Annotated in this window: 48 protein-coding genes, 1 tRNA gene and 1 pseudogene; 23 read left to right on the top strand and 27 right to left on the bottom strand. The window is 70.8% G+C overall.

Annotated features, from left to right (window positions below):
* Positions 1-86 precede the first annotated feature (86 nt).
* The gene (locus FREUN1FDRAFT_RS47390; RefSeq protein ID WP_006540258.1) at positions 87-584 is read right to left on the bottom strand and encodes an effector-associated domain EAD1-containing protein; all 498 of its coding nucleotides are present in this window, start codon (positions 582-584) and stop codon (positions 87-89) included.
* Between the two features lie 295 nt (positions 585-879).
* Between FREUN1FDRAFT_RS47390 and FREUN1FDRAFT_RS11750 the strand changes: the two genes are divergently transcribed.
* Positions 880-1836, top strand: a complete 957-nt coding sequence (locus FREUN1FDRAFT_RS11750; RefSeq protein WP_006540257.1) for a hypothetical protein — start codon at positions 880-882, stop codon at positions 1834-1836.
* Positions 1837-2107: 271 nt separating this feature from the next.
* On the opposite strand, the gene FREUN1FDRAFT_RS43715 is transcribed toward FREUN1FDRAFT_RS11750, so the two are convergent.
* The 6 genes from FREUN1FDRAFT_RS43715 to FREUN1FDRAFT_RS11725 form a co-directional block, all read right to left on the bottom strand.
* A complete protein-coding gene (locus tag FREUN1FDRAFT_RS43715) occupies positions 2108-2719 on the bottom strand; it encodes a hypothetical protein (protein WP_006540255.1) in 612 nt (203 codons plus the stop codon).
* Between the two features lie 597 nt (positions 2720-3316).
* Positions 3317-3901, bottom strand: a complete 585-nt coding sequence (locus tag FREUN1FDRAFT_RS11745) for a hypothetical protein (protein WP_006540254.1) — start codon at positions 3899-3901, stop codon at positions 3317-3319.
* A gap of 116 nt (positions 3902-4017) precedes the next feature.
* Complete coding sequence (locus FREUN1FDRAFT_RS47975; RefSeq protein ID WP_006540253.1) at positions 4018-5076, bottom strand: CpaF family protein; 1059 nt, start codon at positions 5074-5076, stop codon at positions 4018-4020.
* Complete coding sequence (locus FREUN1FDRAFT_RS46175; protein ID WP_006540252.1) at positions 5073-5699, bottom strand: hypothetical protein; 627 nt, start codon at positions 5697-5699, stop codon at positions 5073-5075. Before FREUN1FDRAFT_RS46175 ends, FREUN1FDRAFT_RS47975 begins: the two co-directional genes overlap by 4 nt.
* Positions 5666-6628, bottom strand: a complete 963-nt coding sequence (gene ssd, locus FREUN1FDRAFT_RS46170) for a septum site-determining protein Ssd (RefSeq protein WP_006540251.1) — start codon at positions 6626-6628, stop codon at positions 5666-5668. Before ssd ends, FREUN1FDRAFT_RS46175 begins: the two co-directional genes overlap by 34 nt.
* Before the next feature lie 547 nt (positions 6629-7175).
* Positions 7176-8273, bottom strand: coding sequence for a hypothetical protein (locus tag FREUN1FDRAFT_RS11725; protein ID WP_006540250.1), 1098 nt, complete (start codon positions 8271-8273; stop codon positions 7176-7178).
* Positions 8274-8476: 203 nt separating this feature from the next.
* Here FREUN1FDRAFT_RS11725 and FREUN1FDRAFT_RS11720 point away from each other — a divergent pair, with 203 nt between their 5' ends.
* Positions 8477-8998 carry a phage holin family protein gene (locus FREUN1FDRAFT_RS11720; protein ID WP_006540249.1) on the top strand — a complete coding sequence of 174 codons (522 nt, stop codon included), beginning with the start codon at positions 8477-8479 and terminating at the stop codon, positions 8996-8998.
* Positions 8999-9123: 125 nt separating this feature from the next.
* Positions 9124-10104, top strand: coding sequence for an alpha/beta fold hydrolase (locus tag FREUN1FDRAFT_RS11715; protein ID WP_006540248.1), 981 nt, complete (start codon positions 9124-9126; stop codon positions 10102-10104).
* On the opposite strand, the gene FREUN1FDRAFT_RS11710 is transcribed toward FREUN1FDRAFT_RS11715, so the two are convergent.
* Genes FREUN1FDRAFT_RS11710 through nth form a run of 4 tightly spaced genes read right to left on the bottom strand, consistent with a single transcriptional unit; the run spans position 10082 to position 13241 of the window.
* A complete protein-coding gene (locus tag FREUN1FDRAFT_RS11710; protein ID WP_006540247.1) occupies positions 10082-11263 on the bottom strand; it encodes a MarP family serine protease in 1182 nt (393 codons plus the stop codon). The two genes, FREUN1FDRAFT_RS11715 and FREUN1FDRAFT_RS11710, sit on opposite strands and share 23 nt — an antisense overlap.
* Before the next feature lie 39 nt (positions 11264-11302).
* Positions 11303-11725 carry a cupredoxin domain-containing protein gene (locus tag FREUN1FDRAFT_RS11705; protein ID WP_006540246.1) on the bottom strand — a complete coding sequence of 141 codons (423 nt, stop codon included), beginning with the start codon at positions 11723-11725 and terminating at the stop codon, positions 11303-11305.
* The gene (locus tag FREUN1FDRAFT_RS11700) at positions 11722-12519 is read right to left on the bottom strand and encodes a CoA pyrophosphatase (RefSeq protein ID WP_006540245.1); all 798 of its coding nucleotides are present in this window, start codon (positions 12517-12519) and stop codon (positions 11722-11724) included. The genes FREUN1FDRAFT_RS11705 and FREUN1FDRAFT_RS11700 overlap by 4 nt, the downstream gene beginning before the upstream one ends.
* Positions 12516-13241, bottom strand: coding sequence for an endonuclease III (gene nth, locus FREUN1FDRAFT_RS11695; protein WP_006540244.1), 726 nt, complete (start codon positions 13239-13241; stop codon positions 12516-12518). The genes FREUN1FDRAFT_RS11700 and nth overlap by 4 nt, the downstream gene beginning before the upstream one ends.
* A gap of 118 nt (positions 13242-13359) precedes the next feature.
* Here nth and FREUN1FDRAFT_RS11690 point away from each other — a divergent pair, with 118 nt between their 5' ends.
* Both FREUN1FDRAFT_RS11690 and FREUN1FDRAFT_RS11685 read left to right on the top strand, forming a co-directional pair.
* The gene (locus FREUN1FDRAFT_RS11690; RefSeq protein WP_035951342.1) at positions 13360-13596 is read left to right on the top strand and encodes a hypothetical protein; all 237 of its coding nucleotides are present in this window, start codon (positions 13360-13362) and stop codon (positions 13594-13596) included.
* A 432-nt stretch (positions 13597-14028) separates the two neighbouring features.
* Positions 14029-14718 (top strand): Crp/Fnr family transcriptional regulator, encoded by a 690-nt coding sequence (locus FREUN1FDRAFT_RS11685; RefSeq protein WP_018637435.1) that lies wholly within the window; start codon positions 14029-14031, stop codon positions 14716-14718.
* On the opposite strand, the gene FREUN1FDRAFT_RS11680 is transcribed toward FREUN1FDRAFT_RS11685, so the two are convergent.
* The 5 genes from FREUN1FDRAFT_RS11680 to FREUN1FDRAFT_RS45080 form a co-directional block, all read right to left on the bottom strand.
* Positions 14665-18468, bottom strand: coding sequence for a tetratricopeptide repeat protein (locus FREUN1FDRAFT_RS11680; protein ID WP_006540241.1), 3804 nt, complete (start codon positions 18466-18468; stop codon positions 14665-14667). The two genes, FREUN1FDRAFT_RS11685 and FREUN1FDRAFT_RS11680, sit on opposite strands and share 54 nt — an antisense overlap.
* A 491-nt stretch (positions 18469-18959) precedes the next feature.
* Positions 18960-19739 carry an MBL fold metallo-hydrolase gene (locus tag FREUN1FDRAFT_RS11675; RefSeq protein WP_006540240.1) on the bottom strand — a complete coding sequence of 260 codons (780 nt, stop codon included), beginning with the start codon at positions 19737-19739 and terminating at the stop codon, positions 18960-18962.
* Positions 19736-20653: a hypothetical protein gene (locus FREUN1FDRAFT_RS11670; RefSeq protein ID WP_006540239.1), complete on the bottom strand. Its 918-nt coding sequence runs from the start codon at positions 20651-20653 to the stop codon at positions 19736-19738. The genes FREUN1FDRAFT_RS11675 and FREUN1FDRAFT_RS11670 overlap by 4 nt, the downstream gene beginning before the upstream one ends.
* 39 nt (positions 20654-20692) lie before the next feature.
* Positions 20693-21202, bottom strand: coding sequence for a RidA family protein (locus tag FREUN1FDRAFT_RS11665; RefSeq protein ID WP_006540238.1), 510 nt, complete (start codon positions 21200-21202; stop codon positions 20693-20695).
* A gap of 12 nt (positions 21203-21214) precedes the next feature.
* A complete protein-coding gene (locus FREUN1FDRAFT_RS45080) occupies positions 21215-21376 on the bottom strand; it encodes a DUF4177 domain-containing protein (RefSeq protein ID WP_006540237.1) in 162 nt (53 codons plus the stop codon).
* Between the two features lie 62 nt (positions 21377-21438).
* On the opposite strand from FREUN1FDRAFT_RS45080, the gene FREUN1FDRAFT_RS11660 reads away from it, so the two are divergent.
* Both FREUN1FDRAFT_RS11660 and FREUN1FDRAFT_RS11655 read left to right on the top strand, forming a co-directional pair.
* Positions 21439-22527 (top strand): ArsA-related P-loop ATPase, encoded by a 1089-nt coding sequence (locus FREUN1FDRAFT_RS11660; protein ID WP_006540236.1) that lies wholly within the window; start codon positions 21439-21441, stop codon positions 22525-22527.
* A 245-nt stretch (positions 22528-22772) separates the two neighbouring features.
* The gene (locus FREUN1FDRAFT_RS11655) at positions 22773-23990 is read left to right on the top strand and encodes an ArsA-related P-loop ATPase (RefSeq protein WP_232295150.1); all 1218 of its coding nucleotides are present in this window, start codon (positions 22773-22775) and stop codon (positions 23988-23990) included.
* A gap of 310 nt (positions 23991-24300) precedes the next feature.
* On the opposite strand, the gene FREUN1FDRAFT_RS11650 is transcribed toward FREUN1FDRAFT_RS11655, so the two are convergent.
* Positions 24301-24657: a WhiB family transcriptional regulator gene (locus tag FREUN1FDRAFT_RS11650; RefSeq protein ID WP_006540234.1), complete on the bottom strand. Its 357-nt coding sequence runs from the start codon at positions 24655-24657 to the stop codon at positions 24301-24303.
* A 714-nt stretch (positions 24658-25371) separates the two neighbouring features.
* Between FREUN1FDRAFT_RS11650 and FREUN1FDRAFT_RS11645 the strand changes: the two genes are divergently transcribed.
* On the top strand, positions 25372-27684 hold the full coding sequence (locus FREUN1FDRAFT_RS11645) for a penicillin-binding protein (protein ID WP_006540233.1): 2313 nt from the start codon (positions 25372-25374) through the stop codon (positions 27682-27684).
* A gap of 103 nt (positions 27685-27787) precedes the next feature.
* On the opposite strand, the gene FREUN1FDRAFT_RS11640 is transcribed toward FREUN1FDRAFT_RS11645, so the two are convergent.
* Positions 27788-28246: a GatB/YqeY domain-containing protein gene (locus tag FREUN1FDRAFT_RS11640; RefSeq protein ID WP_035951336.1), complete on the bottom strand. Its 459-nt coding sequence runs from the start codon at positions 28244-28246 to the stop codon at positions 27788-27790.
* Positions 28247-29390: 1144 nt separating this feature from the next.
* On the opposite strand from FREUN1FDRAFT_RS11640, the gene FREUN1FDRAFT_RS43710 reads away from it, so the two are divergent.
* The 5 genes from FREUN1FDRAFT_RS43710 to FREUN1FDRAFT_RS11615 all read left to right on the top strand — a co-directional run bounded on the left by FREUN1FDRAFT_RS43710 (position 29391) and on the right by FREUN1FDRAFT_RS11615 (position 32757).
* Entirely contained in the window at positions 29391-29918 is a 528-nt protein-coding gene (locus tag FREUN1FDRAFT_RS43710) for a hypothetical protein (protein ID WP_006540231.1), read from the top strand.
* A 490-nt stretch (positions 29919-30408) separates the two neighbouring features.
* A complete protein-coding gene (locus FREUN1FDRAFT_RS11630) occupies positions 30409-31278 on the top strand; it encodes a metallophosphoesterase (protein WP_006540230.1) in 870 nt (289 codons plus the stop codon).
* Positions 31279-31364: 86 nt separating this feature from the next.
* Positions 31365-31441: transfer RNA gene (locus tag FREUN1FDRAFT_RS11625), tRNA-Pro, on the top strand.
* Between the two features lie 204 nt (positions 31442-31645).
* Positions 31646-32308 carry a DUF433 domain-containing protein gene (locus FREUN1FDRAFT_RS11620; protein ID WP_006540229.1) on the top strand — a complete coding sequence of 221 codons (663 nt, stop codon included), beginning with the start codon at positions 31646-31648 and terminating at the stop codon, positions 32306-32308.
* Entirely contained in the window at positions 32305-32757 is a 453-nt protein-coding gene (locus FREUN1FDRAFT_RS11615; RefSeq protein WP_006540228.1) for a DUF5615 family PIN-like protein, read from the top strand. The genes FREUN1FDRAFT_RS11620 and FREUN1FDRAFT_RS11615 overlap by 4 nt, the downstream gene beginning before the upstream one ends.
* Before the next feature lie 235 nt (positions 32758-32992).
* Here FREUN1FDRAFT_RS11615 and FREUN1FDRAFT_RS11610 read toward each other — a convergent pair whose 3' ends face one another.
* Complete coding sequence (locus FREUN1FDRAFT_RS11610) at positions 32993-33553, bottom strand: class IV adenylate cyclase (RefSeq protein WP_006540227.1); 561 nt, start codon at positions 33551-33553, stop codon at positions 32993-32995.
* Between the two features lie 249 nt (positions 33554-33802).
* Here FREUN1FDRAFT_RS11610 and FREUN1FDRAFT_RS11605 point away from each other — a divergent pair, with 249 nt between their 5' ends.
* From FREUN1FDRAFT_RS11605 to FREUN1FDRAFT_RS11595, 3 genes are read left to right on the top strand one after another with little or no spacing between them, the layout of a single operon-like run.
* Entirely contained in the window at positions 33803-34738 is a 936-nt protein-coding gene (locus FREUN1FDRAFT_RS11605) for a zinc-binding dehydrogenase (RefSeq protein ID WP_006540226.1), read from the top strand.
* A complete protein-coding gene (locus tag FREUN1FDRAFT_RS11600) occupies positions 34735-35580 on the top strand; it encodes an SDR family oxidoreductase (RefSeq protein ID WP_006540225.1) in 846 nt (281 codons plus the stop codon). Before FREUN1FDRAFT_RS11605 ends, FREUN1FDRAFT_RS11600 begins: the two co-directional genes overlap by 4 nt.
* Positions 35581-35600: 20 nt before the next feature.
* Positions 35601-36410, top strand: a complete 810-nt coding sequence (locus FREUN1FDRAFT_RS11595) for an enoyl-CoA hydratase (RefSeq protein WP_006540224.1) — start codon at positions 35601-35603, stop codon at positions 36408-36410.
* A 167-nt stretch (positions 36411-36577) separates the two neighbouring features.
* Here the strand turns inward: FREUN1FDRAFT_RS11595 and FREUN1FDRAFT_RS11590 are convergent, their stop codons facing one another.
* From FREUN1FDRAFT_RS11590 to FREUN1FDRAFT_RS11580, 3 genes are all read right to left on the bottom strand, one after another.
* On the bottom strand, positions 36578-38011 hold the full coding sequence (locus FREUN1FDRAFT_RS11590) for an aldehyde dehydrogenase family protein (protein ID WP_006540223.1): 1434 nt from the start codon (positions 38009-38011) through the stop codon (positions 36578-36580).
* A 974-nt stretch (positions 38012-38985) separates the two neighbouring features.
* A complete protein-coding gene (gene proS / locus FREUN1FDRAFT_RS11585; RefSeq protein WP_035951334.1) occupies positions 38986-40392 on the bottom strand; it encodes a proline--tRNA ligase in 1407 nt (468 codons plus the stop codon).
* A 142-nt stretch (positions 40393-40534) separates the two neighbouring features.
* Complete coding sequence (locus FREUN1FDRAFT_RS11580) at positions 40535-40813, bottom strand: hypothetical protein (RefSeq protein WP_006540221.1); 279 nt, start codon at positions 40811-40813, stop codon at positions 40535-40537.
* Positions 40814-41734: 921 nt separating this feature from the next.
* Here FREUN1FDRAFT_RS11580 and pstS point away from each other — a divergent pair.
* From pstS to FREUN1FDRAFT_RS46155, 6 genes and pseudogenes are all read left to right on the top strand, one after another.
* The gene (gene pstS, locus FREUN1FDRAFT_RS11575; protein WP_006540220.1) at positions 41735-42850 is read left to right on the top strand and encodes a phosphate ABC transporter substrate-binding protein PstS; all 1116 of its coding nucleotides are present in this window, start codon (positions 41735-41737) and stop codon (positions 42848-42850) included.
* 191 nt (positions 42851-43041) lie between these two features.
* A complete protein-coding gene (gene pstC / locus FREUN1FDRAFT_RS11570; protein WP_006540219.1) occupies positions 43042-44301 on the top strand; it encodes a phosphate ABC transporter permease subunit PstC in 1260 nt (419 codons plus the stop codon).
* Complete coding sequence (pstA, locus tag FREUN1FDRAFT_RS11565; RefSeq protein ID WP_006540218.1) at positions 44298-45359, top strand: phosphate ABC transporter permease PstA; 1062 nt, start codon at positions 44298-44300, stop codon at positions 45357-45359. Before pstC ends, pstA begins: the two co-directional genes overlap by 4 nt.
* Positions 45360-45490: 131 nt before the next feature.
* Positions 45491-46267, top strand: coding sequence for a phosphate ABC transporter ATP-binding protein PstB (pstB, locus tag FREUN1FDRAFT_RS11560; protein ID WP_006540217.1), 777 nt, complete (start codon positions 45491-45493; stop codon positions 46265-46267).
* Between the two features lie 203 nt (positions 46268-46470).
* A pseudogene (locus tag FREUN1FDRAFT_RS46160) lies at positions 46471-46641 on the top strand (DNA-binding response regulator); the annotation flags it as partial.
* A gap of 241 nt (positions 46642-46882) precedes the next feature.
* The gene (locus FREUN1FDRAFT_RS46155) at positions 46883-47224 is read left to right on the top strand and encodes a winged helix-turn-helix domain-containing protein (protein ID WP_006540215.1); all 342 of its coding nucleotides are present in this window, start codon (positions 46883-46885) and stop codon (positions 47222-47224) included.
* Between the two features lie 85 nt (positions 47225-47309).
* Here the strand turns inward: FREUN1FDRAFT_RS46155 and FREUN1FDRAFT_RS11545 are convergent, their stop codons facing one another.
* Together FREUN1FDRAFT_RS11545 and FREUN1FDRAFT_RS11540 are read right to left on the bottom strand one after the other, a co-directional pair.
* Entirely contained in the window at positions 47310-48269 is a 960-nt protein-coding gene (locus tag FREUN1FDRAFT_RS11545; protein WP_006540214.1) for an A/G-specific adenine glycosylase, read from the bottom strand.
* 90 nt (positions 48270-48359) lie between these two features.
* A complete protein-coding gene (locus FREUN1FDRAFT_RS11540) occupies positions 48360-49178 on the bottom strand; it encodes a 2-keto-4-pentenoate hydratase (protein ID WP_006540213.1) in 819 nt (272 codons plus the stop codon).
* A gap of 156 nt (positions 49179-49334) precedes the next feature.
* Between FREUN1FDRAFT_RS11540 and FREUN1FDRAFT_RS11535 the strand changes: the two genes are divergently transcribed.
* Positions 49335-52436 (top strand): FAD-binding and (Fe-S)-binding domain-containing protein, encoded by a 3102-nt coding sequence (locus tag FREUN1FDRAFT_RS11535; RefSeq protein WP_006540212.1) that lies wholly within the window; start codon positions 49335-49337, stop codon positions 52434-52436.
* A gap of 164 nt (positions 52437-52600) precedes the next feature.
* Here FREUN1FDRAFT_RS11535 and disA read toward each other — a convergent pair whose 3' ends face one another.
* The 3 genes from disA to FREUN1FDRAFT_RS11520 form a co-directional block, all read right to left on the bottom strand.
* Positions 52601-53680, bottom strand: a complete 1080-nt coding sequence (gene disA / locus FREUN1FDRAFT_RS11530; RefSeq protein WP_006540211.1) for a DNA integrity scanning diadenylate cyclase DisA — start codon at positions 53678-53680, stop codon at positions 52601-52603.
* Between the two features lie 146 nt (positions 53681-53826).
* On the bottom strand, positions 53827-55299 hold the full coding sequence (radA, locus tag FREUN1FDRAFT_RS11525; RefSeq protein WP_035951323.1) for a DNA repair protein RadA: 1473 nt from the start codon (positions 55297-55299) through the stop codon (positions 53827-53829).
* A gap of 382 nt (positions 55300-55681) precedes the next feature.
* The gene (locus FREUN1FDRAFT_RS11520) at positions 55682-56443 is read right to left on the bottom strand and encodes a hypothetical protein (protein ID WP_006540209.1); all 762 of its coding nucleotides are present in this window, start codon (positions 56441-56443) and stop codon (positions 55682-55684) included.
* Positions 56444-56635 lie beyond the last annotated feature (192 nt).

Here is a 56635-nt window from a genome sequence, read left to right as displayed (position 1 = left end):
GCGGCGCGGCGGTCACCTGGGCCCGTATTTGGAACGCGCCCCAAAGGACCCCTGGCCCGCATGTTCGGGACTTTGGTCCCTGGACGTTAGTCCTTGAAGGGTTTTTTTTGAAGGTCACCGTCGCCGTGCTGCCCCCACGCGCGCAGCAGCACCGGGTTGCCGGGGTAGTCGGCCAGCGAGAGGTGGAGGATGGTTCGGGGTCCGTCCGCGATGATGCCAAGGCGGACCAGCCGCGCGACCTCACGCCAGAACTCAAGCGGGCCAGCGACCTGCCAGCTCGGTAGCCGGCTCGACGGGAACCCTGCTCGGTCGAGGAACTGCCGCGCGCTCGACTCCCGGTCGTACATCTCCGCGAGAGTCTCGATCACGTCGTCGCTTAGCCTGGCGGGTCCGTGCTCGTGATCGCTTGCATGTGAAGCGGCACCGAAGCTGCGGGAGAGGGAGAAGTGCGTCTCGATCACGTAGTTAGGGACGGGCCTGGTCGTATCTGGGGGGGTTAGGCGGCACCCACCGCCTTCCTCACACGCGGCCCCGGTGCCACCGCCGGCCCAACAGGGCACGTCGCATAGGACCCCAGTGGCCATGCTCACCGACCTTCATCCGGCTACTCCGAGATGATCGTACCTAGGCGGCGCGAGGTCGATGCTGGGGCCGTTAGTGGGCTCCCCAGCAACCGCGTAGGCGCCGGGCCGCACGGCCCGGACAACACCCGTGTCTCCTTGGTCAATTTGCTCACGAGCGACCGCCGTTCGCCGCTACCGTGCGGCCCGAAACCGGGTGAACACGGGGAGTCGGCATGCGGAAACAGGCGACGGGATCACTGCCAGCGGCGCACGATGGGTACGGAGGGTGGCAACCTCTCCGGACAGCAGGTGCGCGATGGACATCAGCAGGCGACAGCTCTGGGTCCTGGCCGGTCTCGGCCTGGTCCCGGCAGGCGAACTCATGATCGGCGGACGCGGCTCGTTCATCGACCACGGCCATCAGGTGATCGATGACATGTTCGCCGAGTACGGCTCCCGGGACCTCGCGGTCACCGCATCGACTGCCGGCACCCACCTGCGCGGCCTGGTCGCGCTGTCCGACCAGCGGATGACCGGCCGGACCCGAACCGAGCTGCTCGCGCTCGAAGCCCGGGTGGGCGCGCTGCGCGCCCGTGCGCTGACCGACGCCGGACAGACCGGACCGGCGCGCGACGCGATCACAGGCGTACTCGCTCGGTCGGCACGAGCCGGTCACCGCGACGTCCTCGTGTACGCCTACGCGACCCGCTCGGCGGTCGAGCTACAGACCGGCCAGACTGCGGCTGCTCTGGAGTCCGCCCGTAAGGCGGTGGCGATCTGTCCGAACGACCCGCGTGGGCACCTGGCCGCAGCCCGCGCCCACGCCGCACGGTCGGAGGCAGACCAGGCAGAGCAGGTGGTCCGCGCAGCCGAGCAGCTGGTCGACGCTGCCGACGCGCCGATGACCGGACCACCTGCCCCGGGGGTGATCTCGCGGTTGGAGTGGGCACGTGCGGCGGTCGACGTCCACGCCCGGATCGGCGACGGCGACCAGGCACGTCGGGTGTTGAACGAGACGGTTGCCGCCGTACCGGTTCAGCTCCGAGGCGACACCGCGCAGGCGTTGGGCGCGTCGTACGCCCGGACGCTGGCGACCACCGACCCTGACGAGGGGGCGCACATCCTCCACGAGACGCTGTTGGCGTCGATGGCGATGGGCACGCCTGCGCGATCGGTGGTCGAGCGGGTCGATGCGTTCCTGCTGGCCGCCCCCCGCGATCACATCGCCGTGTATGGCCTGCGGTCGCTCCGGCGGGAGGTCACGGCGGTCTGACCGCCGCCGAGATCAACTAAACCCGGCAGCTATCGACTAAATTGAGATGGCGCGGTCCGCCGCCCGACTAATCGGATCGGGCGACGTCCGCGCCGACGCAGAGATGATCACACTAGGTGACACGATCATGCGCCTGGGGTACTCTGGACACCTGCGAGCCTCACAAACCACGCGGTCCCTGGCAGGAAGTTTGGTTTATGGCCCGGTGGCGACCGGCGAGTGCCGTTACACCCCGCTCGTCTGGTCGCCGTACCTGGTCAACCCAGCCATGTCACTCACCTCCCGAGCCGGCGTCATCGTCATCGCGGTTGCGTGACGGAGTCGTGGGCACGTCATCGAAGGCGAGCCCAGACACAAATGTGGCTATCCGGTTGGCATCAGCCCGTGTCAGTTTGACCGGCAAGGTCAACGGGATGATCACATCCGGACGCAGGGGGAGCTGATAAGTGATCATTCTCGGGCCTGGGGCCGACTGCGCGGCTTCCGGTCGGGCCTCACTCTCAGCAGATGATCGGTTGCCCTGGGAGACACGGCCTTCGTTCGCTGGTTTCCTGCTGGGCGTGGATCGATCGGCCCGCTTCCAGCCGGGGTCGTTGTCAAGCCAGGCGAGGTACATGGCGACCGAGCGGCGAAACCGGGATCGGTAAGTGGGAAGGCTGTCTGGAGCGTAGCCGCTTCCGTACTGCGTCTCGAACCGATTGAAGGTCGAGTTTACGTTCAAGGTACGGATGTCAACCGACTTCGGATCACCAGCAACGAGCAGCACGGATTTGACGGCGGACTTGAAGGCACTGGATGTGGCAGCAGACAGATCCCCTTGCTGCGCGGCCATGTCCAGGAAGGCCAGCAGGCCAGCCCCCGTGCCGTCCTCCGGACGTGCCATCCCCCTCAACCTCCGAGGCTCCCCGCTCTCGCGTCCCGTGTAAGATCGAATGTTCCGTACGGCTGCCACCCTTACGCCTCCCTCCGTATGCTCGGCGCCGATACGCAGATCATGCCGGACACTGAGTACCGATGTCAAACGTGGCGTGCACCAGACTTGACATGTGGGTACAGAATTTACGTTTGACGTACACACGAGACTGGAGTAACAGAGCTGCAGCGCGTGTCACCGGCGGTAGTGGTGGTTGCCCGCATGGGGTACGCAGGTGCCCCGCCGAGGTCACCAGGCAGGCGGGGTGGTCCGGACATGCCGCCCGGAACGCCGACCGAGATCGACTAAACCTTGCGATAGATCAACCAAACTAAGGTTTGATGGCGCGGTCCGTCGACCCGACTAATCGGATCAGTCGACGTCCGCGCCGACGCAGAGATGATCACACTAGGTGACACGATCATGCGCCTGGGGTACTCTGGACCCCTGCGAGCCTCGCAAGCCATGCGCCCCTGCCAGGAAGTTTGGCTTTACGGCCCGGTGGCGACCGGCGGGTGCCGTTACACCCCACTCGACCGGTCGCCGCACCTAGTCAATCCGGCCATGTCAGCCACCCCCCTCGGTCTGCGCTTGGTCCCATTCGTCGGCTCCGGTGAGCTTCCGCTCCCAATCGTCCGACGCCTTGGCCTCGCTCTGGTCGTCTTCAGCGACCTGAGCGGGCGGGTCTGTAGTGGGCTTACTTACGAGCGACCACCGGCCGTCGTTGTCTCGCTCCGCGAATCCGTGCTCGGCCGCTCGCTTCAACGCCGCATAGACGGTCTGAGCTGGGGCCTTCCATTCGCGCTCCACCCAGGACCTTCGACTTAGGTCCTGGAGTACTTCCGCTGGCTTCAACGGCGACGACGACTCCCGCAACACAATGAGGACCCGGTCGAGCGTGGCCTTTGGCGGTGCGATCGCGTACTGCGTCAACGTCTTTGCATCGACGTTGGCGCCGAGGCGTACCCCGAACTTGGCGAGGACCTCCCGCACCTGGTTCCGCTTCCTGGTGGCCCGCTCCTCGTCCTCGCGGATCTCATCGAGGGCGCGTTGTGCTTCCAATCGTCGCTCGCGGACGGCGATACGAGCCTCCTCGGCCACGTCGTACGCCCGGCGCAGGTTCGCGATGATCTCGTCGTCTGCCGTGGGCATGAAGCCAGCATACCTACTTCCAAAGTCATGTCAAACATGGTGTCGACTGACCGTTTAAACGGTCACCACCCTCACGTCACTGTCGCGCAAACTTGCCTCGTCTGGGTATCGCACCCTCACGTCACTGTCATGCAGACTTGCCCGCCTGGACATGGCGAGACCCCCCGCCCAGGTCGGACGAGGGGTCTCGGTGGGGCAGATGCGCAGGTCAGGCGGGTAGTTCCACCCGGAACGGGATCGGGCTGGTGACCCCGCCGTCGGGATACCTCCGCTCCGCGGACCTCGCCTACGACGAGGCGGTCCGGCCGCATGCGCAGTGCCTGGCGGACCAGTTCTCGCTGGGTGATCTCACCGGCGCCCTCGACGTTCGCCGCGCGAGCCTCCAGGCGGACCACGTTGATGCGGGAGAGGACGAGCTCCGCGGTGTCCTCGACCAGCACGATCCGTTCTGTCGCGGGAACGGCGTCCAGCAGGGCGGCGAGCAGGGTGCTCTTCCCCGTCCCGGTTCCGCCGCTGATGAGCGCGGTGAGCCGGGCGGCGAGGACGGCACGCAGGGCGGCCGCGGTGTCGGGCCCCAGGGTGCCGGCTGCCGCGAGGTCGTCCAGGGTGAACGGCACGGGGCGCGGCCTGCGCAGTGACAGGCAGGTTCCGCCCAGGGCGGGCGGGGAGAGCATGGCGTGCAGGCGGATTCCGTCTGGCAGCCGGATGTCGGCGAACGGCATGGCGGTGTCGAGCCGGCGGCCGCCGCTGACGGCGAGTGCCCGGACGGCTCCGTCGTCGGCGAAGCGCACGCCGGTGAGACGAAGCCGGCCGGCTCGTTCGATCCAGACCTTGTCCGGGCCGTTGACCAGGATGTCGGTGATCTCCGGGTCGCGCAGCAGGACCGCGAGCGGCCCCAGCCGCTGGGCATGCCCCTGGGATGGCGTCGAGCTCGCCCCGTTCGAAGCGAACCTGGCCGCCTCGGCCAGGTCGGCCTCGGACGGGCCTGCGTCGGACGGGCCTGGCTCGAAGGGGCTCGTCTCGAACGGAGCCGGCGGCGGCAGCACCGCCCCGGGCAGCACCGCCCCGGGTGGGGTCGCCCCGGAACGCGGCGGCCCGGGCAGCGGGGCGGCGAACGGCACCGCGGTGACGGCATCGGCTGAGGCCGACGAGGCGCGGGACCGGCCGGCTCTCACAGGTGCGCTCCGCCGGTGAGGCCGACTTCCGCGAGAAAGCGATCGCTGAACCGGATGAGCGACGCTCCGGCGGTCAAGCCTTCCGCCGCCGCTTCGGCTTCGACGGGCGGTCGCTTTGTGATCCTCACTGTGGATTCCGAGCGCGACGCGCCCGAGGTTCTGGCCGTAGCCGGACGGTTTCCCTCGGAGCCGGACGTCCCCTGATGATCATGGCCGGCCATGACCACGGGGTTCGCGGCCGGTTCGTGGTGGATCACGCCGGCCAGCGGAAGTCCCACGGTGGCGACGGTGCGGGCCACCGCCGGGTGCAGGGACTCGTCCGGCCCGTTCCGCTCGGCGGGTGAGCCGCTGCCGGGCGAACCGCCGCGAGCCGGGCCGGGTGGCTGCGCGCCCGGCGGTGGGAGCATGCCCGGCGGTGGGAGGCGGACGACCAGTCGCACGTCCGAGCAGGTACGCGTCACATACCTGGCGACCCGAGCCGCCGCCGCGGCTGCCGCGGGCTCGGCCGTCACGACGAGCAGCACCGTCTCGCAGAGGAAAAGCCCGACGTCCGCCCCGGCATCGGCGGAGCGAGGCAGGTCGGCGACGATCAGGTCAGCGCCACCGCGAGCGGTGGCGAACATGGCGCTGATGGCCGGCGGTGACAGTACAGGGATCTCGTCGCGGTCCCAGGAGAGCACCGGTAGATCGCCGCCCCACATGGGCGGCCCGGCGAGGAAGTGTTCGAGGAAGTCATCCTCGTTCTCGTCGTCGGCTGGCCGCGGGTGCGGTGGGTCCGCACGCGCGGCGTCCCCGATGACAGTGCCTGCCGGTGTGAGGGGACGGCGCCGGGCCCCTGGGCGTGCCCAGGGGTGGGGCCCCGGGCCTGGGGCGGGCGTGCCTGCGCCGCGGACAGATCGCCGCCGGCAGCGTGGCGCACCGCTGAGCCGGCGCCCGCCGGATGGAACCGAGGGACGCCTGCCGGGGGCCCGTCGCCCTCGCTGGCCTCCGATCCGGGACCGGAGCCCGAGGGTGTGTCCGCGCCCACCGTGAGGCCGCCGAACGGGTCGATCTCCAGCAGCGCCGAGCGGACCCGGCGCCGCAGTCCGGCGCGGGCCAGCGTCACGGCCAGGGTGGTGGAGCCGGCCCCGCCGTGCCCGCCGAGCACACCGAGGGTCAGCGACCGGCGGCTGGCGGCGTCCGCCGCACGGGAGAGGACGTTCACGAGCCAGGTCTCGGCCGCGGGAAGGAAGATCACGTGCTCGGCATTGATCAGAAGCGCCAGACTCCAGGTCCGACGGTCGTCGACGTCGGTTCCGACGAGCACGATGTCCGACCGCGGCGGCAGATTCGCGGCGACACAGGCCGCGGCGCGGTCGGCGCCGACCACGACCAGCGGTGCGTTCGCCCAGTACCGGCTGGCGGCCCTGGCCGTCGGCGCGACCGTCACGGTCGTGCCCGCCGCGGCCGCGAGCCGCAGCAGGTCGTCGAGAAGCTCGTGCGAATCGGTGACGACCAGCGGACGTCCACGGGGAGTGTCGTCGGCTGGCGTGATCGGCTTCGCGGGGGTCATGGCGGGCCGTCCCTTCGGCGCGGGTGGCTGTGTGCGGCCACCATGCGCCGGCCGGGCCGGCGGATGCGGATCTTCATCGGGGGCGGCGCCGTGTTATAAGGGCTGGCCCGCGACTGTTCCGAGGTGTGACCGGAGGCCGACGACGACCCTCGGTCTCGAGCCGCGGCTCCGGGCTGCTGCCGTATCCGGTGCTGCTGCCGTATCCGGTGCTGCTACCGGACAGGAACTGAGGATTGTGGTCGTCCCGGGAGCGTGTAGCAAGATCCCGAGAAGTGGCGGATCCTGCTCCCTGGAGCGACCTGGTGGTCTGCCAGCGCAATTCACCCCAAGAGGTGCAAGCGGGGCGCGAAGCCGCTTGATGATCCGCAAGAAGTGAGGATTTCGGTTGCTGCAACGGCCAAAATCATCACTTCTTGCTCGGTGACAACGACGACGGCAGTCGCGGAAACTCGAAGCCTCGGCCCGGAAGATCTGAGGATCTTCGTCGTCCTGGCGACCACAGTCCTCAGATCTTGCCTGGAAGCCGTAGCTCGAAGAGTTGAGGCTCTCAGGCGCGGGAGAGCGCCTCGCACACCGCGAGTGATTCCCGGGCCGCCAGCCCGACCGCGCGGGCGCAGTGCCGCACCCAGGCACCCACCCCGTCCGCCCCGCCCGCGACGTACGCGGCAAGTGCGGCGCTGTAGGTCTCCTCGGGATCGGCGGTACCGGTGCCGGTGCCCGCACCGGCAGCGGACGGCGTGGACGGGGCTCCGGCTCCGCCCAGGGCCGCTGCCGCGCTGCCGTGGGCCAGCTCGAGGTGGCCCACGTCTGTCGCGACCAGGGCCTTCGGGTCGAGGCCTCGGCTGATCAGGACGAGCCGGGCGGCGGCGCGGGCGATGATGCCGTCGAGCACGCCGAACGGCCGGATCGCGAGCAGCTCCCCATGGATGATCGCGGCGACCACGATCGCGGGAGCGCGGGTCGGGGCGGTCAGCACGGCGGTGAGCCCGTCGAGCCGCACCGACATCTCCATGGCGGACACCGTCGGCTCGCCCCACGGCCCGGCCAGCCCCGCCGTTCCGACGGCGGCTCCCGGCCCCTGAACGTCGACCCGTGGCCGGCCCAGCGCCTCGTCCGGGAGCAGGCCTCGACCGGCGAGGACGTGCATGCGCGCCAAGGCCTGCCGCGGTGCGCGCTCCCACGCGGATGACAGCGTGCCCAGCTCCGCGTAGAGCCGGACGGCTCCCAGCGTCACGGCCAGCGACCGGCTGTCGGTGACGTCGGCCGGTCCGCTGACGTGCCCGTCGGCGAGCCCGGCCGGGGCGGCGGCACCGGCATCGGCATCGGCATCGAGGGTGAGCTCATGGTCGCCGAGGTGGGTTCTGAGCACGTCGAGCGGGACGTCGTGCCCTTCCAGAGCGGCGGACGCTCGGGCGGCGCGCAGCGAGGCCTCGGCGGTCACCTCGGCGCTGCGGCGGCGCAGGATGCGGTGCCGCAGCAGTGCGTCCACGCCCGCGCGCGCGGCCGTGGCGGCCTCGTCGACACCGGGGATCGCCGCAACACTGCCGAGCGGGTCGCTGCCGACGACTGATGCCGACGAAGGTGCTGTCACCCGGCAGACGCTACCTCGCCCGGGTGTGCCGAGGACGGCTCCCGACTTCGTCATGACCGCTGGAAGAGCGAATCGTCCCTCGGATCACACCGTTCGATCGGGCCCGTCGCCCCACGTGTTCCGCCGCCGCGGGCCACACTGCTCACAGGGGATCCGGACGGGGCGGCCACGCAGCGCCGCCGCGTGCCCCCGCAAGCGCGCCGGCACCGGACCCGATCGGCGGGGTCACGGGCCGGCTTTGAGAGGGAGGAGCCGGCGTGCCGACAAGGACCGACAGCTCACGAGCGGGGCGGGAGCCGACGCTGGGGGAGCTGGTCGCACTGGCGACCCGGGACATGTCGCTGCTGATCCGCCAGGAGATCGAGCTCGCGAAGGCCGAGCTCGCCAGGCAGGCGGTGTCCGCGGGTCTGGGTGCCGGGTTCCTGGTGGTGGCGGCCGGCCTGGGGTTCGGCGCGCTGATCGCCGGGACGATCTTCCTCGGTGAGCTGTTCACCTGGGCGGGGATGGAGCGGTTCTGGGCTTACCTGCTGACGGCCGTGCTTTATCTGGCCCTGGCCGGGCTGCTGGTGGTTTTCGCGCTTACCCGCTTCAAGAAGCTTTCACCCCCCGAACGGACCATCCAGACGGTGCGCGATGACATCGCCTGGCTGCGCCGGCCAACCGGCGGGTCGGGGGCCGCCCGAACGGGCCAGGGCACGGCCGAGGTGGGAAGCGCCCCGGCGGGGCCAGGCAGCGCGGTGGCGGGACCGGCCGTGGCGGGACCGGCGGCAGCGGAGTAGCCGGGCGCGGCGACAGCCGGGCGCGGCGACAGCCGAACAGGCTGAGCGCGGCGGCGGAAGCCGGGAGGGCCCGGTGCACCGACCACCCGTCGGCAGAAGCAGCGGGTCTGCCATCCTTGGAGATGATGGAGGATGCCATCTCTGAGCCCGCGGCCGTGCTCGTTGACGGGCCGTGGCGCCACCGGGACGTCTCGACCAACGGAACCCGGCTGCATGTGGCCGAGGCGGGCGAGGGTCCACTGGTCCTCCTTCTCCACGGTTTCCCGCAGTTCTGGTGGACGTGGCGCAGCCAGCTGCGGGATCTGCCCGCGGCCGGCTACCGGGTGGTCGCCGCCGATCTTCGTGGGTACGGAGCGAGCGACAAACCGCCGCGGGGCTATGACGCGTTCACGCTGGCCGATGACGTCGCCGGGCTGGTGCGGGCACTCGGTGAGCGCGACGCGGTGATCGTCGGCCATGACTGGGGTGGTCTGCTCGGCTGGGTGACGGCGGTCCGCCGGCCGCGGGTGGTGCGGGGGCTGGCGGTGATCAGCATGCCGCATCCGCTACGGGTCCGGCGCCGGATCGTCGCCGATGTGCGGGGCCAGGGGCTGGCCAGCCGGTACCTGGCCGCCTTCCAGCTGCCGTGGGTGCCGGAACGCCGCCTGGTCGCGGAGGGAGCGGCCTACGTCGCCGAGCTCCTACGTGGCTGGGGAGGCCCGGGCTACCCGACACCGGAGGCTGAGGCACGCTATCGCGGCGCGATGCGGATCCCCGGCGTGGCCCACAGCTCGCTGGAGTATCACCGCTGGGTGGTGCGGTCCCAGCTGCGGCCGGACGGAGCGCGCTTCGTCGAGCTGCTGCGGACGCCGGTGCGGGTGCCCACCCTGCAGCTGCACGGCAGCCTCGACCGGTGCTTCCTGCCGTCGACCGCGGCCGGGTCGGAACGGCACGTGGCCGCGTCGTACACATGGCGGCTGTATGACGGCCTCGGGCACTTCCCGCACGAGGAGGACCCGGACACCGTCACCCGTGACCTGGTCGCCTGGCTCGCGGAGACCGACGGCGGGAACGCCGACGGCGGGAACGGCGGAAACGGCGGGATCAGTCGCAGCCCTGCGTGCTGACCGGGGCGGTGGCCTGGGCGCCGCGCTGGGCCGGGACGCTCACCTCCTGCGCGGTGAGCACGTAACCGGTGTCGTCGTCGTCCGTCGCGGCGGCGAAGACCACTCCGAGGACAGCGCCGGTGTCGGAGAGCAGCGGCCCGCCGGAGTTGCCCGGCAGCACCTGGCCGCGGATCGCGAAGATCTCGCGTCGGACCGTGCCACGTGAGTAGATGTCCGGCGCGCTGGCGGTCTGCTCGTTGCGGATGCGCGCGGGCTCGGTGGTGTACGGCCCGTCCTGGGGATAACCGGCGACGACCACCGGGTCGCCGGCCTCACCCGGTGGCGAGGCCTGGAACCGTAGGGGCGCACGACGCAGGTCCGGCACGTACAGCACGGCGACGTCCCGATCGGGGTCGAACTCCACCACCTCGGCCGGCAGCGACTGGGCGCCGACCTCGACGACGACCTCGCTCACACCCGCCACGACGTGCGCGTTCGTCATGACGTGCTGGGGCGTGAAGACGAATCCGGTGCCTTCGACCTGCTTCCCACAGGACGGCGCCTGGCCGCGGATCTTCAGGATGCTCGACGCCGCGTTCTGGACCTCGGTGGCGTTCACGACGGCCGCGTCCGGCGGGTCGGTGGCGACGATGCGTTCTCCGTTCAGGCCGGCGAAGACCTCGGGGAAGCCCTGGTCGTCCATGAGCTGGCGCAGGTCGGAGAAGGTGTGGCGGACGTCGTCGGGCATCTGGGCGTCGACGGCGCCGAGGATCTCCGAGCCGCGCGCGGCCCGGGCGAGGGTCTGGAACGGCGAGCGGTCCACCGTGGTCGCGAGCAGCCAGCCGACGAGCAGGACGGACACTCCGGACAGGGCGGCACCGGCGACGGCGTCGACCCGCTGACCGGCCCGCCAGGTCAGCCGGCCGCGCACGACCGTCCCGAGCGCCGTCCCGATGATCTGCCCGGTCAGGGCCAGCCCCACCACCACGATGAGACCGACCAGCGCGCCGTCGTCCGCACGGCCGATGAGCTCGGCGAACGGGCTGGCGATCTTGGCACCGAGAAAACCGCCGCCGAGGAAGCCGATGAACGACAGCGCGCCGACCGCGAATCCCTGGCGATATCCGGAGATCGCGAACATCACGGTCAGCGCGATCAGAACGAGGTCGAGAAGGTTCACCAGGGGCCCGCGTCGAGGTTCAGAAGATCACCGTCGGGTTCAGAGGATCACAAGTGTGGCGGTCATTCCCTTATGCAGGGTACAGACCACCGGATATCGACCGGGCTTGGACGCGGTGAAGGTGATCGACTGGGATTGGCCGGCCGCGACGATCCTGGTGGTCGCGCCGGGGAGCGTGTCGATGACGAAGTTGTGCGGAGCCGAGCCGTTCGGCACCGAGAAGTTGACCCGGATCGTTCCCGGGTGGGCGACGAGCTCACCGGCCGAGAAGGTCTGGTTCACCTGGCCGACGACATCGAAGACCTGGACGCCGTCGCTGACCGTGGCCGTCAGGGTCGCGGTGGCGGACGGCCCGCCGTGCGCCATGTCGTCGCCTCCGCCGCCGCAGCCGGTCAGGGCGGTGAGCAGCGTCACGGCCGCGACCAGTGCGACCAACCCGTTCCGGGTGGATCTTGAGGTCATCCTCCGACCGTACCGCCCGCTTCGTCAGGGGAGATGCGGGGCTCTACCACCGCTCGGGGGAGTGCCATCGCCTTCGAGATCGCCGCGGTGATCTCCGGTACGTCGACGGGGGTCGCGGTGTCCCAGGGGCGTTCCCACCCACCGGCCCGCAGTAGTGCGTCGAGAATGCCGGCGGTGAATCCCCAGACCGTCATGCCACGGACCCGGAACGCCGGACTGCCGAAACCGGCCGGATGGCGCAGCAGGATCCGGTTGCCCGGGTCGGCGAGCTCGGCCACGGGGACGCGGGCGACGGACGAGGTTTCCGCCGGGTCCACGGCCACCACCGCGCTCGGGGTGTGCCACCAGGCCAGCACGGGCGTCACATGGAAGTGGCTCGCGGCCAGGTAGAGCGGGCTGACCGTGGCGAGGATCTCGACACCGGACGGGTCGAGCCCGACCTCCTCCTCCGCCTCGCGCAGCGCCGTCGCGGCCCGCGACACATCCGTCTCGTCGGCGCTGCCGCCGGGGAAGGCGGGCTGCCCGGCATGGTTGCGCAGGTCGGCGGCCCGCTGCAGCAGCAGGACGTCCGGCCCGGCCGGGCCCTCTCCGAACAGGATCAGGACGGCGGCCTGCCGCCCGCCGGGCCGGTTCTGACCAGGCTGGCGTACCTGCACCGGGATGCCCTCGCCGACCGCACCGACCAGCCCTTCCAGCCAGCCGGGGACCGGCGTGCCACCGGCGGCGGACACGGTCGCCGGCGCGCGGCGGAGCGTGGGGCCCGGCGTGAGGCCGGTCTGGTCCGGGGCGTTCACCGGGCGGCCTCCGCGTCGCCGCGCACCAGCCGCGCGGCCTGCAGGGGCTCGGTCGGGCCGGCGCCGAAGGACGGGCACATCCGGGCGATCGCGCAAGCCCCGCATGCGGGCCGCCGGGCATGGCAGATCCGTCGGCCGTGAAAGATCATCCGATCCGAGGCGATCGTCCAGTCCCGTCGCTCGATCAGCGCCGCGAGGTCGGTCTCGACTCGGACCGGGTCCGTCTCGGAAGTGAGCGCGAAACGCCGGGACAGCCGGCCGACGTGGGTGTCGACCGTGATCCCGGGGACGCCGAAAGCATGCCCGAGGACGACGTTCGCGGTCTTGCGGCCCACGCCTGGCAGCGTCACCAGATCCTCCAGCCGGCCCGGCACCTCGCCGGCGAACCGCTCGTTGAGAGCGGCGCCGATGCCGATCAGCGAGTTGGCCTTCGCCCGGAAGAAGCCGGTGGGGCGCAGCAGGCCCTCCAGCTCGTCGCGGTCCGCCGCGGCGTAGGCGGCGGCGCTGCGGTAACGGGCGAAGACGGCGGGAGTGACCTCGTTGACCTTCTTGTCCGTGCACTGGGCCGACAGAACCGTCGCCACCAGCAGCTCCAGCGGATTGCCGAAGTGCAGCGCGATGCGCGCGTCCGGGTGGAGCTCACCGAGCGCGCGCACGATGCGTCGCGCGCGTCGGGTGCGGGCCAGGGCCGTCTCTGCAGTCGCGTCGACGGTGATACCCATACCTCGCAGAGTATCTGCCGGGCCGCCCGCGCCGGTCGGTGTCTGATCGTGGCCCGTGCGGGCGCGTCGACCCCCCGCACGCGTGTCCGGCGGCGTCATCGGGGACCATGGGATGGCCATGATTGCATTTGCCGCGGTTACGGTCCCCCTGTTGCTGCTCGGGCTGCTGCTCGCGATGGAGCGGGTCGAGCGTCCCCTCAACGCCGCCGACGTCGGCAAGGGCATCGAGGGGTTCTTCGACAGTGCCCGCCCGGACGAGGTCGAGACCTTCGTCCAGCAGGGCATGCCCGCGGCACTGGAGCGTTACCGGCGCCGGCTGCGCCGCACTCCGCCTGGCAAGCACCGGGCCGCCTGAGCCCGCCACCCCGGCGAACCCGCCGCTCTGCTGAACCCTCGGCCTGCCCGCCCCTTCGGCCTGCCCGCCCCTTCGGCCTGCCCGAGCCCTCGGTCCGCCCGAACCCCCCGTTGGTGGGGCTGGTGTCGGTTGCCGGCGGAGTCAAGGGGGTTCAGGCCGCTCCTGGCCCTGTCGATCACGGATGTCCAGCACTTGTTCCGGACTGTGCCGATGTGACCTGTGCCGCGTCTGGCCCGATCGCGCCGCTTGGCGCGGGTGCGGGCCCCGAATTCGACCGTGCTAGGCCGATTGTGACTCTCGCCACTTTGGTGGTGCGTTCACGGTCACTTTGCGTATCAGAAACGGAGTATTCGGGTACATCTGCGTGACCTGACCAGGCCGATGGGGGTCCCTGGCCGTGCCCAACGCCCCGCACCCTGGCATGCTCAGCTCGTGGACGATCTGCTAGCCCGCGTTCCGCTGTTCGCCGGGTTGTCCGAGCCCGACCGCCAGGCGCTTTCCGATCACCTGGACCGGCAGGACGTGACCCGTGGCGATGTGCTGTTTCGCGAAGGGGATGTCGGTGACCGCGTTTTCGTGGTTCTTTCCGGCAAGGTCAAGATAGGACGCCAGTCCGCCGACGGGCGGGAGAACCTGCTGTACGTGATGGGGCCGGGAGACCTCTTCGGTGAGCTCTCCCTGTTCGATCCCGGACCGCGCACCGCTACAGCGACCGCCGTGACCGACGCGTCGCTCGTCGCGCTGGATCACACCGCGCTGCGGCCGTGGCTGCGCTCCCGGCCCGAAGCCGGGGCGCTGCTGCTGCGTGTGCTGGCCCGTCGCCTGCGGCGGACCAACGACACGATGGCGGACATGGTCTTCACCGATGTGCCAGGTCGCGTCGCGAAGGCGCTGCTCGATCTGGCCGATCGTTTCGGTGAGCCGGCCCAGCCCGGCAACGAGGCCGCTGGGGTCCGCGTCGAACACGGCCTCACGCAGGAGGAACTGGCACAGCTGGTCGGTGCCTCGCGGGAGACGGTGAACAAAGCTCTGGCCGATTTCGCCACTCGTGGGTGGCTTCGGCTGGACTCACGCGCCGTCGTGCTGCTCGACCGTGAGCGGCTCGCCCGCCGAGCCCGCTGAACTCACCGCCGGTAGTGGAGCCGGCATGTTCGTCGCGCGTCCGTCTCCCGGATCCGCCGAGGTCGTCGGATCCGGGAGCGGCGCACTCCCAGCCGTGACGGCGGCGACGTCGGACTCGTCGTCGCCGGGCTTGTCGTCGCCGGGCCCGCCATCAGGTCCGTCATCGCCGTGCCCGATGCCGCCCGATTCGGCGTCGCCGGATTCCGGTGGTGGCAGCGTGGCGAGCAGCCGCCGGGTCTGCGGGGCCTCACTGACCGCGCCGGTGGCGGTCGCCGCGGCGAGCGCCTGCTGGTAGGCCTCACGGCTGCCCTCGACGTCGCCATGCGCGGCGAGCACGGTGCCGAGTGCCCGATAGGCCAACACCTGCGCGCGGACGTCCTCCGCGTCCACGCTGACCGCGCGCCGGGCCACCCTCAGGGCCTCGTCCGGCTCGCCCGCGTCCAGCAGCGTGCCCGCGAGGTGGGCGTAGGCCTGCCGGCGCGGGAACATCAGGGTCGCCGGCTCGCTGACGGCGAGTGCGTCACGCAGCCCGGTGATCGCCTCGTCCAGCCGCCCGCGTGCGCGGGCGATCTGCGCCACCAGCACCTTCGCTCCGAGGTGCGCGTGCGGGCGCAGCTCCAGCCGGTCCAGGTCGGCCAGCGCGCTCTTGGCGGCTTCCTCCGCCGCGTCCACCTCGCCGGCGTCCAGCCTCGTCAGACCCAGCAGGACCTGGGCGAACGCGCCGATGAGCACATGGCCGGTGGCGGCTGCGTCCGCGCAGACCTCGGTCAGCAGCTCCGCCCCGCGCTGCGGCTCGCCGGCGCCGCGGGCGGCCAGGCCGCGGGCGATGAGGGTGAGCGTGTGCCCCCACGTGTCGCCCGTCTCGGCGAACAGCTCCGCCGCGCGGGCCGCCTCGCTCTCCGCCGTCTCGATGTCGCCGAGCTCGGCCGCGGCGACCGCGTCGATCGTCAGGCAGATGGCCTGGCCCCAGCGCTCCCGCATCGACTCCGCGAGGTTGATGAGGACCCGGGAGACCTTGCGGGTGCGCGTGAGCTGACCGGACAGCAGCAGGACGAGCGCCTCGGTGCCCGAGCACCAGCCGAGGCCCCCGGCGTCCTCCAGCCGCTCGAAGAGCGCGGAGGCCTCGCGAAGGGTGCGTTCGGCCCGGCTGTAGTCCCCTCGGGTGGTGGCGCTCCAGGCGAGGTGCTGCAGGGCCCAGCCGACTCCGCGCGGATCGTCGACCCGGCGGGCGAGGGTCAGGGCCTCGCGGTAGCGCTCCTCGGCGGCCAGGATTCGGCCGGCCGAGTACTCCAGCAGCCCCAGCCGGCGCAGCGAGGCGGCCACGGCCCGGTCGTCGCCGGCCCGGTGCGCCGCGTCCAGCGCCGTGATGAGGGACTGCCGTGCCTCCTCGCCTCGCCCCTGCTTCTGCCGCAGCTCACCGAGCACGGCGTAGGCCGACGCCCGCAGGCTGGGGGTGTTGAGACGCAGTGCCGGACGCAGCGCACGCTCCGCCTCGTCGAGGCGGCGCAGCCAGACGAGCGCCTCGGCGTGCAGGATCCGCACCTTGATGTCGTCATCCCCGTCGATGACGCCGCGCCCGAGACGGCGGGCGTTGGCGAGCAGATCGGCGGCGGCGCGGTGGTCGTCGCGGGCGAGCGCCGAACGCGCGAGCCGAACATGGGCGTGGAACCCGGCCTCGCGTGCCGACCACGCCGGGTCGTCCGCCGGCAGCGCCATCGACGCGGCGAGGTCGTAGGCCCGTAGCGCGTGCGCGGCGACGAAGGTCGACACCTCGCGGGAGGGGCCGATCATCGCGGTGACGCCCCACCGGGCGGCGGTGGCATGGCGCCGGGCACGTTCGACCTTCGGCAGCCCCGAGTAGGCCGCGTCCCTGGCCATCGGATGGACGAATCGCCACAGCGTCTCGCCCTGGCGCGGCGGCCGGACGAGCTGGCGTTCGGTGAGGACCGACAGCGCCCGCTCCATCTCGGCCGCGGGCCGCTCACCGACCGCCGGCAGTGCCTCGGCGGGGAAACGGGGGCCGAGCACGGCCGCCGCACGCAGCGCGGCCTTGGCGGAGGGGTCGAGGTCGTCGATCCGCGCGGCGAGCACCGACTGGACTCCGGCCGGCAGCACGGTCTCGACCAGTGAGCCCTCGAGCACCCACCGCAGGCCGTCCCCGTCCGGGTCGGGCACCTGGTGCAGGAGACCGCGGTCCACCAGCAGGTTGAGCAGCTCGGTGAGGAAGAACGGGTTGCCGTGCACCCGGGCCAGCAGGCCGGCCTGGTTGGCCCGGGACAGGCCCGGCTCGCCCAGGTATTCCTTGAGCAGCGTGCGGGCGGCGTCCTCCGGCAGAGGGCTCAGCGCGAGCCGGTGGGCGGTCGCCAGATCGGCGAACCGGGGATTCTCCCGGTCGAGCAGCAGGAGCATGACCGGGCCGGTGAGCGCGCTGGTGAGCCGGCGCAGCGCGGTCGTCAGCCGGCTGGTTGCCCATTCCAGGTCATCGATGATCACGAGCACCGGCCCCTGGACCGCCACCGCGCTCAGGAGCAGGCCGACCGTCTCCACCGCGTCGTCGACGGACCGCTGCAGCACCTCGCCCTGTGACGCCCGCCCGGCCGGATCGCCTGGCGGCGTCACCCCGCCGGTGCCGGGCCGGCGGTCCGGCGGCACGCCGAGCATGCCGAGCAGCCGGTCACCGATGCCGGACGGAAGCTTCGTCCCGAAGATCGGATGGGTGAGGCTGGCGACCTTGCGACGGACCCGGTCGGCCACCCGGTCCAGGCTGTCGCCGTCGGTGATGCCGCAGAGGCCGCGGATGAGATCGATCAGCGGCGCGAGGTCACGGACATCGCCGTGACGGACGGTGCGGCCCCACAGCACCGCCGCGCCGTGGCTCGTGGCGGCACCGTCGGCGAGCTCGCGAGCGAGCCGGGTCTTGCCGATCCCGGCCTCACCCGTGATCACAACGATATCCGGGCGGCCGGTGTCGACCACTCCGGTGAAGTATCCGCGCAGCTCCGCGAGCTCCCGCTCGCGGCCGATGAAGGTCGCGTCGTCGGCGAGCCCCGGCCGGGCGATGTTGGACGGACGCAGGCTGACGAGCTCATAGGCAGGCACCGGCTCGCGCTTGCCCTTGAGGACCAGCGGCGGCAGGTCGCGCCAGGTCGCCACCAGCCGGGTGGCGGCGACCGTGTCCCGACCCGCGTAGACGGTGCCGACCGCCGCGGCGCCGGAAAGCCGCGCGGCGGTGTTCACCGTGTCCCCGATGACGGTGTACGACAGGGCGGCCTGGACACCGGCGAGCACCTCGCCGGTGTTGATGCCGACCCGAAGCGCGAGCGAGCCGCTGTCGCCGCTTTCGTCCATGATCAGGCGACGGACGGTCTCCTGCATCGCGGCGGCTGCCCGCACCGCGCGCTCGGGATCGTCCTCGTGCGCGGTCGGGGCCCCGAAGACGGCCATGATTCCGTCTCCGCTGAGGTTGTCGACCCGCCCGCCGACCTCGTCCACGTCTCGGGCGAGTGCGGCTAGCACGCGGTCGGTCACCTCACCGACCCGTTCGGGATCGCGGTCCTCGGCCCAGGCGGTGAAGTCGGAGAGGTCACCGAACAGCACCGTGACCACCCGCCGCTCCGCAGACTCGGCGCGCGGCGTGTCCGTCGGAGTGAACTGCAGGCCGCAGTTGAAGCAGAACCGCCCGCCGGGAACTGTCGGTGTGCCGCATCTGGGGCAGACCAGGGGGCCGGGCATGGGGGAGCTGATCACCATTCTGGACCGGTTCCTCTCCGCCGGGTGTAGGCCGGGCCGCTGGAGCCGCTCGGGCCACTGGAGTGGGAAGCCGGGCAGCGACCGTAGCCGGAACGTGTGCGAAGAGTGACGGGCCGCGAGTGCGCGGATCCGTGGGCGTTACCAGTGGGCCAGATGGTTACAAAGCGCACGAGCGGTCTCCTCCGCCGGAAAGTTTAGTGGCCTTCGTCTCCCTTTCTGGATCAAGCTGTGTCGGATGGCTGACCTGGGCGGTTTTGCCAGAGTCAGGACAGTGCTGCCGCTGACCCCTATTGTGGCGCAGGTCACTCCGTTGCCCCCGATCCGGGGGTACCCGGAATCCGTTAGCGGGTCGCCGACGGCACCGAGCACCCGGCCAGGCTGCCGCGGCGAGGCACGCGGACCGTTGCGGCCGTGGTGGACGTCACGCCCGGCCGAGCGGCCGAGCGGCCGGGTGACCGAGCGGCCGGGTGGTCGGGTGGCGGGTGCTGCGCCTACCGCGACCGCAGGTACTCGAGCTGCGCGCGGACGGACAGCTCGGCCGCGGGCCAGAGCGCCCGGTCGACGTCGGCGTAGACGAGACGCACGACGTCCGACGGCGTGACCTCGCCGGCCGGCCGGCCCAGCTCGGACAGCGCCGCGCTGACCTGGTCGAGGCGGGCGGCCCGGTGATCCAGGTAGGCCTGCGCGGCCCGGCCGGCGGCCGGCAGCTCCGGACCGTGGCCCGGCAGCACCGTCATGTCACCGAGCTCGCGCAGCGACCGCAGGCTTTCGAGGTAGTCGCCGAGGCGGCCGTCGGGATGCGCGACCACCGTGCTGCCACGCCCGAGGATGGTGTCCCCGGTGAGCACCGCGGGGTGCTGGTCGTCCCCGGTCAGGACGAACGACAGCGAGTCGGCGGTGTGCCCGGGTGTTGCCAGCACCCGCAGCTCCACCCCTGCGGCGGCGACGACGTCCCCGGCGCCCAGGCCTTCCGAGCCGAGGCGGTGCGCCGGGTCGAGGGCCCGGACCCACGCGCCGGTCAGGGCGTGCAGCGCCGCCGCTCCCGCACTGTGGTCGTTATGGCCGTGCGTCAGCAGGATCGCGTGCACCGGACCGGCGGCGGCGACCCGCGCGAGGTGCTCGTCGTGGTCGGGGCCCGGGTCAACCACGACGCAGCCCGGCTCGCCGGGAGCGCGCAGGATCCAGGTGTTCGTGCCCTCCAGCGTCATCGGCCCCGGGTTCGGCGCGAGCTGGACGGATGCCAGCCGGGTGACCTCGCGGGGCGCGCTCATCGGTCGACGGCTTCGCGGTCGAGGTGGGGGAACAGCAGGCGCCAGAGTCCGTCGACGACGGAGATCCGCGGCATGACCGGGGCGAGGTCCCGGGCCGCCGCGGCCGCGAGAACGCCCGCGACGTCGTCGAACTCGGCGAGCTCGGCCAGGGTGAAGACAGTCGGCGGCAGCATCGCCAGGGCACCTTCGTAGAACTGGTCTAGTGCCTGGGCGGGGCGGATCCAGAGCGCTCCGTCCGCTTCGGAGGAGGCCACGCCGGGCTGCTGTCCGGGTGGCAGTGCCGCGACGAAGAACCGGGTGTCGTAGCGGCGCGGCTCGAGCTCCGGGGCGACCCAGCGGGTCCAGGCGCCCAGCAGATCCGCGCGCAGTGCCAGCGATCGGCGGGTGAGCAGGTCGGCGAGGGTGAGCCGGCGGTCCTCCATCGCCTGCCGATCGGCGGAGAACATCGCCACGGTCCCGGCCCCGGCCGGTGAGGCGGGGGCCGCCCCGTCGGGCGTCGTCCCGTCGGAGGCAGCCTCCGGTGGGGCGGCGAGCAGCACCCCGCACTCCTCGAAGGTCTCTCGGACCGCGGCGCAAACCACCGCCCGGGCACGGGCGGGATCCCGGTCGAGGCCCGGCATGACCACGTCGACCGGTGGTCCGGTCCAGGCGAGCATCTCGTCGCTGTCGGCGGGGTCGACGCGACCGCCGGGGAACGCGTACATCCCGCCGGCGAACGACATCGCGACGGTACGGCGGATCATGTAGGCCTCGACTCCGCCGCCGGCCGGCGCGTCACGCAGCAGGATGACCGTCGCGGCGTCCCGAGGGACCGCAGGTGCGGCGGCGAGCCGCGCCAACGAGGCGGCCTCCTCGGAGCTCACCCGGCGAGGGGCGCCGAACCGGGCGATCAGGGCCGACCGATGATCAACCATTCCCTGATGGTAGACACGCCGGGCGTGTTGATGTCGGGCTCAGCCTCTGACGCGGGCGACCAGCTCGATCTCGACCGGGGCCCACAGCGGGAGTGCCGCGACCCCGACGGCGGACCGGGCGTGCCGCCCGGCGTCGCCGAAGACCGCCCCCAGCAGCTCGCTGGCGCCGTTCACAACGGTCGGCTGGTCGGCGAAACCCGGCGCGCTCGCCACGAACCCGACCACCTTCACGATCCGGACCAGTGAGTCCAGGCCGCCCGCCGCGGCCGCCGCGGCGGCCAGTGCGTTCAGCGCGCACACCCGGGCCAGCTCGGCGGCCCGCTCGGTGCTGATCTCGTCACCCACCAGGCCGGTCGCCGCGAGCTTGCCGCCCACCAGGGGGAGCTGGCCGGCGGTCCAGACCAGATCACCGTCGCGGACGGCCGGGACGTACGCCCCGGCCGGGCTGGGTACGGCCGGCAGGAGCAGCCCGAGCTCGGCGAGCCGCTCGGACGGCTTCGCGACGTCAGCGGCGTCTGCCGTGTCTGGGGGAAGGGCCGAGGAACTCACCGCCGGGCCGCCTTACTGGGCCTTGGGGCGCTTGAAGTACGCGACCAGGCTCTCGGGGTTGGGCCCGGGCACGACCTGGACGAGCTCCCAGCCGTCCGCGCCGAAGTTGTCGAGGATCTGCTTGGTGGCGTGGATCAGGAGCGGGGCGGTCATGTACTCCCACTTGGTCTGCATGACCATGGACCCTAGAGCATCACCGGGCCGGCACCCGGGTGGGTGCACCGGATCAGCCGGGCATGCCGTCCGGGAGCATGCGCGGCCGGTGCGCCGGTCAGGATCTGTCGGCCCCGGGTACGGTCGAGCACGTGACCGGTGACGACAAGCCACGGGAGACAGCCGTTGCTCTCTGGGACCGCCGGCTGCACATAGTCACCGGCAAGGGCGGCACCGGTAAGACCACGATCGCCGGCGCGCTCGCGGTGGCACTGGCCACCGGCGGCCGGCGGGTGCTGCTCGCCGAGGTCGAAGGCCGCCAGCAGATCGCGCAGCTGTTCGACACCCCGCCGCTGCCGTACCGGGAGCGGAAGGTGGCGAGCGCGCCCGGCGGCGGCGAGGTGTTCGCCCTCGCCATCGACGCGGACGAGGCACTTCTCGAATACCTGGAGATGTTCTACAACCTGCGCCGGGCCGGCCGGGCGCTCGGCCGGGTCGGCGCGGTGGACTTCGCCACGACGATCGCCCCCGGGGTCCGAGACGTGCTGCTCACGGGCAAGGTGAAGGAGGCCGTGAACCGGCCGGACGGAACCCGCCCCAGCGGGCTCGCCTACGACGCGGTCGTGCTCGACGCACCCCCGACCGGCCGGATCGCGCGGTTCCTGAACGTGTCCGCCGAGGTCGTCGGGCTCGCCAAGATGGGTCCGATCCGGTCCCAGGCGGAGGCCGTGATGAAGGTGTTGGCACCGGAGCGGGCGGCGGTCCACCTGGTCACGCTGCTGGAGGAGATGCCCGTCCAGGAGACGGTCGACGGGATCCACGAACTGCGTGAGGTGGGTCTCCCGGTCGGGGCTGTCGTGGTGAACATGGTGCGTACCCCGCTGCTCGCGCCCGCCGAGCTGGAGCTGGCCAGGCGCGGCCAGCTCGACTACGAGGCGCTCGCGACCGGGGTCAAGGAGGCCGGCATCGATCCGACCGAGGAACTGCTCGCGAACCTGGCCTGGGAGGCCGCCCAGCATGCCGAGCGGGTCGCGCTGGAGTCGGCCCAGCGGGCCCAGATCGCGCAGCTGCGCCGGCCGGTGTGCGAGGTGCCGCTGGTCGCGGACGGCGTGGATGTCGGCACGGTCCACCGCATCGCCGAGATCCTGCGGGCGCACCGGATGAGCCCGTGAGCCCCACGCACGACGATCCCGCAGGCGCGGCCAAGCCAGCCGGTGGTGCGAAGCCCACTGGAGCGGCGAAGCCGTCTGGTGCGGCGGAGCCGTCTGGTACCGCGAAGCCGGCCGGTAGGGCGAAGCCCGCTGCTGGCACTGCGAAGCCCGCTGGTGCGGCGAGGTCGGCTGGTACCGCGAGGTCGGCTGGTGCGGCGAAGTCGGCTGGTGCGGCGAAGTCGGCTGGTACCGCGAAGCCCGCTGGCGTGGCGAAGTCGGCGGCCGCGCGGCGGTCGCGGTATGCGGCTTCGGGCCGGCCGCGCCCGCGGCCGCATCCCGCGGGTGTGCCACGCCTGGATGTCGACGAGATGCTCGACTCCGAGCGGATCATCGTGTGCTGCGGGTCCGGTGGCGTGGGCAAGACGACGACAGCCGCGGCACTCGCGCTGCGCGCCGCCGAGCGCGGCCGGCAGGTGGTGGTGCTGACCATCGACCCGGCACGGCGCCTGGCCCAGTCGCTCGGCCTCACGGCGCTGGACAACACCCCGCGCGAGGTCGCCGGAGTGGACGGTACGGCGGGCGGCCGGCTGGACGCGATGATGCTCGACATGAAGAGGACGTTCGACGAGATCGTCCTCGCCCACAGCACACCGGAGCGCGCCGAGGCGCTGTTGGCGAACCCCTTCTACCAGTCGCTGTCGTCCTCTTTCGCCGGCACCCAGGAATACATGGCGATGGAGAAGCTGGGCCAGCTCGACGCCAGCGGAACCTGGGATCTGATCGTCGTCGACACCCCGCCGACGCGTTCCGCGCTGGATTTTCTGGACGCACCGGGGCGCCTGGGCGATTTCCTCGACGGCCGGCTGCTGCGGGTGCTGCTGGCACCCGCGAAGGCGGGTGGCCGGGCGTACGCGAAGGTCATCGGTGCTGGCCTGGGCATGTTCACCAAGGTCATCACCAAGGTGATCGGCGCCCAGCTCCTCGCGGACGTGAGCCAGTTCGTGGCCGCGCTGGAGACGATGTTCGGGGGCTTCCGCGCCCGTGCGGACGAGACGTTCCGCCTGCTGGCCGCGCCCGGGACCTCGTTCGTGGTGGTGGCCGCGCCGGAGGCGGCGGCGCTGCGGGAGGCGTCCTACTTCGTGGATCGGCTCGACGCGGACGGGATGCCACTCGCCGGCTGCATCGTCAATCGGATGCACATCTGTGACACGGCCGGTCTGACGGTGGAACGGGGGCTGGCCGGCGCCGAGACGTTGACGGACCACGGCGAGCATCCGTTGGCGGCGGCGGTGCTGCGCATCCATGCCGATCGGGCTCGGCTCTCGGAGCGGGAGATCCGGTTGCGTGAACGCTTCACCAACGTGCATCCCGACACCGCGCTTGTCGAGGTCGAGGCACTCTCCGAGGACATCCACGATCTTGCCGGGCTGCGGGAGATAGGCCGTGCGCTGGCAGGTGACGGTCGCGACGCCGCGGGCACCTGAGCGGACTCACGGCATCCCTGATGCGTGGACCGTGAGATGGGAAAAGATCATTGGATCTGATTACGGCCCCGGGAATCGCGCCGGTGCGATGTGAACCCGGGTCCAAAAGGGCCCTCCGCCCATTCGGGCTACTCACGGAAGCATGAGGTCCGAGATCCTGGAGGGGACCAGCGCCACTGGTGGAGATTTCACCGCCCATCCGGGCTATACACGACTCGGATGGAAACAACTGTGAGTTACCGTCGTTGCTCAGTGTGGTGGTGTCCGTTCGACCCCGCTGTCGTCGGACACCCCCGGGTGGGGCCCTGAACTAGCCTGCGGACGCGGACCGGTGGTCCGCCTGGGCATCCGCGAGAAGCTTCCGCCAGGAGGTGACGTCCGGGCGGCGGCGCAGCAGAGCGCGGCGCTCCCGTTCGGTCATCCCGCCCCAGACGCCGAACTCGACCTGGTTGTCGAGGGCGTCCGCGAGGCACTCGGTGCGAACAACGCACCCGAAGCACCTGGTCTTCACCCGGTTCTGGGCTGCCCCCTGGACGAACAGCTCGTCCGGATCGAGGTCGCGACAGGCGGCGTGAGCCGTCCAGTCGCCGTCGGCGGTGGAGCCGACGAGCCGGGTCGTACTGGTACGGCGTGACAGGCTGACGGTCGGGGTCAGGCTTCTGGTCATGCCACCTGCCTTTCTTCTCGAGTCCGGGTCAGGGGGCCCGTGCGGGTGGTGACGTGGCGTTGAACCGAAACCGTACGGAGTGGCGTGGCCACGGCACAGACCCCACACGGGTGGTTGTCCAAATGACTAGTCCGGGCCATTGATCCCGATCGCCGCGGTAGTGCGGTCTGTGACAACTGTGTGTCACTTCTGTGACGTCGCCGTGACTCTGCTGTGGCGTCGTAGTCTTAGTTCGATGAGGTGGCGCTTGAGCCGGCTCAGTATTGGATCAACACAGTGCTGGAACAGCGCAGTACTGGATCAGCGCCTCGGTCGCGGCCGGCGCGAAAACCTGCCGAAGGCAGGCATCGTCAACGGCGGCGGCGGGACTCGAGCGGAGGATTCCGGCTCAGTGTTCATACCAGGCCGAGCAGCCCGTGAGGAGCAGTTGCCGGGTGTTTTGGCAACAGTCGAGCCCGCGCTGATGTCGGAGTGGGCTGCGCCGTCACGTCCCACTCGGGTCGATCGGGCGACCCGCGCCGTTCGCGGGGCCTGCGCGTGAAGCGCCCGGGTGCGGCGAGCACATTGCGTAGGCGCGTCACGGGCGGCCGGAGTCAGGGAATCGCCCCTATGCCCGGGCGTATCGGGCCACCTTCGGCGAGTCGGCGCCGGGTGACGCCGACCCGGCTTCTCGGGCTGGTTGCCGCCAGTGCCTGCGCGGGTGTTGTAGTCGGCATGTTGGCATTGCCTGTCGTCGGCCTGGCCGGGGTGACAGCCAAGAGCGGAGCCGACCATTTCCTCTCGCTGCCAGCGAATCTCACGGTGCCGCCGCTGGCCCAGCCGTCGCGGATCCTGGACGCCGCCGGAAACGAGATCGCGGTGCTCCGGGGAGAACAGGACCGTGAGCTGGTCAATCTCGACCAGGTGCCGCAGTTCATGCGCCAGTCGATCATCGACATCGAGGACGCGCGCTTCTACGAGCACTCGGGTGTCGACTACCGGGGAATGATCCGCGCCTATCTGAAGAACCAGGAGTCGGGTGAGGTCACCCAGGGCGGCTCGACCCTGACCCAGCAGTACGTCAAGAACGTCCTGCTGGCGTCCGCCACCACCGCGGAGGAAAAGAAGCAGGCCACCGAGCAGACGGTGGACCGGAAGCTCCGCGAGGCCCGCTACGCGCTCTACCTGGAAGACCACCTGACCAAGGACGAGATCCTCGAGAGGTATCTCAACATCGCGTACTTCGGCGATGGCGCGTACGGAGTCCAGGCGGCTGCACACCATTACTTCAACGTCGACGTCAGCAAGCTCACGCTCACCCAGTCGGCGATGCTCGCGGGGCTGGTCAAGAACCCCACGGCCTACAATCCGGTGCTGCATCCGCAGGCGGCGAAGGAGCGCCGGAACACGGTCCTCGCCCGAATGCACGAGCTCGGCCACATCGACACCGCGGTCTGGCAGTCGGCCCGCGGGGAGGATGTCGTGCTGAACCGGCCCGCCCGGTCGGTCGACGCCTGCCAGGACTCATCCGCGCCGTTCTTCTGCGCCTACGTGCGTGAGGTCCTGCTTGCCGACCGGAAGTTCGCCTCGACCCCCGAGGACGCCAGGCGCCTGCTGTTCGAGGGTGGCCTCACCATCCGGACCACCCTCGACCCGGTCGCGCAGGGCGCCGCTCAGACGTCGGCGGCGGAGGTGATCCCGGCCGGGAACAGGGTCGCCGCCAGCGTCGTCATGATGCAGCCCGGCACCGGGAACGTGCTCGCGTTCGCCGTGAACCGGGAGTACGGGGAGCCGAGCGACAACCTCTCGCCGGAGCGCACCGGCGACTTCGTGCACACCAAGGAGATCTATCCGGTCGACGAGGACCTCTTCTCGCCCGGTTCGACCTTCAAGGTGTTCACCCTGGCGGCGGCACTGGAGAACCACTTCCCGCTGTCGACGACCTTCCACTCACCGGTGTGCTACCCGTCGGAGAAGCTGCGTAACCCGGACTCCGGCTGCTACGGCAACGCCGACCCGAGTGAGGACGGCTACTACTCGCTCAGCACGGCGACCTGGAACTCGGTCAACACCTACTACATCCAGCTGGCGGAGCAGATCGGCGTGCTGAAAACCGCCGAGATGGCCCGCCGGCTGGGGGTCTCCTCCTGCCGCATACGGCCGGTGACCGAGAACGCCCCGGAATGCAAGAACGTGAACGGCATCAGCTCCGTGGACGGTTCGGCGATTCTCGGTTCCAACGAGATCAGCACACTTGACCTGGCCACCGCCTACGCGACGCTGGCCGCTCGCGGGAACCGGTGTGATCCTCATGTCGTGCTGTCGGTCTCGCAGCGGGTCGGCGGCGCGGACCGGCCGTTGGCGTTCGACACCGGAAAGCCATGCGAGCAGGTGCTCGACCCCGGTATCGCGGACACCGTGGCCTCGGTTCTGCAGGGCGTCATCAATCATGGAACGGCCTCGGGCAATGCGAAGCTCGGTCGCCCGGCTGCCGGCAAGACCGGTACCGCGGAAGGCTTCAGCACCGCGTCGTTCGCGGGCTTCATCCCGCAGCTCGCCGTCGCTGTCAACCTGGCCGACCCGCGCAGCCCCACAAACCATCCGCTGGTCGACGTGCTGGGTAGCCGGCACGTTTTCGGCGGTGGCTTTCCCGCCCAGATCTGGGCACGCACGATGAACCGGACGATCGACGGCCTGGGCCTGCCCGTCGTCGCGCTTCCGCCGCCGGACAACACCCAGCCGGCGGTGCCGAAGAAGCCTCTGCCGGACGTGCGCGGGCAGGCCCAGCAGGTCGCCGAGGCCGCGTTGCGCGCGCAGGGATTCCGGGTCCGGTCCCAGACCGTGCCGAACCTGGCCGCTCCCGGAATCGTCGTCGGTATGTCGCCGGCGCCCGGCGGAGAGGTCTCGATTGACACCGAGATCGTGCTTCAGGTGTCAGGTGGTCTCACCGGGGCGGCGCAGCTGCCGAACGGGATAAACCCGCGCCCCGGCGAGGTCAGGCCGCCGACGGTGATCCTTCCGGACATGCGCGACCGGCTGACCGGCTGACCTTCGACCAGCCGCGCGCCCGGTCACGGACCGGGCGCGCGGCTGGTGATTCAGTTGCCTGGTTTCTGCGCCTACTGACTAGTCGGCGCCTGGCCCGGGTGGGTCACGAAGCGCTCAGCCGGGCTCGGACGAGCTCGGAAACCCGCTTTCCGTCGGCTCGACCAGCCACTCGGGCCTGTGTGGCCTTCATCACCTGGCCCATGGCCTTCAGGTCGGTGACCCCGAGTTCCGCCAGCACGCTGTCGACGATGTCGCGCAGCTCCTCGTCACCCAGCTGGCTCGGCAGGTAGGCGGCGAGCACCTCACCCTCGGCCTGCTCACGGCTGGACTGCTCGGCTCGCCCCGCCGCGGCGAACGCCTCGGCGGCCTCCCGGCGCTTGCGAACCTCCCGGGCGAGGATCTTCTCGACCTCGGCGTCCCCGAGCTCGCGAGCGGTGTCCCCGGCCACCTCGGCGTCCTTCACCGCGGCGAGGGCAAGGCGCAGCGTCGAAAGCCGCAGTTCGTCCCGAGCGCGCATCGCGCCGGTGAGATCGTCGCGCAGCCGCTCCTTGAGTGTGCTCATGGTCATGAAGCCTATGGCCCGCCCGGGTCGGCAGCCACGCGGTTTTCGGGCGCGGGTCGTGGACGCCGCGCTCAACGGCTGACCCGAGCCCGGCTGGCTTGCGGGACGCGGTTGGATCGGCTGCCCGACCAGGGCCACGACACTCCTGCCGGCAAGGGGGCGCCGCGTTCGCATTCTGTCCATCCCAGACCAGCGGCCTCACCTGGCCGGTCGCGACGTCGACGGCACCGCGACGTCGACGGCACAGGAAAGGGCACCCCGGTCCTTCGCCACGACATCATTGGTCGTATGGCGGTTCAATGGGTGAGGCCGACTGCCTGCGTTTCACCCGTAACCTTGCGGATATCCGTGGAAAACAATGTCCCGGAACGTGGCATGCCCGTGATCAAACGGCGACTGAGAATCTCAGGGTGTCTGCACGCCATCGCCGGCGAACGCCAGTTCTGCGCGATCATTGTCACCTGCCCGCCGCCACCAAAAACGGCATCGGCCTGTTCGACGCTGCCCGTCGGGTTCCTGGCTGAAACGGACTGGCCTGAGACGGCCGCTGGTTAACGGAACCTCGCGTGTTGGTCTCCAGTATGTGCAACGCGTCGTTGGCGGTCAAGAGAAATTGACGTCAGTGTGGTCGACTACGATGGGTAGTCAACTGCTTTCGGTGGTGGAAGGGGGTGGGTTTGACATGAAAATCCCAGGTCAGGCGTATCGCGACGGCGCGGAGAGTGTCGAGAGGTCTCTCCTGACGCCTTCGTAGGAGGGATCTATCCGTCGTGGAACTTTTTCGGAACCCTTTTTGATCACGTGATGATTACTTTGCGCTATAGGTCCAGGTCGCAGGCTCCGGAGTGGTACCTGGCGACCGATCGATCGCGACTTTCTCGGGAGAAGGCGCGCGGGTGTTGATACCTACCGCTAGGCTGGTTCCCAGATCCTGCTTCTCCCGCACTTCCCGGTCGCCGCTGGCCGTCGCGAAGGTGCGTCCTGCCCGCAGCTCCGTGTCCGACGTGCTTTCTCTGGTAGTCCTTGCCCGGCTCCCGTCCCGGAGTGTGCATGCTCACCGAATACCGGCCCGATGCCGTCGAGGAACTCGTGGCGCGGCGACTCGACATCGACCCTTCCTCAAACGTTGCCAGGGAGAGTGTAAATGACGATCAGAGACTTGGCTGGCGGACCTGTTGGGCGGGCCGCAGCCGTTATTGCGGCCGCAGCTGTTCCTACCGCGTACACCGGCTGGGCAAATCCAGTGCCGGCCCACGCCGCCGAGGAGTCGGCGGCGGCTACTGCCAAGTGTAATCCGAACGCGTATCCTGTTACGATCGTAGACACGGAACCGATGATCTATCACCAGTTGTCGGTTTATAGCGAACCCCTCTACGTCGACCCGACCAACATCGTAGGTCAGGTTCAACTGTGGTACAGCGAACAGTGTCGAATGGTCCAGGCAAGCGGGGCACTTGTAAACCCGTTGCCGCAGGGTAAGACCGCGCGGGTGAGTACAGTTCAGACGTACTACACCCATGAGACCGCTAGATGTGATATCCCGGTCGGGGGCACCGACTGCATGACCATCTGGACCGATGATGCAGGCATCCTGCAATATGCCGAAGCGGACCTCAACCCGACCGATCCGAATGCGCACTATTACTGGCACGGCTCCACTGTCGCCTACTGACCGCTCGGCCAAAGGCATGTCAACGGTTGGCCGTTCCGCGGGTGGTGCGTGCCGAGCCGGGACTGTCGTGGTTGGGCGCGGGTGATTCCCCCACCTGGTGTGGATCGAGGGCGGCTCGCGGTCTGCTCGTCGAGAACCTGGACCAGTTGGGCGGGCAGGGTCCTGGCGAGTCGCGGCGAGTGCCCCAGGTCGTGGGTGACAGGGGCGATCAGCCATGCCGGAGACGGTCGCCTGGACGGCCCGGTTCGGGCCGTGAGCAGGATCACGGGGGCAGCCAGAGTCCTCGGCGGACGGCCGATGGCGCGTGGTCGGTGGCGGTGTGACACGGAGGCGTCGCGGGGCGGGCCGCCGAACTGACCCGTCGCTGGGCGAGACTGGAGCGATGCGAGCGAGACGTGAGGGGAGCGCGGGGCGTCAGGCGTCCGCGGGGCGCCAGGTGCCAGGGCGAGCCCGCGCGGTACGTGGGCCGGGCCGGGCACTGCGGAGGGCCGTGGCCGTCGGCGCCGGAGCCGCGCTGTACGCCGGGGTCTACGAGCGCACCGCGTACACGCTGCGCCGACGAGAGGTGCCCGTGCTGGCACCGGGGCGGCCGGACCTGCGTGTGCTGCACCTGTCGGACCTGCATGTGACCCCGAATCAGCGGGGCAAGTTCGCCTGGTTGTCGGATCTGGCCCGGCTGGTACCGGATCTTGTGGTGCTGACCGGTGACGTGCTGTCGTACCCGCAGGCCCAGGCACCGCTGATCGCCGCGCTCGAACCGCTGTTCGCCTTCCCCGGCCTGTTCGTCCCGGGGAACAACGACTACTACACGCCGACGCTCAGGAGCCCGCACCACTACATCAGGCGCGACAGTGCGCCGACGCGCCGGGGTGTGTCGCTCGACTGGGACGCGTTCGCGCTGGCCCTCACCACGGCCAGCGGCTGGCGGGAGCTGACGAACAGCCGGGCCTCGATGAAGATCGCGGGCCGGGTGCTGGACCTGCGCGGGGTCGATGACGCCAGGCTGCGCCGCGACCGGACCGCCCTGGTCTCGGGTCCGCCGGAGCCCGGTGCCGAGGTGGCCCTCGGGCTCACCCACACCCCGGAGCCACACGTGCTGGACGCCTTCACCGCCGACGGGGTGGACCTGATCCTCTCCGGGCACACGCACGGCGGGCAGATCCGGCTGCCGTACTACGGCGCGATCGTCACGAACTGCGGCATCGACCGGGCCCGCGCCTGGGGCCTGTCCCGGCACGAGGCGGGCGGACGGAGCTCGTGGCTGCACGTCTCCGCCGGGCTCGGGACGTCCCCGTTCGCGCCGTTGCGGTTCAACTGCCGGCCGGAGGCGACGCTGCTGACCCTCAAGGGCCGGGGCTGACCCTCCCGCTCCCGCGGGGCGGCGGAAGATGCCACCCCCCGCCGCCACACCTGCTTCGCCAGGTCTAGTACACTGAGCCACGGTCACGGGGTGTGGCGCAGCTTGGTAGCGCGCTTCGTTCGGGACGAAGAGGTCGTGGGTTCGAATCCCGCCACCCCGACCAGGTCAGGCCCGGTACTGAGAGATCAGTACCGGGCCTGATGTGTGTTTGGGCACCATTTGGGAGCCAAGTTGGCGAGACGGCTCCCAGCCCTGGTGCAGCCAGACGCTCAGACACCCGTACCTCGAAGTGGTCGAATCGGCCGAGTTCCGACGGAGAATGCAGTACGGTCGCGCCCACGCGGGCAAGTAGAGGTGAGGAGGGTTCATGTCGTACGAGCCGAAGCTCGCAGCAGCGCTGTCCGGCGCGACGATGGCCCAGCTCTCTCGCTGGCGTCACGCCTCCGGCGCAGGAGGCGCCGTCCTCGTGCCGGAAATCTCCGCCACCCGCCCCATCCTGTATTCATTCCGGGATGTGGTCGCGCTCCGCACCTGCGTGCGCCTGCGTCAAGAGACCTCACTGCAACGGATCCGCCGCGCAGTGGACTCCCTCAGGGACGATCTGGGGGAGCGCGAGCACCTCTCGACCTACCAGCTCGTCACCGACGGCGGCACGGTATATCTGGCCGATCCAGACCATGCCGTTGATCTGATCGGCCGCAAGGGCGGCAAGGGCAACCTCGTCATCCATCAACTCGTCGATGTCCTGGCCCCGTTCTATCGTGACGGCCGGCACATTCCCGATCTGCTCTCCCCCCGCCCCGACGTCGCGGTGGATCCAGCCGTACGTGGCGGTGAACCGGTGATCCGTGGCACCCGCGTCCCCGCCTCCGAGGTTGCAGCCCTGATCCGCGACGGAGTCCCGCCAGCGCAGATCGCCGACTTCTTCCCGGGGGTGAGTGCCGAAGCTGCCCTTGAGGCAACCGATTTCACCGACTACGTCGACAGCTACATCGGAAAGCCAACAGGTGCGAGCCGAGGCGCCGCTTGAAACTGCTGCTCGACGAGAACGTGCCGCATCCCATGGCTGACATCGTCCGCATCCTGTTCAGGACTCACCAGGTTATGCATGTCCATGACCCGCCCGGATGGGCTGGTACCAAAGACATCGAGCTGTACGGGAAGGCTCGCGTCGAAGGCTTCGAGGCAGTCCTCACCAACGACACCAAACAGATGAGCCGGGGCCTGGAGGTGGCTGCAATCGCAGCCTCCGGCCTTCACCGGATCGAGTACCACCAGAACAACAAGCACGGTGGCCTGATCGGCCTGGGGTCAGCGATCGCCACAGTCTGCGCGGGCCTTCCCCACGCTCTGGCCGAACTGTCGGTTGCAGGCGGCCAGCGACTGGTCTCACTCACATCTGTCGACCCGACCCGCGCCACTCGTGTCCGCACCATCGACCCCCAGGTGGACAAACCCAAATTCTGGCCCTCGGGCTGAACAGACGCGGCGAGGCTCCGGTGAAACTGGCCCGTCTCCAGGCCCTCGCGGAGGGGATGAAGGCCGTGGTGGGTCCTGAAGTCTTCGTAGTCCTTGATGTTGAGCGTGGCGAGCGGGCTGCGTGACGGGCTCAGTCGACGTCGCGGTATCGCTCGGCGTGGTTGAAGGCCAGAAACTCCTGCCGTCAAAGATCACGCGGGGACGCGCCTGACACCCAGGCTCGGTGTCGTGTTTCTCAGCGCTGCTTCTCGGCGTCGGAGAAGAGGAGAGTGGGCTCGGAGCGGAGGTCGCGGCCGGCCTCGCTCTGGTAGATCCCGCTGACGCTGCCGAACCGGGCCTGGGAGTAGTCGAGGTCGAGGAGCGCGGCGGCCTGGCGGACCGACGCCTCGTCGGGCCCCTCGACCTCGACGAAGGTGGGGAGGCCAGGCCAGGTGTCGAAGTCGAAGACGACTTCGCCCAGGCGCCACTCCTCGCGGTAGTTTTCCTGGTAGCCGACCTCGTGCACGCCGAGGCGGCGGAGGATCTCGGCCGTGGCGGCCATGTCTGTCACTTCGGTCTCGATCTCGGTGGTGCCGTCGATCGTCGTGGCGTCGGTGACCTGCTTGAGGGTCAGAGTGATGCGGGTGCCCTCGTCGCGCAGGCGGACCCAGGCGCCGTGGTCGAGGGTGCCACCTTCGAAGATCTTCCGGGTCAGGAGGGTGCGCCCGAACGCCTGGACGGCGCCCAGGTCGGCCAGCTTCGCCTGGAGGTCCGCGACGTCGACGCCCAGGAACTTGGCTTCGTACTCGTGCTTCATGATTCCCATTCTCGGCCGTGGCCCGCACGCCAGGGGCCCTGCGGCATCAGCCACCGCCGTCCAGCTCTCGAGCAGGCGAGCAGGAGGGGCAGGCGGTGGCGGGGAAGGTGCGCGCCCACAAAGTCGTCGGAGCGTACGATCGCTCCCTGGAGAAGATGCTTCTGAGATGGCAGAATCAGATTCCCAATCACGGGGCGGGGGTTCGCGCCCTCGTGGCTGAGATAGCGCGTCAATCGCGAGGGAGTCCTCATGAAAGCTGTCCGGGCCCGGGACGGTGCCGTGGCGGTCGTCGACCTGGATGAGCCGCCGGGATCAGGCGAGTTGTTGACCATCGCGTCCGCGAGCATCTGTAGTTCGGACCTCATGTATATCCGCTTTGGATTACAACAAGTGATAGGTCACGAGCTGTCCGGTGTGCGCGAGGACGGCTCCGGCGTGATCGTCGAGGCGATCATGAGCTGCATGGAGTGCGAGCTGTGCCGGACCGGGCGGTACAACCTCTGCGACACACACCGCCAGCGGGCGCTCGGAGCCACTGCCGACGGCGGGATGGCCGAGCAGTTCCGGGCGCCGGCCGAGCGGCTCGTCCCGATCCCGGCCGGGCTCGACCTGCGTGACGCCTCCCTGGTCGAGCCGGCCTCGGTCGCCTGGCACGCGGTGCGGCTCGCCGGAACCGGGCCGGCCACCAGGGTCGCCGTCGTCGGCGCGGGGGCGCTGGGCCTGATGGCTGTCGCGGGAGCACGGGCCCAGGGCGCGCCGGAGGTGGCCGTGGAGGCCCGGCACCCGCACCAGGCGGAGGCCGCCGAGCGCCTCGGCGCGACTCTCGGCCCCGTCGGGCTGTACGAGGTGGTCGTGGAGGCGGCCGGGACGCCGAGCGGCCTGGCGCGCGCGATCGAGCTGGTGGCACCGGGTGGCATCGTGGTCTGCATCGGCGTCCAGATGGGCAAGGTCGAGGTCGACTGGGGAACGCTGTTCCACCGGGAGGCGAGGCTCCTGCCCTCGATGGGCTACTGCGCGCATGAGACCGGCCGGGAGATGGCCGACGCCGCCGCGATGCTCGCCGCCGACCCCGAGATCGCCCGGACCCTCATCACCCATCGCTTCCCGATCGAAGACGCCGCGGAGGCGTTCCGCGTCGCGGCCGACCGCGAGGCCGGGGCACTGCGGGTGGTGGTGCAGCCGTGACGACGGTCGGCATCGCCACGGGGGCGGGGCGTGGCATGGGCCTCGCCTGCGCCCGGCGGATCGCCTCGGCGGTCGACATCCTGCTGCTCGTGGATCGGGACCCGTCGATCGCCGCGGTGGCGGCGGAACTGGCCGCGACGAGCCCCGCCGCCGTGGAGGGATTCGTCCTGGACGTCACCGACACCGCGGGGCTCGCCCGGCTGGCCGCGCGGGTCGGTGAGCTGGGCACGTTGCGCGCGGTCGCGCACGCGGCCGGGATCTCCCCGACGATGGCCGACTGGCGCCGGATCTTCACCGTGGACCTGGTCGCCACCGCGGCGCTGGCGCGGGCTCTGCGCCCGCTCACCACCGCCGGCACGGCCTCGGTCTACTTCGCCTCGATGGCACCGCTGCTGGGGATCGCCGCCGGGCACCACGCCGCCGACGACGTCCTGGACGACCCGCTGGCCGAGGACTTCCTCGACCGGATCCGCGCCGTGCTCGGCGAGCAGGCCGAGGATCCGGGCTGGGCCTACTCCTGGGCGAAGCGGGGCGTCCATCGCTTCGCCCAGCAGGAGGCGGTGCGGGTCGGCCCGCTCGGTGGCCGGGTCTGCTCGGTCTCCCCGGGCGTCATCGACACCCCGCAGGGCCGCCAGGAAGCCGAGCAGCACAGCAGCATGCAGCTGCTGGTCGACCGGACGCCGCTCCGCCGGCGCGGGCAGTCCGAGGACGTCGCCGACGTGGTCGCCTTCCTCCTCTCCTCGCAGGCCCGGTTCGTCAGTGGTATCGACGTACTCGTCGACGGCGGCGTCGTCGCGTCGGTTCGCGGACCGGCCGTGGCGCAGGCCGGGTCACCAACCTGATCTGATCGGGGAGAGTCCAGATGCCAGCTGCAGGCGAGCCTGTTGTTCTTGTCAGCACCCAGAACCGGGTCACGACGGTGACGCTCAACCGGCCGGCGGCGCGCAACGCGCTGAGCCGGGAGCTGTTACACCTGCTGTGGGACGCCGTCCTCGCGGCCGGGGCGGATCCCGAGGTGGACGCGGTGGTCCTCATCGGAGCGGACCCGGCCTTCTCGGCGGGGGTCGACCTCAAGGAGCTGTCGGGCGAGGCTGCGTCCACCACACCGTCCAAGGAGCCTGGCCAGGGGCCGGAGCGCTACGACAACGGGCTCTACCGGTTCCTGCCCGTCATCGACAAGCCGATCATCGGGGCGATCAACGGGGTGGCCGCGACCGGCGGCCTGGAGCTGGCCCTGCAGTGCACGTTCCTCGTCGCCTCCGAGCGGGCCCGGTTCGCCGACACCCACGCGCGCGTCGGCATCATGCCCGGGGGCGGCATCACCGTCCTGCTCGCGCAGTCGATCGGGCTTCGGCGAGCCATCGAGATGTCGCTGACCGGCAACTACGTGGCGGCACCGGAGGCGCTGCGCCTCGGTCTGGTGAACCATGTCGTGCCACACGAGGAGCTGCTGCCGTTCGCGCAGCGGCTCGCCGGCGACATCGTCAGCAACGACGCACGGGGTGTGCGCCGGCTGTTGGCCCACTACCGGCAGGTGGCGAACGCGGCGACGCTCGACGACGCGCACCGCGCGGAGGGGCTGCTGGCGGAGAGCTGGCGCCCGGGCACCAGCGACGTCGCCGCCCGCCGCGCGGCTGTCACCGAACGCGGCCGCAGCCAGACCCATCCCTGAGCATCACCGCCCTGACAGCGCCCTCCTGGCCATCGCGGGAAGTGCTGTGGCGGCTGAAAGGCTGTGGCGGCTGAAAGGCTGTGGCGGCTGAAAGGCTGTGGCGGCTGAAAGGCTGTGGCGGCTGGCGGTGCTCCGCGGAGCACCGCCAGCCGCCACCAGGCACCGACTCAGGCGGGGAGGGCGATCGTCTTGATCTCCAGGAACTCCTCGAGGCCGGCGACGCCGCTCTCACGGCCGATGCCGGACTGCTTGTAGCCGCCGAACGGCGCGTCCGGCGCGAAGTAGCTACCGCCGTTCACGCTCAGCGTGCCGCTGCGGATCCGGCGCGCGACGGCGAGTGCCCGGTCGTCGTCCCCGCTGATCACCGCACCTGAGAGACCGAAGATCGAGTTGTTGGCGATCTTCACCGCGTCGTCGTCGCCGTCGTGGGGGATCACGGCCAGGACCGGCCCGAAGATCTCCTCCTGCGCGATCTCGCTGTCCTGGTCGACGTTGGCGAGCAGGGTGGGCTCGTAGAAGAAGCCCGGGTCGATCTTCTTGCCGCCGGTGACCAGCGTGGCGCCGTCGGCGATCGCGCGCTGGACCATCGCGTCCACCTTCTCGCGCTGCTTCTCGCTGATCAGCGGCCCCATGTAGGTGTCCGGCTCGGACGGGTCGCCGACCTTGACGGCGGCCAGCATGCCGGCGACCTTCTCGACGACCGTGTCGTGCAGCTCGCGCGGGACGACGAGGCGTGAGGTGATCGCGCAGCCCTGGCCGGAGTGGGAGCAGATCGTGAACGCGGCCATCATGGCGGCCAGGTCGAGGTCCGCGTCGTCCAGCACGACCAGCGCGGACTTGCCGCCCAGCTCCAGGAAGGTCTTCTTCAGCGTGCGGCTGGCGACCTCCATGATCCGCCGGCCGACCGCGGTCGAGCCGGTGAAGGTGATCATGTCGACGTCCGGGTGCGTGGTCAGCACCTCGGAGGCCTCGACGTCCACGGCGGTGATGACGTTCACGACGCCGGCCGGGATGTCGGTCTCGTTGAGGATCAGCTCACCGAGCGCGAGCGCGAGCAGGGGAGTGTCAGGCGCGCCCTTGAGGATCACGGTGCAGCCCGCGGCCAGCGCCGGGGCCAGCTTCGCGAGGGCGAGCTGGGTCGGGTAGTTGTAGGCGACGATCGCGGAGACGACGCCGGCCGCCTCCCGCTCGATCCAGCGCTTGTTCGGCCGGCCGAACGACTCGGCCACGCCCAGGTCCTGGGTGAACGAGTAGTCCGCGAGGAGATCCGCGTAGTACTTGACCAGGGCGATCGGCGCTCCGAGGGCCGGGCCGTCGGTGATCTGCCGGGGGTGGCCCACCTCGGCGATCGTCAGCTCACGGAGCTCCTCGGTGTGCTTGACGAGGGCGTCGTGAAGCTGGTTGAGGCAGCGGACGCGGAACTCGACGTTGGTCGACCAGTCCGTCTCGTCGAAGGCGCGCCGGGCGGCCTTGACCGCCGCCGTGACCTGCTCAGCTGTCGCGTCCGCAGCCGTGCCGACGACCGCACCGGTGGTCGGGTTGATCGAGTCGACCGTCCGCTCGGTCTCGACCAGCTGCCCGTCGATCAGTAACCGCTTCACAGCCGCGCTCCTCGTTGATGTCAGTGATCACTACTGGCTCGCCTGGAGCCAGGGTGAGGTCCGTGATGGTCCGCGAGGTGCGCGCGGCGACCTCGGCGAACACCCGCGGTGTTCGCCGCATCGCGCCTGAAGATCCGCACCCCGACCTCTTTTCGCGAACGCGGGCCCAGGGGTGGACTGATCGGGATCACGGCACGGGAAAACCGTGCTTGACCCGTTTGCGTCCTGACCGCTCTCGTCGCATTCGTGTCTTAATCCTACTTGCGCCGAATTCGGAGTCAACTGATTGGCCGGGCCGGGGCGGGCCGGGCAGCCGGGCCGGAATTGATCAGTCGGCGGATCTTCGGCGGGGCATCGTCAGGTCCCGCCTGGAGAGTGCCCGAAGAGCGGTGAGCCGCCCTCCACGGCCTGCACTCCATGAGCGTTCCGCCAGGTCCGCTGGCCCGGCGGTGACCGTCAGGCCCGCTGGCCCGGCGGTGACCGCGGCGGCGCCGGGGGACCGCCGCCGGGGAAATCACCCTGACGTCCGCGGGAATTTGGCTGGCGGGTCCCGGTGTTAGGTGGATCCGGTGGAATACGCCGACGACATCCGGGCGGCTGAGTCGTACGTCAACTTTTCGGGAAAATATTCCCGTATCGCATGTGGGGGCGTGCCGCAAGCGATCAGGTCCCGCGGAAGATATCGCGCCGATTGTAATGACCGGCGCACATCGCCGCGGCTGCCGCGGCTGGAGTTGCTTCTGCGCAAGGCTTGAGAGGTTTGGTCGCCGGAACGACCAAACTCCTCAACGCTTCGAGCCGTGGCTTCGAACTTCCGCCGCGACAGGAGTTGCTCCCAAGCAAGGTCCGAGGGTCTTGGGCGCCGGAACGACCAAGACCCTCAGGCCTTCGGGTGGTGGCTTCGACCGGGGCGGACGGGGTCCGGCCGGTTCCGCCACGTGAGCGGTCCCGGCCGGCGCGGTCCCCGGTGCCGGTCAGTAGGCGCGGGCGACGAGGCAGACGAGATCGGCGTCGTCCGTGTCCGCGGACGGCAGCTCGCCGTCGGGGGTCTGCAGACACCGGACGGTCACGGACTCCTCGGCCAGCCGTGCCTCACCGTCCTCACCGACCAGCCGCCAGGGCAGCCGCGCGAAGCCGGTCCCGGCCGCCTCGACCGCCTCGGCGAGCGAGGTGACGTCCGCGGTGCGGGCCTCCCGAAGCTCCAGGGCCTGCGCGTAGATGGTTGCCTGTACATCGTCGAGCAGCGCCGGCACCCGGGCGGCGACGTCGGTGAGCGGCACGGGGTGCTTCTCCCCGGTGTCCCGGCGGGCCACCGTCACGTTGCCGGCGGCGAGGTCGCGCGGGCCGATCTCGACCCGGACGGGGATGCCCTTGAGCTCGGCGTCGGTGACCCGGCGGCCGAACGACAGCCCCGGCCGGGCATCCAGGCTGACCCGCACACCGGCCGCGGTGAGCGCGTCGGTGATCTCACGGGCCTTCGCGACCACGGCCTCGTCGTCACGAACCGGCAGCACGATCACCTGGGTCGGCGCCAGCGCGGGCGGGATCCGCAGCCCGTTGTCGTCGCCGTGAGCCATGATCAGCCCGCCGATCATCCGGGTCGAGCTGCCCCAGGACGTCGTCCAGGCCAGGTGGCGGCCGCCATCGGCGCCGAGGAAGTCGATGTCGAAGGCGCGGGCGAAGTTCTGGCCGAGCTCGTGGCTCGTGGCCATCTGCAGCGCCTTGCCGTCGCCCATCATCCCTTCGCAGGTCATCGTGTTCGTGGCGCCCGCGAAGCGCTCCTTGCGGGTCTTGGCGCCGACGAACACCGGCAGCGCGAGCTTCGAGACCATGAAGTCGCGGTACACGTCGAGGGCGATCCGGCGGGCGTAGGCGGCCGCGTCGGCCTCGTCCGCGTGCGCGGTGTGGCCCTCCTGCCAGAGGAACTCGCTGGTGCGCAGGAACAGCCGCGGGCGCAGCTCCCACCGGACGACGTTCGCCCACTGGTTCAGCAGCAGCGGGAGATCGCGGTAGCTCTGCGTCCACTTGGCCATGTACTCGCCGATGACCGTCTCGCTCGTCGGGCGGACGACGACCGGCTCGGCCAGTTCCTTGCCGCCGCCGTGGGTGACGACGGCAAGCTCCGGGCTGAACCCCTCGACGTGCTCGGCCTCCCGGCGCAGGTAGCTCTCCGGGATGAACAGGGGGAAGTAGGCGTTCACCGCGCCCGCGGCCTTGATCCGGGCATCGATATCGGCCTGCATCCGTTCCCACAGCGCGTAGCCGTACGGCCGGATGACCATGGTGCCGCGGACCGGACCGTTGTCGGCGAGCTCGGCCTTGTCGAGCACGTCCTGGTACCAGCGTGGGAAGTCGGTGGAACGGGGGGTGATAACAGCCACGTCGTCCACGATATTGCGTCGTCCCGGCGGAACGACGGACGCGGCCCGCCCCCCGTGGACGGGCCGGTCCGGGCGGACAGTCGAGGTCCGGGCGGACGGTCGATCAGTCGATCAGTCGATCAAGGGAATCGGTGGTCGACGGTCAGCGTGCGGCGGCTGTCTCCCCGTGGCCCGGGTGCCGCGGCTCCCGGAAGACGAGCGAGAGATCCACGTCGCCGTGGTGACTGACGAGTGACGCGGTCGGCGGGACCAGGATCATCGCGCTGGTCAGGTCGGCCGCCGTCGCGCCGGGGGCGAGGATCAGTTCGTGCTCGACGTTTAATCCGGACCGCACCGTGACGACCTCCGCCAGCGACGGCGGCGGGCCACCGGATACGGGTCTGGGTTCCGGCATGAGCTCGCCGGTGTCGACGGTGTTCATCGTGCGGGCTGCCTTCCTGTGGCTGGCGGTCACCGATTTCGGCGGTGCGGCACGCGTGGGGTCTCACCAGCGGGGCTGGGGGTTCCGCGGGGGATGCCCTGTGTCGTGGCCGTGCTGCGCTGCTGTGCTGCGCCGTGCAGCGTCGGGTCGCGCTGGGTCGTTGACCACTTGGCGTGTTTCCGGGCGCACCTGAAAACACCTCCCCGACTCAGTGGATGCGACCCGATGACTCTTCGGGCGCGACCCAATGCTGTCAGCTACCGATCTCTTGCTTTGTAGCAAACGATGGCTCGGCGAGGAAGGCAAGGGCCTATCTGTGGTCAGAGCCGGACGTCTGGTGACGCAGGGCGAAGGTCCCGTTCACCTGCGTGATCAGACGTCCGATTGATCCGTTCGCTACGGGTTGTGGGCAGTGTGCAGCGGATCGTGTCTGGCCGTGGTCTCGTGAACGGGAGGTGGCCGCGGCCCACGAGCTCGGCGCTCGCAGTAGTGAATTCGGTGTGCGCCTGGATGACCTGGGCTCGTCGGCGGGGTCGCATTGAAAGTGATTTCCATCACAGGAAGGACGTCCAGTGTGTGCCGGCGGCGGGTCCCACTGTCGGGTTGGCGCTGTTGCGCGGTGTTGCTGGTGCGTGATGTGAGTGTCGGGAAGTCCGACCGGACGGGTCGCCAAAGCGCTGGAGGGTCGACGATCGTGGCACCGAGTCGTCGCCCAACTACCTTTGGTGCCTGCGGTGCGGGTGGCGGCACACCTGATGGGACGGGCAGTTCGGTGCACCGAATGTGTTCCGGTTGGAGTGCGGTTCATGTTCGCCGACGTTCACCGTTCGTTCATCCGGCCTCGCTTCGATTCTCGCCGGCACCCCGAACGGGGGGCGGGACCAGATCGGCGCCGCGAGGCGCGAAGACGAAGGATTGCTCGTGAACCTAGGCAAGCGTCAGGTAGTCGCGGGCCTTGCCGCCGCGGCACTGCTCTCACTCGCCGCGTGTGGCTCGGACGACAACAGCGAGCCGGAGGCGGGGGGCACTGCGCCGTCCTCGTCGGCCACCAAGAGCGCGATCGACTGTGCCACCGGTTCGATCACCGGCGGCGGCTCGTCCGCGCAGAAGAACGCGATGGACGAATGGGTCAAGGCGTACCAGGACGAGTGCAGTGGCGCCACCATCAACTACCAGTCCTCCAGCTCGGGCCAGGGTCGCCAGAACTTCATCGACAAGCAGGTCACCTTCGCGGGTTCCGACTCCGCGCTGAAGGATGACCAGAAGACCAAGGCGGACGAGCGCTGCACCGGCGGTGTCGCGGCCGACATCCCGATGGTCGTCGGCCCGATCGCGCTGATCTACAACCTTGACGGCGTCAAGGACCTGAAGCTGAAGCCGGCCACGGTCGCCAAGATCTTCTCCGGCGCGATCACCAAGTGGAACGACCCGGCGATCGCCGCCGACAACAGCGGCGCGACCCTGCCCGACGCCGCGATCCAGTCGGTGCACCGCTCGGACAGCTCCGGCACGACCGACAACTTCACGAAGTTCATCCTCGGCACCGCCAAGGCCGACTGGAACTTCGAGGGCGGCTCCGACTGGAAGGCCCCCGGCGGCCAGGGCGCCAAGGGCAGTGACGGCGTGACCTCCACGGTCAAGTCCACCGCCAACGCGATCGGCTACGTCGAGCTCTCCTACGCCGAGAACGCGGGCCTGTCCACGGCCCAGGTCGGCAACGCGGCGGGCGAGTTCGTCGCGGTGAGCACCGACGGCGCGTCGCTCGGTATCAGCACCGCCAAGGTCGCCGACGGTGACGACCTCAAGCTCACCTTCGACTACGCCACCGCCACCAAGGGTGCGTACCCGATCTACCTCGCCAGCTACGAGATCGTGTGCACCGCCGGCAACGACGCCGCCGCCGCGCCGCTGCTGAAGAGCTTCCTGACCTACACCGCCTCCGAGGAGGGTCAGAGCGCCGCCGCGGACCTCGGCTACGCGCCGCTGCCGGACAGCATCGCCACGAAGGTGCGCGCCGTCATCGAGAAGATCGCCTGATCAACATCCCGGCGTGACGCTCTAACAGCACATCACTTCCGCGGCCGGGGCCCTGACGCCCCGGCCGCGGAAGCCGTGGTTCTCCGGGCCGTCGTGGGTCCGCGGTCACTGGTCATCGGTTGTCGATCACCGTTTCCGGGCCGTGATTCGTGCGTCGACCCCTGAGGGAGGAAGAGTCGAGGTAGGTAGGGATGACGACGGAGCCGGACAGCCCGGCAGACGCCGGGACACGGGGGACCGGTTCTCAGACCACCCCGGCCGCGACGGAGCCGAGCGTTCCCGCGCAGCCGACCGCTGAGAAGCCCGACGAGGTGTCCACCGACGTGACACCCGGCGAGGCGGTCAGCGAGGCGGTCAGCGAGAGCGAGGCGGTCAGCGAGACCGCCGCGGCCAGCGATAGCACGGCTTCCAGCGACAGAACGGCAGCCAGCGTGAGCGCGGCGGTCCGCGAGAGCGTGCCGGTCAGCGAGACAAAGGGGGACCTCACCCCCCGCGAGATCTCGCCGGAGCCTGGCGCCAAGCCGAAGATCGGCCTGGCCGACACCCTGTTCAAGAACCTGACCAGGACGGCGGGCATCGGCCTGCTGGTTCTCATCGGGCTGATCGCGCTGTTCCTGGTGCTGCGTGCCTGGGACGCACTGAGCGCCAACGAGGGCAACTTCTTCACCACCGAGACGTGGGGGGCGAACGACACGCCGCCCGTGTTCGGTGTGGCGGCGCTTCTGTTCGGCACGTTGCTCTCCGCGGTCATCGCGCTCGCCATCGCGATTCCGGTGGCGGTCGGCATCGCTCTGTTCATCACCATCTACGCGCCCCGCAGGATGGCCTCCGCACTCGGCTACGTCGTGGATCTGCTCGCGGCGGTGCCCAGCGTCATCTACGGCCTCTGGGGCCTGCTCGTGCTCGCCCCGCACTTCAACGGGACGCAGATGTGGCTGAACGACTACTTCGGCTGGATCCCGCTGTTCGATGTCGGCGAGGGCTCGGTCGGCCGGTCGGTCTTCCTGGCGAGCGTGGTTCTCGCGATCATGGTTCTTCCCATCATCGCGGCGCTTTCCCGTGAGGTCTTCCTGCAGGTTCCCATCACCCACCGGGAGGCCGCGCTCGCACTCGGCGCGACCCGCTGGGAGATGATCCGGACCGCGGTCATCCCCTACGGGAAGCCGGGTGTCATCAGCGCCTCCATGCTGGGCCTGGGCCGCGCGATGGGTGAGACGATCGCGGTCGCCCTGGTTCTTCCCTCCACCTTCAACATCTCCTGGAACATCCTGAAGCCGGCGGGCAACACGATCGCGGCGAACGTCGCGAACGGCTTCGGCGAGGCCAACGACATCGGCCGCGGCGCGCTCATCGCGTCCGGTCTTGTGCTGTTCGTCGTCACAATGGTGGTCAACATGATTGCTAGGGCCGTCATCGCGCGGCGTCGCGAGTTCTCGGGCCGAGCGGCATGACGGCCACGACCATGCCGGCCGCCCCGGCCGGGCACCAGTCGCTGAACCTGCGTGGGCAGACGCTTCGGACGCCCGTCCTGGGCGCCATCGCGGTCGGCGCGGTGGCCCTCACGGCGCTGCTCTACCTGGTGACGTCCATTCACAGCCGGATCCAGTTCGTCCTGATCGTGCTGCTGCTGTTCTCGATCGGCCAGACCGTCGCCTCCGTCCTGGTGGAGGGTGCCCGGCGCGCGCGGGACCGCCTGGTCACGACGCTGGTCTACGGGTCCTTCCTGCTCGCCCTCATCCCGCTGGTCGCGGTGCTGGTGGCCGTCATCGAGCGCGGTGCCAAGCGCCTCGACATGGACTTCCTGACGCACTCGATGCGCGGCATCGGTGCGCGGGACGCCGGCGGCGGTATCTACCACGCGATCATCGGGACGCTGGAGCAGGTCGGGCTCGCCAGCCTCATGGCGGTGCCCTTCGGCCTGCTCGTCGCCGTCTACCTCGTCGAGTACGGCACGGGCCGGATCAGCCGGGTGATCAGCTTCTTCGTCGACGTGCTGACGGGTCTCCCGTCGATCATCGCCGGTCTGTTCGTCCTCGGTTTCTGGATTCTGGCGCTCGGCCAGCCGTTCACCGGTTTCGCCGGCTCGCTCGCCCTCACGATCCTGATGGTTCCGGTGGTCGTGCGCTCGGCCGAGGAAATGCTGAAACTCGTGCCGGACGAACTGCGGGAGGCCAGCTACGCGCTCGGTGTGGCCCGCTGGCGGACGATTCTCAAGATCGTGGTTCCGACCGCGCTGCCCGGAATCGTGACCGGTGTGATGCTGGCGGTCGCTCGTGTCGCCGGTGAGACGGCTCCGCTGCTCCTCACGGTGTTCGGTGACAACTCGATCAACATGAACCCGTTCGACGGTGAGCAGTCGGCCCTTCCGCTGTACATCTACTCGCAGGCAGGGCAGCCCCAGCAGGTCGCCATCGACCGGGCCTGGGCCGCGGCACTCACCCTGATCATCATCATCATGCTGCTCAATCTGATCGCTCGGTTCGTGGCGAGCCGTGCGAAGGTCAAGTAGCCCCTGATGAGCGCCGTCACCCGCCCGGGGAGCCCGGAATCAGCCCGGGCTCTGCCGGTATCCGGAGCACCGCCGAATCCACCGAAAGCAACGAACCGACCGACCGCACAACCAGCTGAGTCGAGGTAGCAATGGCCACCCGTATCGAGATCTCGGGCCTGACCGCCTACTACGGGAAGTTCAAGGCCGTAGCCGATGTGAACCTGACGATCGAACCGAAGAGCGTCACGGCCTTCATCGGGCCGTCCGGGTGCGGGAAGTCGACCGTGCTGCGGACGCTGAACCGTATGCACGAGGTCCTTCCCGGAGCCCGGGTGGAGGGCAAGGTGCTCCTGGACGGCGAGGACCTATACGGTCCCGGCGTCGACCCGGTCAACGTGCGCCGCAACGTCGGAATGGTTTTCCAGCGCCCCAACCCGTTCCCGACGATGTCGATCTACGAGAACGTCATCGCGGGCCTGAAGCTCAACGGCGTGCGCAAGAAGTCGCTGCTCGACGAGCGGGTCGAGGAGTCGCTGAAGGGCGCGAACCTGTGGGACGAGGTCAAGGACCGCCTCAACCGGCCCGGCGCGGGCCTGTCCGGCGGCCAGCAGCAGCGGCTGTGCATCGCCCGTGCCATCGCGGTCGAACCGCAGGTGCTGCTGATGGACGAGCCCTGCTCGGCGCTTGACCCGATCTCCACGCTGGCGATCGAGGACCTCATCCAGAAGCTTCGGTCCAGCTACACCATCGTCATCGTCACCCACAACATGCAGCAGGCGTCCCGGGTGAGCGAGACGACCGCGTTCTTCTCCCTGGAGAAGACGGGGGATCCGGGGCGGCTCGTGGAGTACTCGACCACGTCCCAGATCTTCAGCAATCCGAAGGAGAAGCGGACCGAGGACTACATCTCCGGGCGGTTCGGCTGAGGCCCTCCGGGGTTCCCGGATCCGCGGAAGCACAGGCGGCGGCCGGCTCCCTGGGGGCCGGCGCGCCGATCCTGGCGGAGCCCGATCTCGGCCGCCGTCCGCTGCTGCTCATCGCGGACAGCGAGGCGGACGACGAGCTGCTGCCCGCGCTGCGGGACCAGGGGATCGAGGTCGCCGTCGTCGCGGACGGGGCGCTGGCGCTGGTGGAAATCGGGCGCCTCGCACCGTCCGCGGTGCTTCTCACCGCGAACCTTCCGGTTGTCGATGGAGTGACCGTGGTCCGGACGGTCCGCTCCGCGCAGGCCCGCACCACCACGCCGATCCTGTTCGCGGTCGGCCCGGATGAGCGTGAGCAGGCGGCGGCCGCCCTCGAGGCCGGGGCGACGGTCTGTCTGGGCAAGCCCTTCCGGATCCACGAGGTTCTCGCCATGGTCGGTGCCGTGGGCGGGCCGGCGGGCCTGGGCGCGGGACCGATCGCGGCCGCCGGCACCGGCACCGGCACCGTCGGCGGGGCGGGGCGGGGCGGGGGCGGGTGCAGCGGCCTCGACCGGGCCGGGAACCGGAGCCGTCCCGTCGGCCATCGAGCGCTCCGAGGTACTGCGCTCCGGCCCGGTCGTGCTGGACGTCGACGCGCACGAGGTGACGGTCCACGGCCGCACCGTGCACATGCCGCCGCGGGAGTTCCGGCTGCTGCGGCTGCTGCTCGGGCACGCCGGCCGGGTGGTCACCCGGGAGATGCTGCTCACCGAGGTCTGGGGATCGCCCGACACCGACCCCAACACGCTGGCCGTGCATGTCCGCAGACTGCGCCGCAGGCTGGGAGATCAGAGCGCCCCCGAGTCGCCGGCAGGGCCGTCCGCCGGCCGGTCGACCGGACGAGTGCTCGGCGAGACCCGGCCGCCGTTGATCGAGAGCATCCGCGGCATCGGCTACCGCTTCCGCGCCCACCCCAGCTGAGCACGTCGGAGCTGAGCACGCCGGAGTCGAGAATTCCGGAGCTGAGCACGCCGGAGCTGAGAATTCCGGAGCGCAGAGCTCCGGCTCAGGTCGGAAGCGCGTAGACGCCTGGCGCGCACCGCACGACGAGACCGTCGGCGAGCAGCCCGGCGAGGGCCCGGTCGCGCTGGACGGGCTCGTCCCACACCTGATCGAGCAGCTCCTGCTCGACGGGCCCGGTGGCGTCGCGGAGCACCGCCAGCAGCCGTCCGCGGACCTGCCGATCCGTGCCGGCGTACCCCTGCGGACGTCGCGCCGGGGCGTCGGAGGGCGGGCTGCCGGCGGCCAGCCACCCGCAGTGCTCCTGGACGGGGCACGCCGGGCAGCGGGGCGCCCGCGCGACGCAGACCAGCGCACCCAGCTCCATGAACGCCGCGCTGGCCCGGGCCGCGGTCTCCGGATCCGCCGGCAGCAGGTCCGCGACCAGCTCCAGGTCCCGCCGGGACACCGCCGTCGGGCCGGCGGCGGTGCCCTCCACCGCCCGGGCGACGAACCGCCGGACGTTGACGTCGATCACCGCGTGGCGCTGCCGGAAGGCGAACGCGGCGACGGCCCGGGCGGTGTAGCTGCCGACGCCGGGCAGGGCCAGCAGGTCGTCCAGCTGGTCGGGAACGGCGCCGCCGTGCCGCTCGACGATGGCGCCCGCCGCCTGATGCAGCCGCAGCGCGCGGCGCGGGTAGCCGAGGCGCCCCCATTCCCGCACGGCCTCGCCGGATGGTTCGGCGGCGAGGCTGGCGGGGGTGGGCCACCGCCGCAGCCAGGTCTCCCAGACCGGCAGGACCCGGTGCACGGGGGTCTGCTGCAGCATGATCTCGCTGACGAGCACCCCCCACGGACCTGCCTCCGGGCGGCGCCACGGCAGCTCCCGGGCGTGGGCGCCGAACCAGTCCACGGCCAGGTCCGCGAGCGCGGGGCCGGCGGGCGGCGGCTGGTATGTGCGCGCCTGGACTGTGACCGTCTCGCCCGCCGTCGCGGTCATGGACGTCGATGTCGTCATCGACACCATCGTGCCATCCACGCGGCGGGGGCCTGGGGCCAGGCGCCGGTTGATCGGCGGGATGCCTCCAGATGCCGCGGTCAGGTCCCTGAAGGCGGGTCAGGCCGCAAAGGAGACCTGGACGGAGCCGAGGCCGCTGATCGTGGTCTCGAAGGCGGACCCGGGGGTGACGGGAACCATCGGGCCGAGGGCGCCGGTAAGCACGATGTCGCCGGCCCGCAGCGCGATGCCCAGCTCGTGCAGGGTGCTCGCGAGCCAGACCGCGGAGTTCAGCGGCCCGCCGAGACAGTCGGTCCCGCAGCCACGGGAGACTTCCTCTTCCCCTGCGCGCAGCGTCATCGTGACCTCGCGAAGGTCGACGTCGGTGAGCCGGACGGGCCGGCCACCCAGGACGAACAGCCCGCTGGACGCGTTGTCCGCGACGGTGTCGACGATGGTGATGTCCCAGCCGGCGACCCTGCTGTCGACGATCTCCAGCGCGGGCAGCGCGTAGTCGCAGGCGCTGATGAGGTCGGCGACGGTGTACGGACCGGCTGGCAGATCGCGGCCCAGGACGAGGGCGACCTCGGCCTCGATCTTCGGCTGCAGCAGCCGCCCGGACGGCACTTCGCCGCCGTCCGGCACCGCCATGTCCGCCAGCAGCGCACCGCAGTCGGGTTGGTCCACCCCGAGCTGGCGCTGCACCGCGGGCGACGTGAGCCCGACCTTGCGGCCGACCAGGCGGCGGCCGGCGGCCAGCGCCGCGTCGACGTTGTGCTGCGCGACGGCGTAGGCGGTGGCGATGTCGCCGGCGGGAAGCTGCGTGCGCACCGGAGGACACGGCTGCCCGGTGCGCTCCGCCTCGGCGAGGACCGCGGCCACCCGCGTCACCGCGCTGTCGGCGCTGGCAGCGGCGATGGTGCCGTTCGAGCCGGTCATCGGATCTCCTGACGCGTCGGTGCGGTGTCTCCGGTCCAAGCCTCCATTGTGATCGTCAGTAACATTCGCTGCCCGAACGTCAGCGCTGGGCGTCAGCGCTCCCCGGAGCGCAGGCCGTCCTCCAGCGCCTCGGCGTATGTAGCAGCCGAGACCTCGATGCTGCAGGATGTGCGGCGTGCTCGGCCTGTACCCGTGGTCGTGAGAGCGGGGGAGAAGACGTTGGTGCGCGCGGTGCTCGCCGAGACGATGCGGGGTGGCCGGCCTGACAGGCCGGCCGGAGCCGCCGGGCCAGGTGGGCCTGACGGGCCGGGTGGGCCTGACGGGCCGGCGCTACGTGCCGCGCTGCGCCGCGCCGGTGTCAGTGATCTCGATGACAGCTCGCTGACCAGGTCGCTGTACTCGTCCGACGCGTCCCTCTACCGGGTCCAGCCGCGGATCGTCGTCCGCCCGCGTGACGCCGACGAGGTACTGGCTGCCCTGGACGTCGCCCGCGCGCTGTCCGTTCCGGTGACGTCCCGCGGCGCGGGTACGTCGATCGCCGGCAACGCCGTGGGCAGTGGCATCATCGTCGACTTCTACCGGCACATGAACCAGCTGCTCGACGCCGATCCGGAGGCCGGCACAGCCACCGTCCAGCCGGGCATCGTGCAGGCAGCGCTGCAGCGGGCGGTGGGCCCGGACGGCTGGCGGTTCGGCCCGGACCCGTCGACGCACAACCGGTGCACGATCGGCGGGATGATCGGCAACAACGCCTGCGGCTCGCGGGCGCTGGGCTACGGCCGGACCGCGGACAACGTGCTGGGCCTCGACCTCGTCACCGGCACCGGGGACCGCCTTGCCTGCGGCACCCTCGCGACCGCGACGTCGGGTGCGTCAGGCGAGGCGCGGGTCGTGGGTGAGCTGCGTGAGCTGATCGGCGGCTCGCTGGCCGTGGTGCGCACCGAGCTGGGCCGGTTCGGCCGGCAGGTGTCCGGCTACTCGCTGGAGCACCTGCTGCCGGAACGGCACTTCGATCTCGCCCGCGCCCTGGTGGGCAGCGAGGGCACACTCGGGGTCGTGCTCGCGGCGCAGCTGCGGCTGGTCCGCGACCCGGCGCACCGCGTCCTGGTGGCGCTGGGCTACCCGGACATGCAGACCGCGGCCGACGCCGTGCCGGCCATCCTCCCGTTCGGGCCGGTGGCCTGCGAGGGGCTGGACGTCAGCATTGTCGACGTGGTCCGTCGCGGCCGCGGGGCGTCGAGCGTCCCGCCGCTGCCGCGCGGTGACGGCTGGCTGTTCGTCGAGCTGGCCGGCGACGATCCCGGCGCACTGGGGAAGACGGCTCGTGCGCTGGCCGCCGAGGCCGGCGCGCTCGAACATCGGGTGATCACCGACGCCGCGCAGATGGCCCGGCTCTGGCGGATCCGGGAGGACGGGTCCGGTCTGGTGGCCCGGACCGCCGACGGAACGCCCGCGCACGCCGGGTGGGAGGACGCCGCGGTCCCGCCGGAGCGCCTCGGCGGCTACCTGCGCGAGTTCCGCGCGTTGCTGCACGACCACGGGCTGACCGGGGTGCCCTACGGCCACTTCGGTGACGGCTGCGTGCACATCCGCATCGACTTCCCGTTCGACCGCGCCGACGGCAGGGCCCGGTTCCGTGAGTTCCTCTTCGACGCGGCCCGGCTGGTCGCGGCGCACGGCGGCTCGATGTCCGGCGAGCACGGCGACGGCCGGGCCCGCGGCGAGCTGCTGCCGCTCATGTACTCGCCGGCGGCTATCGATCTGTTCGGCCGGGTCAAGGCGCTGTTCGACCCGGACAACCTGCTCAACCCCGGGGTGATCGTCGATCCGGCACCGGTCGACGCCGACATCCGCGTCGCCGCCGCCAGGCCGCGCCGTGACGGGCTCGCGCTCGCCTACCACGACGACCGCGGCGACCTGTCCATGGCCGTGCACCGCTGCACCGGGGTGGGTCGTTGCATAGCCGGGCCCGGCGGAGCCGGCAATGTCATGTGCCCGTCCTACCTCGCCACCCGGGAGGAGAAGGACTCCACCCGGGGGCGCGCCCGCGCGCTGCAGGACGCGGTGGCCGGGAACCTCGGGCCGGCGGGGCTTGCCGCGCCGGAGGTGCACGAGGCACTCGACCTCTGCCTGTCCTGCAAGGGCTGCGCGTCCGACTGCCCGACCGGCGTCGACATGGCCTCCTACAAGGCGGAGGCGCTCTACCAGAAGTACCGTCACCGGCTGCGGCCCCGCGCGCACTACCTGCTCGGCTGGCTGCCGCGCTGGCTGCGGCTGGCGGCGGCGGTGCCGGGCGCGGCAGGCGTGCTGAACACGGTGGCGGGCTGGGGTTGGGCGCGCCCGCCAGGCGCCTGGCTGGCCGGCATCGACCGGCGTCGCGAGCTGCCACGGCTGGCGACGCGCACCTTCCGGTCATCCGCCCGGTCATCCGCCCGGTCAGCCGGACGAACTCCGCCAACCCGCACGGACGCCGGCGAGGCCGGTCGACGGGGCGAGGTCGTACTCTTCGTGGACACGTTCTCCAACCACTTCAGCCCATCGGCCGCGCACGCCGTCGTCGAGGTGCTGGAACGGGCCGGCTGGGCGGTGCGGCTGCCGGACCGTCAGGTCTGCTGTGGGCTCACCTGGTTCTCGACCGGGCAGCTGTCCGGTGCGCGCCGGCAGATGACACGCACTGTTGCCGAGCTGCTGCCGCATGTCCGCGCCGGCCGGCTGGTCGTCGGCGTCGAGCCGAGCTGCACGGCGGCACTGCGGACGGACTCCGTCGAGCTGCTGGCCACGCCCGAGGCACAGGATGTGGCGGGCGCCGTCCGCACCCTGGCCGAGCTGCTCGAGTCGACGCCGGGCTACCAGCCACCGCCGCTCGCGGCGGCGGGACCGCTGATCGCACAGCCGCATTGCCACCACCACGCGGTCCTCGGCTGGTCGGCCGACGCGCGGCTGCTGGCCGGCGCGGGTGCCGACGTCCAGCAGCTCGGCGGCTGCTGCGGCCTGGCTGGAAACTTCGGCGTCGAGCGCGGGCACCATGACATCTCGGTGAAGGTCGCCGAGCAGCAGCTGCTGCCGGCCGTGCGCGCGAAACCCGAGGCAACGGTGCTGGCGGACGGCTTCTCGTGCCGGACCCAGCTGGACTCGCTGACCGGGCGCCACGGTGTGCATCTGGCCGAGCTGCTTGTCGCGGCGTTGCGGGCCGGCGATGCCGACGACGAGACCGGGCCGCCGCCTGGGAGGGCCTCAGGGCTCGCGTCGAATGGCTGATGGTCGATGCCACATAGCGGACCACAGGAATGTCTCGGAAGCTCGGGAGCCCGGAAAATGGATTTCCGTCCGCGAGAACAATGATCCTGAGAAGTGGTGACGGAAATTATCCGGCCTGCGGGCCGGAGCGGCGGCCCGGCCGGTGAAGAAGACGGCCGGCCGGGCTACACGTAGCGTTCGAGGATGCTCGACTCGGCAAGCCTGGACAGGCCCTCGCGGACGGCGCGGGCCCTCGCCTCGCCGACACCCTCCACCGCCTGCAGGTCGTCCACCCCGGCGGCCAGCAGCTTCTGCAGGGTTCCGAAGTGGTCGACGAGCCGGTCGACCACCATCCGGGGCAGCCGCGGCACCTTGGCCAGCATTCGGTAGCCACGGGGGCTGATCTGACGGTCGAGGATGTCCGCTCCTCCGGAGAAGCCGATCACCCGGGCGATGACGGTGAGGTCCAGCAGGTCCGTCGGGGACATGGCCGACAGTTCCGCGAGGACCTGAGCCGCCGTGCCCGCACGTGAGCCGACCGGCAGGTAGTCGCGGACGGTCAGCTCACGTTCCGTCTCGACGCCGGCCATCAGCTCCTCGAGCTGCAACGACAGCAGTCGGCCGTCGGTACCGAGCTCGACGACGTAGCTTTCGATCTCGTCGGCGATCCGGCGCACCATCTCCAGCCGCTGGCTCACCGAGATGGCGTCGCGGACGGTGACGAGATCCTCGATCTCCAGTGCGGAGAGGGTGCCTGCCACCTCGTCGAGTCGCAGTTTGTAACGCTCAAGTGTGGCCAGCGCCTGGTTGGCGCGGGAGAGGATCGCCGCCGCCCCGTCGAGCACATAGCGGCGGCCCACCACATAGAGGGCGATGATGTGCATCGACTGACTGACGGAGATCACCGGGAGGCCGGTCTGCTTGGCGACCCGCTCCGCGGTGCGGTGCCGAGTGCCGGACTCCTCGGTGGGGACCGTCGGATCGGGAACCAGATGCACCGCGGCCCGCACGATGCGGGTGAGATCGGACGAGAGCACGATCGCGCCGTCCATCTTCGCCAGCTCGCGCAGGCGGGTGGCGGAGAACACCACGTCCAACTCGAACCCGCCGGTGCACAGGCCCTCCACGACCTTGTCGTGGCCGAGCACGATCAGTGCTCCGGTATGACCACGCAGGATGCGCTCAAGACCATCACGGAACGGAGTTCCGGGCGCGACCGCGGCGAGTGTCGCCCGGAAGATGTCATCCCCGGGTGCTCCTGCCATCAGGCTCCCTCGTTGTTCTTCGACGTCCTGACCGTCGAACGCCCCCGTCGTGTCGTGCTCGTCACCTGCGATGGTATCGGTAGGCCTCGTCTGGATGAGCGCAGCCACGGCGCCATCTCACCATATCCGGCAATTGCAAATCATGTTCATTCGTCGTACATGTGAGCAATGGCCGCGATAAGGTCCGGTACTTCCTGCACGGACAACCCGTCCGGCGGATCACCGCAACCGGTCGGGACGAGCGCGCGCCGGAAGCCCAGCCGGGCCGCCGCGGCCAGGCGCTGACGGATCGCGCCGACCGCCCGGACCTCGCCCGCCAGGCCCACCTCGCCGATCGCGACCAGATCACCCGGCAACGGACGGTCCCGCGCCGCGCTCACGGTGGCCAGCGCGACCGCCAGGTCCGCGGCGGGCTCGGCGAGCCGGACACCTCCGACAGTCGCGGTGTAGACGTCGGCGCGCCCGAACCGGACCCGCGCCCGCCGCTCCACCACGGCGAGGATCATCGCCACCCGCGCCGCGTCCAACCCGGAGACCGCGCGCCGCGGGACCTGCGCCGACGCCTCGGCGACCAGCGCCTGCACCTCGGCGACCAGCGGCCGGCGGCCCTCCACGGTCACGGTGACGCAGGTGCCGGGCACGGAGGTCGGCCCCGCCCCGCCCGAGCGGGAAAGGAACAGCCCGCTGGGATCGGCGACCTCACGGATGCCGGAGTCATGCATCTCGAAGCAGCCGACCTCGTCCGCGGCGCCGTACCGGTTCTTGCCCGCGCGCACGAGGCGGAGCGTGGAGTGCCGCTCGCCCTCGAAGTGCAGGACGACATCCACCAGGTGCTCCAGCAGCCGCGGACCGGCGACCGCGCCCTCCTTGGTGACATGGCCGACGAGCACGGTCGCCAGCCCCAGGGCCTTCGCGGTGCGGATCAGGGCCCCGGTGACCTCACGCACCTGGGTCACCCCGCCGGCGGAGCCGTCGAAGCTCGCCGACGAGATCGTCTGGACCGAGTCGACGACGAGCAGGGCGGGCTGGACCTCCTCGACGTGCGTCAGCACCGCACCGAGATCGGTCTCCGCGGCCAGCCACAGATCCGAATGCAGCGCGCCGGTGCGACCGGCCCGCAGCCGGACCTGGGCGGCGGACTCCTCACCGGTGATGACCAGTGCACGGGACCCCGCCGCGGCACTGCGCGCGGCGACCTCCAGCAGCAGGGTGGACTTGCCCACGCCGGGCTCGCCGGCGAGCAGGATCACCGCGCCGGGGACGAGCCCGCCACCCAGCACCCGGTCGAGCTCGCCGATGCCGGTGGGGCGCCTGCGGGCAGCCGTCACGTCGACGGCGGTGACGGGCGTGGCCGGGGCCGTCACCGGCGCGGCCGCGCCCAGCCGGATCGAACCGCCCAGCCCACCCATCGGCGCACCGGGCTTTCGCGGGGCGGACGCCTGCGCCTCCAGCGTGCCCCAGGCCTGGCAACGCGGGCAGCGGCCGGCCCACCGGACCGCCTCCGCCTCGCACGCGGAACAGCGGAAGCCGCCGGCGGGATTGCGGGAGCTCGCGCCGTTCCGGGACGACGCCCGCCCGAGACCACCAGCCGGGCGCCCCGTGGGACCAACAGAGGACATGACGGTCACGGTAGCCGCCAGGTCCGACAGCCCGAGTCACACAGCCCTGCACCGGCCCCACCGGCCCCGTCGGCCCCGTCGGCCCCGTCACAGCCTCCGCCTCGGGCCGCCGCACAGCACCAGAAATTCTCGCCAAATAAGGGCAAATAGGAAATGGGGGCGCTCGACAAGCAGCAAGAAGTGAGGATTTCGGTTGCTGCAGCAGCCAGGGTCCTCACTTCTTGCTCGGCGGCAGCGGTGGCAGCGGAAGCCCGATGCTCGAGATTCTGCGACGAGCTCTCCAGCGACCAGAAGCCTCCACTCTTGCGTGGAAGCAGCGCAGGACGCCGGTCCGACGACCCGGTTCGAACTGACCCCGGGCCGGGTTGGACGGACCAGTGGATCAGCGGGCCGGCGTCGCCTCGGTGCTCGCCGGTGCGGACGCCGCGGCGGACGTGGCCCCGGTGGCGGGCAGCTCGGTCGAGGTCGCCCCGGCGGACGCCGTCGCGGCGGCGGTCGGCTCGGCGGTGGTGGCCTGCGTGGTGGGCGCGGTCGCCGCGGCCGAGGCGCCGGGGGCCGGCTTCTCGACCGGAACGTCGAGCGTGACGCTGCCCGACTTGGCGAACGTGAACGTCACCGGGATCTCGTCGCCGACCACCAGATCCTCGGTGAGGCCGGTCAGCGTCGGCGCGGACCCGTTGGCGATGTAGATGTTGCCGCCGCCGGGTCGAATGATCGACGGGGACGGCGCGGTACCGCCACTCGCGGACGGAGAGGAAACATTGATGAGGCTGTCGTCCTCGGCGCCTCCGTTGAACACCGCGGAGATGATCTGCGCGCTGTCGCCCTTGTCCGCGGGGCCTGCCACGTACACGTTCCGCAGGGTGACGGAGCCGACGGCCCCGCTCACCGAGTTGGTCGTGGTGCGGGCGGCGTTGGTGAGTGCGTCCGTCCCGGAGGCGCACCCGCTGAGGGCGGACGCGGCGATGGCTGCCGCGGCGAGAGATGACGTGACGATGGCCCGTCGACGCGCACGGCTGCGGAGACCAACGGTTACGTCGGCCCCGGCCGTGGTGTGCAGCGGACCACTGGTGTCGGTGGCTTCGGCGGGCGACGTCCCCTCGAAGGTGGACATCGCGGAACGAGCACCCAGACGGCGGCTCACGGCTCGGTGGCTCCTCCTGCGCAGGGACCGGCGCGCCTTGCGCGTCGGTGCCGAACGGTCGTGACCGGTCAGGTGGCCGTTGCGGGGATCCGCAGCGGCCGGCGCGCGCCGGTGTGGCCGCGGACACATCCGACCAGCGGAAAGTCCATGGCACACCGGAAGCGCACCCGTGCCACCCGCGAGACCCAGGCC

The sequence above is a fragment of the Parafrankia sp. EUN1f genome (genome assembly GCF_000177675.1).
Lineage (GTDB): Bacteria > Actinomycetota > Actinomycetes > Frankiales > Frankiaceae > Parafrankia.
This window is presented reverse-complemented; position numbering and strand designations above follow the sequence as displayed.

Excerpts from the sequence above, each read along its gene's own strand:
- FREUN1FDRAFT_RS47390 (WP_006540258.1), bottom strand. The coding sequence starts at position 584 with ATGGCCACTGGGGTCCTATGCGACGTGCCCTGTTGGGCCGGCGGTGGC.
- FREUN1FDRAFT_RS11750 (WP_006540257.1), top strand. The coding sequence starts at position 880 with ATGGACATCAGCAGGCGACAGCTCTGGGTCCTGGCCGGTCTCGGCCTG.
- FREUN1FDRAFT_RS43715 (WP_006540255.1), bottom strand. The coding sequence starts at position 2,719 with ATGGCACGTCCGGAGGACGGCACGGGGGCTGGCCTGCTGGCCTTCCTG.
- FREUN1FDRAFT_RS11745 (WP_006540254.1), bottom strand. The coding sequence starts at position 3,901 with ATGCCCACGGCAGACGACGAGATCATCGCGAACCTGCGCCGGGCGTAC.
- FREUN1FDRAFT_RS46175 (WP_006540252.1), bottom strand. The coding sequence starts at position 5,699 with ATGTTCGCCACCGCTCGCGGTGGCGCTGACCTGATCGTCGCCGACCTG.
- ssd (WP_006540251.1), bottom strand. The coding sequence starts at position 6,628 with ATGACCCCCGCGAAGCCGATCACGCCAGCCGACGACACTCCCCGTGGA.
- FREUN1FDRAFT_RS11725 (WP_006540250.1), bottom strand. The coding sequence starts at position 8,273 with ATGACGAAGTCGGGAGCCGTCCTCGGCACACCCGGGCGAGGTAGCGTC.
- FREUN1FDRAFT_RS11715 (WP_006540248.1), top strand. The coding sequence starts at position 9,124 with ATGGAGGATGCCATCTCTGAGCCCGCGGCCGTGCTCGTTGACGGGCCG.
- FREUN1FDRAFT_RS11705 (WP_006540246.1), bottom strand. The coding sequence starts at position 11,725 with ATGACCTCAAGATCCACCCGGAACGGGTTGGTCGCACTGGTCGCGGCC.
- nth (WP_006540244.1), bottom strand. The coding sequence starts at position 13,241 with ATGGGTATCACCGTCGACGCGACTGCAGAGACGGCCCTGGCCCGCACC.
- FREUN1FDRAFT_RS11690 (WP_035951342.1), top strand. The coding sequence starts at position 13,360 with ATGATTGCATTTGCCGCGGTTACGGTCCCCCTGTTGCTGCTCGGGCTG.
- FREUN1FDRAFT_RS11680 (WP_006540241.1), bottom strand. The coding sequence starts at position 18,468 with ATGGTGATCAGCTCCCCCATGCCCGGCCCCCTGGTCTGCCCCAGATGC.
- FREUN1FDRAFT_RS11675 (WP_006540240.1), bottom strand. The coding sequence starts at position 19,739 with ATGAGCGCGCCCCGCGAGGTCACCCGGCTGGCATCCGTCCAGCTCGCG.
- FREUN1FDRAFT_RS11670 (WP_006540239.1), bottom strand. The coding sequence starts at position 20,653 with ATGGTTGATCATCGGTCGGCCCTGATCGCCCGGTTCGGCGCCCCTCGC.
- FREUN1FDRAFT_RS45080 (WP_006540237.1), bottom strand. The coding sequence starts at position 21,376 with ATGCAGACCAAGTGGGAGTACATGACCGCCCCGCTCCTGATCCACGCC.
- FREUN1FDRAFT_RS11660 (WP_006540236.1), top strand. The coding sequence starts at position 21,439 with ATGCCGTCCGGGAGCATGCGCGGCCGGTGCGCCGGTCAGGATCTGTCG.
- FREUN1FDRAFT_RS11650 (WP_006540234.1), bottom strand. The coding sequence starts at position 24,657 with ATGACCAGAAGCCTGACCCCGACCGTCAGCCTGTCACGCCGTACCAGT.
- FREUN1FDRAFT_RS11645 (WP_006540233.1), top strand. The coding sequence starts at position 25,372 with ATGTTGGCATTGCCTGTCGTCGGCCTGGCCGGGGTGACAGCCAAGAGC.
- FREUN1FDRAFT_RS11640 (WP_035951336.1), bottom strand. The coding sequence starts at position 28,246 with ATGAGCACACTCAAGGAGCGGCTGCGCGACGATCTCACCGGCGCGATG.
- FREUN1FDRAFT_RS43710 (WP_006540231.1), top strand. The coding sequence starts at position 29,391 with ATGACGATCAGAGACTTGGCTGGCGGACCTGTTGGGCGGGCCGCAGCC.
- FREUN1FDRAFT_RS11620 (WP_006540229.1), top strand. The coding sequence starts at position 31,646 with ATGTCGTACGAGCCGAAGCTCGCAGCAGCGCTGTCCGGCGCGACGATG.
- FREUN1FDRAFT_RS11610 (WP_006540227.1), bottom strand. The coding sequence starts at position 33,553 with ATGAAGCACGAGTACGAAGCCAAGTTCCTGGGCGTCGACGTCGCGGAC.
- FREUN1FDRAFT_RS11605 (WP_006540226.1), top strand. The coding sequence starts at position 33,803 with ATGAAAGCTGTCCGGGCCCGGGACGGTGCCGTGGCGGTCGTCGACCTG.
- FREUN1FDRAFT_RS11595 (WP_006540224.1), top strand. The coding sequence starts at position 35,601 with ATGCCAGCTGCAGGCGAGCCTGTTGTTCTTGTCAGCACCCAGAACCGG.
- FREUN1FDRAFT_RS11580 (WP_006540221.1), bottom strand. The coding sequence starts at position 40,813 with ATGAACACCGTCGACACCGGCGAGCTCATGCCGGAACCCAGACCCGTA.
- pstC (WP_006540219.1), top strand. The coding sequence starts at position 43,042 with ATGACGACGGAGCCGGACAGCCCGGCAGACGCCGGGACACGGGGGACC.
- pstA (WP_006540218.1), top strand. The coding sequence starts at position 44,298 with ATGACGGCCACGACCATGCCGGCCGCCCCGGCCGGGCACCAGTCGCTG.
- pstB (WP_006540217.1), top strand. The coding sequence starts at position 45,491 with ATGGCCACCCGTATCGAGATCTCGGGCCTGACCGCCTACTACGGGAAG.
- FREUN1FDRAFT_RS11545 (WP_006540214.1), bottom strand. The coding sequence starts at position 48,269 with ATGGTGTCGATGACGACATCGACGTCCATGACCGCGACGGCGGGCGAG.
- FREUN1FDRAFT_RS11540 (WP_006540213.1), bottom strand. The coding sequence starts at position 49,178 with ATGACCGGCTCGAACGGCACCATCGCCGCTGCCAGCGCCGACAGCGCG.
- FREUN1FDRAFT_RS11535 (WP_006540212.1), top strand. The coding sequence starts at position 49,335 with ATGCTGCAGGATGTGCGGCGTGCTCGGCCTGTACCCGTGGTCGTGAGA.
- disA (WP_006540211.1), bottom strand. The coding sequence starts at position 53,680 with ATGGCAGGAGCACCCGGGGATGACATCTTCCGGGCGACACTCGCCGCG.
- radA (WP_035951323.1), bottom strand. The coding sequence starts at position 55,299 with ATGTCCTCTGTTGGTCCCACGGGGCGCCCGGCTGGTGGTCTCGGGCGG.